50 protein-coding genes are annotated in these 56,869 nt (G+C 60.5%); 21 read left to right on the top strand and 29 right to left on the bottom strand.

All coding sequences use genetic code 11. The features are described 5' to 3' along the window. Positions 1-579: 579 nt before the first annotated feature. On the bottom strand, positions 580-1,704 hold the full coding sequence (locus CFII68_RS21425; RefSeq protein ID WP_018602805.1) for a diguanylate cyclase: 1,125 nt from the start codon (positions 1,702-1,704) through the stop codon (positions 580-582). A gap of 244 nt (positions 1,705-1,948) precedes the next feature. Beyond that, positions 1,949-2,323: a lysozyme inhibitor LprI family protein gene (locus CFII68_RS0125795; protein ID WP_033062452.1), complete on the bottom strand. Its 375-nt coding sequence runs from the start codon at positions 2,321-2,323 to the stop codon at positions 1,949-1,951. Positions 2,324-3,006: 683 nt separating this feature from the next. Here CFII68_RS0125795 and CFII68_RS21430 point away from each other — a divergent pair. After that, complete coding sequence (locus tag CFII68_RS21430; protein WP_018602801.1) at positions 3,007-3,366, top strand: DUF6124 family protein; 360 nt, start codon at positions 3,007-3,009, stop codon at positions 3,364-3,366. Positions 3,367-4,040: 674 nt separating this feature from the next. Here the strand turns inward: CFII68_RS21430 and CFII68_RS21435 are convergent. The 5 genes from CFII68_RS21435 to CFII68_RS21455 all read right to left on the bottom strand — a co-directional run bounded on the left by CFII68_RS21435 (position 4,041) and on the right by CFII68_RS21455 (position 8,923). Beyond that, a complete protein-coding gene (locus CFII68_RS21435) occupies positions 4,041-4,739 on the bottom strand; it encodes an MAE_28990/MAE_18760 family HEPN-like nuclease (RefSeq protein WP_018602800.1) in 699 nt (232 codons plus the stop codon). Further along, positions 4,736-5,791, bottom strand: a complete 1,056-nt coding sequence (locus CFII68_RS21440) for a DUF262 domain-containing protein (protein ID WP_018602797.1) — start codon at positions 5,789-5,791, stop codon at positions 4,736-4,738. Before CFII68_RS21440 ends, CFII68_RS21435 begins: the two co-directional genes overlap by 4 nt. Positions 5,792-6,388: 597 nt before the next feature. Continuing rightward, positions 6,389-7,162 (bottom strand): MetQ/NlpA family ABC transporter substrate-binding protein, encoded by a 774-nt coding sequence (locus CFII68_RS21445; protein ID WP_018602795.1) that lies wholly within the window; start codon positions 7,160-7,162, stop codon positions 6,389-6,391. A gap of 79 nt (positions 7,163-7,241) precedes the next feature. Beyond that, positions 7,242-7,916, bottom strand: coding sequence for a methionine ABC transporter permease (locus CFII68_RS21450; protein ID WP_014335809.1), 675 nt, complete (start codon positions 7,914-7,916; stop codon positions 7,242-7,244). Next, positions 7,916-8,923 carry a methionine ABC transporter ATP-binding protein gene (locus CFII68_RS21455; RefSeq protein WP_018602793.1) on the bottom strand — a complete coding sequence of 336 codons (1,008 nt, stop codon included), beginning with the start codon at positions 8,921-8,923 and terminating at the stop codon, positions 7,916-7,918. Before CFII68_RS21455 ends, CFII68_RS21450 begins: the two co-directional genes overlap by 1 nt. Before the next feature lie 187 nt (positions 8,924-9,110). Between CFII68_RS21455 and katE the strand changes: the two genes are divergently transcribed. After that, positions 9,111-11,327 carry a catalase HPII gene (katE, locus tag CFII68_RS21460; RefSeq protein ID WP_256211707.1) on the top strand — a complete coding sequence of 739 codons (2,217 nt, stop codon included), beginning with the start codon at positions 9,111-9,113 and terminating at the stop codon, positions 11,325-11,327. Between the two features lie 183 nt (positions 11,328-11,510). Here the strand turns inward: katE and CFII68_RS21465 are convergent, their stop codons facing one another. Genes CFII68_RS21465 through zur form a run of 4 tightly spaced genes read right to left on the bottom strand, consistent with a single transcriptional unit; the run spans position 11,511 to position 14,307 of the window. Continuing rightward, complete coding sequence (locus CFII68_RS21465; RefSeq protein ID WP_018602789.1) at positions 11,511-12,224, bottom strand: PA5502 family lipoprotein; 714 nt, start codon at positions 12,222-12,224, stop codon at positions 11,511-11,513. 37 nt (positions 12,225-12,261) lie between these two features. After that, complete coding sequence (znuB, locus tag CFII68_RS21470; protein WP_003196213.1) at positions 12,262-13,050, bottom strand: zinc ABC transporter permease subunit ZnuB; 789 nt, start codon at positions 13,048-13,050, stop codon at positions 12,262-12,264. Beyond that, on the bottom strand, positions 13,043-13,825 hold the full coding sequence (gene znuC / locus CFII68_RS21475; RefSeq protein ID WP_018602784.1) for a zinc ABC transporter ATP-binding protein ZnuC: 783 nt from the start codon (positions 13,823-13,825) through the stop codon (positions 13,043-13,045). The genes znuB and znuC overlap by 8 nt, the downstream gene beginning before the upstream one ends. Beyond that, positions 13,825-14,307, bottom strand: coding sequence for a zinc uptake transcriptional repressor Zur (zur, locus tag CFII68_RS21480; RefSeq protein WP_018602776.1), 483 nt, complete (start codon positions 14,305-14,307; stop codon positions 13,825-13,827). Before zur ends, znuC begins: the two co-directional genes overlap by 1 nt. Before the next feature lie 66 nt (positions 14,308-14,373). On the opposite strand from zur, the gene znuA reads away from it, so the two are divergent. Further along, positions 14,374-15,303: a zinc ABC transporter substrate-binding protein ZnuA gene (gene znuA, locus CFII68_RS21485; RefSeq protein WP_018602774.1), complete on the top strand. Its 930-nt coding sequence runs from the start codon at positions 14,374-14,376 to the stop codon at positions 15,301-15,303. A 138-nt stretch (positions 15,304-15,441) separates the two neighbouring features. Here the strand turns inward: znuA and CFII68_RS21490 are convergent, their stop codons facing one another. Both CFII68_RS21490 and CFII68_RS21495 read right to left on the bottom strand, forming a co-directional pair. Further along, positions 15,442-16,392, bottom strand: coding sequence for a homoserine kinase (locus CFII68_RS21490; protein ID WP_018602772.1), 951 nt, complete (start codon positions 16,390-16,392; stop codon positions 15,442-15,444). A 59-nt stretch (positions 16,393-16,451) separates the two neighbouring features. Next, the gene (locus CFII68_RS21495) at positions 16,452-16,739 is read right to left on the bottom strand and encodes a DUF2782 domain-containing protein (RefSeq protein WP_018602771.1); all 288 of its coding nucleotides are present in this window, start codon (positions 16,737-16,739) and stop codon (positions 16,452-16,454) included. Between the two features lie 74 nt (positions 16,740-16,813). Between CFII68_RS21495 and polA the strand changes: the two genes are divergently transcribed. After that, on the top strand, positions 16,814-19,582 hold the full coding sequence (gene polA, locus CFII68_RS21500; RefSeq protein ID WP_018602769.1) for a DNA polymerase I: 2,769 nt from the start codon (positions 16,814-16,816) through the stop codon (positions 19,580-19,582). A 408-nt stretch (positions 19,583-19,990) separates the two neighbouring features. On the opposite strand, the gene yihA is transcribed toward polA, so the two are convergent. Next, on the bottom strand, positions 19,991-20,632 hold the full coding sequence (yihA, locus tag CFII68_RS21505; RefSeq protein WP_003196227.1) for a ribosome biogenesis GTP-binding protein YihA/YsxC: 642 nt from the start codon (positions 20,630-20,632) through the stop codon (positions 19,991-19,993). 191 nt (positions 20,633-20,823) lie between these two features. Between yihA and CFII68_RS21510 the strand changes: the two genes are divergently transcribed. The 7 genes from CFII68_RS21510 to CFII68_RS21540 all read left to right on the top strand — a co-directional run bounded on the left by CFII68_RS21510 (position 20,824) and on the right by CFII68_RS21540 (position 28,169). Next, positions 20,824-21,114 (top strand): cytochrome c5 family protein, encoded by a 291-nt coding sequence (locus tag CFII68_RS21510; protein ID WP_003196231.1) that lies wholly within the window; start codon positions 20,824-20,826, stop codon positions 21,112-21,114. Positions 21,115-21,160: 46 nt separating this feature from the next. Further along, positions 21,161-21,772, top strand: a complete 612-nt coding sequence (locus tag CFII68_RS21515) for a cytochrome c (protein ID WP_014335820.1) — start codon at positions 21,161-21,163, stop codon at positions 21,770-21,772. 198 nt (positions 21,773-21,970) lie between these two features. Beyond that, positions 21,971-22,612, top strand: a complete 642-nt coding sequence (locus CFII68_RS21520; RefSeq protein ID WP_018602751.1) for a thiol:disulfide interchange protein DsbA/DsbL — start codon at positions 21,971-21,973, stop codon at positions 22,610-22,612. Positions 22,613-22,627: 15 nt separating this feature from the next. Next, a complete protein-coding gene (locus CFII68_RS21525; RefSeq protein ID WP_018602750.1) occupies positions 22,628-23,506 on the top strand; it encodes an endonuclease/exonuclease/phosphatase family protein in 879 nt (292 codons plus the stop codon). Beyond that, positions 23,503-25,596 carry a GGDEF domain-containing protein gene (locus tag CFII68_RS21530; RefSeq protein WP_018602749.1) on the top strand — a complete coding sequence of 698 codons (2,094 nt, stop codon included), beginning with the start codon at positions 23,503-23,505 and terminating at the stop codon, positions 25,594-25,596. The genes CFII68_RS21525 and CFII68_RS21530 overlap by 4 nt, the downstream gene beginning before the upstream one ends. A 104-nt stretch (positions 25,597-25,700) precedes the next feature. Then, positions 25,701-26,480, top strand: a complete 780-nt coding sequence (locus CFII68_RS21535; RefSeq protein WP_018602748.1) for an N-acetylmuramoyl-L-alanine amidase — start codon at positions 25,701-25,703, stop codon at positions 26,478-26,480. Positions 26,481-26,555: 75 nt separating this feature from the next. Continuing rightward, positions 26,556-28,169, top strand: a complete 1,614-nt coding sequence (locus CFII68_RS21540; RefSeq protein WP_018602746.1) for an EAL domain-containing protein — start codon at positions 26,556-26,558, stop codon at positions 28,167-28,169. Between the two features lie 19 nt (positions 28,170-28,188). Here CFII68_RS21540 and CFII68_RS21545 read toward each other — a convergent pair whose 3' ends face one another. After that, positions 28,189-29,979 (bottom strand): ATP-binding protein, encoded by a 1,791-nt coding sequence (locus CFII68_RS21545; RefSeq protein ID WP_018602744.1) that lies wholly within the window; start codon positions 29,977-29,979, stop codon positions 28,189-28,191. Positions 29,980-29,989: 10 nt separating this feature from the next. Continuing rightward, complete coding sequence (gene algB, locus CFII68_RS21550) at positions 29,990-31,336, bottom strand: sigma-54-dependent response regulator transcription factor AlgB (protein WP_018602742.1); 1,347 nt, start codon at positions 31,334-31,336, stop codon at positions 29,990-29,992. A gap of 438 nt (positions 31,337-31,774) precedes the next feature. Here algB and CFII68_RS21555 point away from each other — a divergent pair, with 438 nt between their 5' ends. The 5 genes from CFII68_RS21555 to CFII68_RS21575 all read left to right on the top strand — a co-directional run bounded on the left by CFII68_RS21555 (position 31,775) and on the right by CFII68_RS21575 (position 36,321). Next, positions 31,775-32,062 carry a hypothetical protein gene (locus tag CFII68_RS21555; protein ID WP_018602740.1) on the top strand — a complete coding sequence of 96 codons (288 nt, stop codon included), beginning with the start codon at positions 31,775-31,777 and terminating at the stop codon, positions 32,060-32,062. An 80-nt stretch (positions 32,063-32,142) separates the two neighbouring features. After that, on the top strand, positions 32,143-32,307 hold the full coding sequence (locus CFII68_RS26470) for a DUF1328 domain-containing protein (RefSeq protein ID WP_003177151.1): 165 nt from the start codon (positions 32,143-32,145) through the stop codon (positions 32,305-32,307). Between the two features lie 2 nt (positions 32,308-32,309). Continuing rightward, on the top strand, positions 32,310-32,774 hold the full coding sequence (locus CFII68_RS21565) for an inhibitor of vertebrate lysozyme family protein (RefSeq protein WP_018602710.1): 465 nt from the start codon (positions 32,310-32,312) through the stop codon (positions 32,772-32,774). Positions 32,775-33,479: 705 nt separating this feature from the next. Beyond that, complete coding sequence (gltP, locus tag CFII68_RS21570; protein WP_018602708.1) at positions 33,480-34,811, top strand: glutamate/aspartate:proton symporter GltP; 1,332 nt, start codon at positions 33,480-33,482, stop codon at positions 34,809-34,811. A gap of 280 nt (positions 34,812-35,091) precedes the next feature. Then, the gene (locus tag CFII68_RS21575; RefSeq protein WP_018602706.1) at positions 35,092-36,321 is read left to right on the top strand and encodes a nucleoside recognition domain-containing protein; all 1,230 of its coding nucleotides are present in this window, start codon (positions 35,092-35,094) and stop codon (positions 36,319-36,321) included. A gap of 20 nt (positions 36,322-36,341) precedes the next feature. On the opposite strand, the gene CFII68_RS21580 is transcribed toward CFII68_RS21575, so the two are convergent. The 10 genes from CFII68_RS21580 to CFII68_RS21625 all read right to left on the bottom strand — a co-directional run bounded on the left by CFII68_RS21580 (position 36,342) and on the right by CFII68_RS21625 (position 47,690). Beyond that, a complete protein-coding gene (locus CFII68_RS21580) occupies positions 36,342-36,977 on the bottom strand; it encodes an ABC-type transport auxiliary lipoprotein family protein (RefSeq protein ID WP_018602704.1) in 636 nt (211 codons plus the stop codon). Then, entirely contained in the window at positions 36,974-37,912 is a 939-nt protein-coding gene (locus CFII68_RS21585; RefSeq protein ID WP_018602701.1) for an MlaD family protein, read from the bottom strand. The genes CFII68_RS21580 and CFII68_RS21585 overlap by 4 nt, the downstream gene beginning before the upstream one ends. 1 nt (position 37,913) lies before the next feature. Next, positions 37,914-38,717 carry an ABC transporter ATP-binding protein gene (locus tag CFII68_RS21590; RefSeq protein WP_018602699.1) on the bottom strand — a complete coding sequence of 268 codons (804 nt, stop codon included), beginning with the start codon at positions 38,715-38,717 and terminating at the stop codon, positions 37,914-37,916. After that, a complete protein-coding gene (locus CFII68_RS21595; RefSeq protein ID WP_018602697.1) occupies positions 38,714-39,862 on the bottom strand; it encodes an ABC transporter permease in 1,149 nt (382 codons plus the stop codon). Before CFII68_RS21595 ends, CFII68_RS21590 begins: the two co-directional genes overlap by 4 nt. 52 nt (positions 39,863-39,914) lie before the next feature. Continuing rightward, positions 39,915-40,940 (bottom strand): DUF5924 family protein, encoded by a 1,026-nt coding sequence (locus CFII68_RS21600; protein WP_018602695.1) that lies wholly within the window; start codon positions 40,938-40,940, stop codon positions 39,915-39,917. Between the two features lie 224 nt (positions 40,941-41,164). Then, positions 41,165-42,556, bottom strand: a complete 1,392-nt coding sequence (locus tag CFII68_RS21605) for a pitrilysin family protein (RefSeq protein WP_018602693.1) — start codon at positions 42,554-42,556, stop codon at positions 41,165-41,167. A 200-nt stretch (positions 42,557-42,756) separates the two neighbouring features. Next, entirely contained in the window at positions 42,757-44,415 is a 1,659-nt protein-coding gene (locus tag CFII68_RS21610) for a Na/Pi cotransporter family protein (protein WP_018602690.1), read from the bottom strand. 349 nt (positions 44,416-44,764) lie between these two features. Continuing rightward, positions 44,765-45,532 (bottom strand): TerC family protein, encoded by a 768-nt coding sequence (locus CFII68_RS21615; RefSeq protein WP_018602688.1) that lies wholly within the window; start codon positions 45,530-45,532, stop codon positions 44,765-44,767. A 60-nt stretch (positions 45,533-45,592) separates the two neighbouring features. Further along, positions 45,593-46,900, bottom strand: a complete 1,308-nt coding sequence (locus tag CFII68_RS21620) for a CitMHS family transporter (protein ID WP_014335839.1) — start codon at positions 46,898-46,900, stop codon at positions 45,593-45,595. A gap of 463 nt (positions 46,901-47,363) precedes the next feature. After that, positions 47,364-47,690 (bottom strand): DOPA 4,5-dioxygenase family protein, encoded by a 327-nt coding sequence (locus CFII68_RS21625; RefSeq protein WP_018602685.1) that lies wholly within the window; start codon positions 47,688-47,690, stop codon positions 47,364-47,366. An 84-nt stretch (positions 47,691-47,774) separates the two neighbouring features. Between CFII68_RS21625 and CFII68_RS21630 the strand changes: the two genes are divergently transcribed. After that, positions 47,775-48,434, top strand: coding sequence for an NAD(P)-dependent oxidoreductase (locus CFII68_RS21630; RefSeq protein WP_018602682.1), 660 nt, complete (start codon positions 47,775-47,777; stop codon positions 48,432-48,434). 95 nt (positions 48,435-48,529) lie between these two features. Here the strand turns inward: CFII68_RS21630 and CFII68_RS21635 are convergent, their stop codons facing one another. Then, a complete protein-coding gene (locus CFII68_RS21635; protein WP_014335842.1) occupies positions 48,530-49,480 on the bottom strand; it encodes a LysR family transcriptional regulator in 951 nt (316 codons plus the stop codon). A gap of 114 nt (positions 49,481-49,594) precedes the next feature. On the opposite strand from CFII68_RS21635, the gene betC reads away from it, so the two are divergent. The 3 genes from betC to CFII68_RS21650 all read left to right on the top strand — a co-directional run bounded on the left by betC (position 49,595) and on the right by CFII68_RS21650 (position 53,803). Beyond that, positions 49,595-51,109 (top strand): choline-sulfatase, encoded by a 1,515-nt coding sequence (gene betC / locus CFII68_RS21640; protein ID WP_018602680.1) that lies wholly within the window; start codon positions 49,595-49,597, stop codon positions 51,107-51,109. A gap of 15 nt (positions 51,110-51,124) precedes the next feature. After that, positions 51,125-52,045, top strand: a complete 921-nt coding sequence (gene choX / locus CFII68_RS21645; RefSeq protein WP_018602678.1) for a choline ABC transporter substrate-binding protein — start codon at positions 51,125-51,127, stop codon at positions 52,043-52,045. Between the two features lie 189 nt (positions 52,046-52,234). Beyond that, complete coding sequence (locus CFII68_RS21650) at positions 52,235-53,803, top strand: SulP family inorganic anion transporter (RefSeq protein ID WP_018602676.1); 1,569 nt, start codon at positions 52,235-52,237, stop codon at positions 53,801-53,803. 129 nt (positions 53,804-53,932) lie between these two features. Here the strand turns inward: CFII68_RS21650 and aroE are convergent, their stop codons facing one another. Beyond that, positions 53,933-54,754, bottom strand: coding sequence for a shikimate dehydrogenase (gene aroE, locus CFII68_RS21655; protein ID WP_018602674.1), 822 nt, complete (start codon positions 54,752-54,754; stop codon positions 53,933-53,935). Positions 54,755-54,767: 13 nt separating this feature from the next. Beyond that, the gene (gene hemF / locus CFII68_RS21660) at positions 54,768-55,682 is read right to left on the bottom strand and encodes an oxygen-dependent coproporphyrinogen oxidase (RefSeq protein WP_018602672.1); all 915 of its coding nucleotides are present in this window, start codon (positions 55,680-55,682) and stop codon (positions 54,768-54,770) included. A 163-nt stretch (positions 55,683-55,845) separates the two neighbouring features. Between hemF and CFII68_RS21665 the strand changes: the two genes are divergently transcribed. Continuing rightward, the gene (locus CFII68_RS21665; protein WP_018602671.1) at positions 55,846-56,823 is read left to right on the top strand and encodes an NADPH:quinone reductase; all 978 of its coding nucleotides are present in this window, start codon (positions 55,846-55,848) and stop codon (positions 56,821-56,823) included. The last annotated feature ends 46 nt before the right edge of the window (positions 56,824-56,869 follow it).

Genomic DNA, 56,869 nt, shown 5'->3' with positions numbered 1-56,869 from the left:
CTAACCAGTTGCGATAAAGTTAACGGATGAATAGTTGGCGCGCAAGATAAATTTTTAAAAAACTCCCTGATTTGAATTAACCAATTGATCTAAAAAGAAATTTATTTCTAGGTGTCGCAGTGTCGCCAGCTTGTGTGGGCCGCGAGGCGAGCCAAGGGGAAGGAGGTGCTAGGGGGGATCAGCAGGACCAGCGCAATTGCAGGCCTTCAAAGAGAGGGAAATTCATAAGCAGTATGATAGGTTTCGATCGTCCCCAAGCTCTGCGTGGGAATGCCGCCAGGGACGCTCCGCGTTCCGCTTTTGGAAAGTGACCCCAATTCTATTGTGAGTTTTCTATGAAGGCTTCCAAGCACACTCCCAAGCCATTGCTTGCAGCTCAGTACCAAGCGGAAGCTCGCCGTCTGGCTGGCTGCGCGACCACTATTGAGCGCCAGTTCTTGTCGGTTAGCCTCGCCAAGGGTAAGGAGCTTGAACCCGTGGGCCGTATGGCCGGAGCCAGAACCTGATTTTCTGCTGATACAAAAAAAACCGCCGAACTGGCGGTTTTTTTTGGTTTCGCTCTGGGCAAAGCCAACCCGACTAAGCAACAGCCACTCGATTACGCCCCAGCGCCTTCGCCCGATACAGGGCTTTATCCGCATCGTTCATCAAGCTGTGAAGATCCTTGTTGCAGGCCTCCGTCGATGCCACGCCGAGGCTGGCTGATATGCAGTGGACAGGCTCGATCATCAAACCTGCAATCGTATCGACGAGCAGTTCTGCAATCTGGGTGGCAACCCCAATGGACGTGTCCGGGAGCAGAATGGCGAACTCTTCACCACCGAGCCGACCGTGGATATCCGTTGCCCGAAACGACGAACTGATGACCGCTCCCATCTGGCGCAAAACCTGATCGCCGACCTGATGGCCGTAGGTGTCGTTGATGTGCTTGAAGTGATCCATGTCCAACATGACCGCGCACAAGCCTTGCCGCTTGGCCTTACATTCGTTGTAAAGCTGCTGGGCATGCTCGAAAAACGCCCGTCGACTCTTCAGGCCGGTCAGTTCATCGGTTTGAGCGGCGCGGGTTGAAATGCTGTTGGCCTGTTCCATTTCACGGGTGAGTCGAAAGGCGATTTCCAGTGCCTGGGACATTTTGTGCGTGGCGCGGGCCGCAAATGCCGTGAACACCAGAATCGAAAGGGCCATGCCGACTTGAATCGGGGACGGTTGAAACAGCAGCCAGATCGTGCACGGCAACAACACCACGCCAATGGAGACCAGTGTCATATCGCGGTAAGCCGAGTAGCAGGACACCGCGCTGACGGACATGCCGACTGTAAAGAGCATGACCAACGCCTGCGACAACAGATCGTCCGCCGGCATGAGAACGAACGCCCCGCCGCCCCAGATGCTGGCGGATAGCACCAGGGTGACCCAGTATTTGCGCTCCCACTGTTGAGGCGTGCGCTGACTTTCGTCGCTGCGGAAATAGGCAACGAACATCGCGATACGCAACAGCGTCGATGCGGTCAGGATGACCATCCACCAAAAAATAGCGCCGTGCTCAAAACGATCCCAACACAGCCAACTCAGCATGATGGCAGCAAGGTAGCTACCAAAAACCGCAGAAACGGATTGGCGAAACAGCTGTTGCAATCGGTCGGTGCGCACCTGCTCGGCTATTACAAAATCCTGGCCATTGCGCAATCTTGGGCCATACATTTGAACCACCTGGTTATGACGCGACAAAAAACGATTGTGGCACCCTGCCATTACCGTAAACAACTGAATTACTGTGACGAGGGGATTTATCCCCAAACGTTATGCAGGAACACAAACCCCCCGTGGCGAGGGAGCTTGCTCCTACTGGGCTGCGAAGCGTCGAGCCGTGGTAGCGGGTGAACCCGCCAAAGAAAAACCCGACGCGTTACGTCGGGTTTTTCAGCGAGGGCAAGTTGTTTACGGGTTACTCGACTTGCGACAGCTTGGCGTCGTCGCAACCGGCAGCACGGCACTCGCGCTCGACAGCTTTGAGTATGACGATACGTGCCTCGGTCTTCTCATTGGCACAGTCCAGGTAGAGCAGGCCATCGTTGGAACAGGCGCTGTCACGATTTTTGATCCACTGGATTTGAGCGGCTTTCACTTTTTTCTTTTGATCCGGGTTCAGCGCACTCATCGTCTTCTTGTATTGATCATTGATGTCCTGATCCGACTGAACCATTTTCAGCGATGCGCAATAGGTTCTGTCATAGGCGTTTCTAGGGTTATCGCAACTCATCGCAGATGCCGATGCGGATGCCATTGCCAGCAATGCCCCAACCAACAAAGACTTGATCATTCATTTCACTCCCTGAATGCCCTCTATTCATTAGAGGTCGCGGCGGGAATTTATCATGCGGGTTGTAGAACAATGAAGCAGATCCTAGGGTTCATTCGGCCCGAACAATGGGCAAATGCTGATAGGGGTTCGGGAGCAAGTGATTGCTGAAAAAGGCTGGGTCGTTCCCGCCGCCCTCGCCGAATCCCCAAGCCGGTCAAATGTGGCGAGGGAGCTTGCTCCCGCTGGGCTGCAAAGCAGCCCCACCCACCACGGAAAATGCCTACAGACAAAACCGCATCACCCACTTCAAACCCCAACCGCAAACCCGTCTAGCCCCAATTTACGGGCCAAAACCAAGCCCTGTTTATTCCGCTGGCGTGATCTTTCTCTCAAGCTACACATCCTTGCGCCATTACCTACAACTACGCCAGAATCCGCCCGCTTGTGCACCTTGCCCCTGGGCTCTATCGTTTTCCTGCCACTGCCCATCAGTGGTCGGGTTTAGTAGCCCGAGGTTTTCCGCAAGATGCATGAGCTCTCCACTCAGGCAGGTGTTCCAATTCCTGTCCTTGATGGTGGCTGTGCGCAGGGCGCTTCGGCGCGCCGGCAATGCTGGAATCCCCGGTCTACTAACCTGCGTACAGCTGCCACCCTTCTTTTAGTAGGGAAAGGGTCGCGGCCTAACTCGAGGATTCCAGCTTATGTACAAAATAACTCCAAACCCTCCGGAAACGGACCAAACTCCCCCGCACACTAGATCCAAAGCCAAAAAGCAAGACGAAGCCGCCAAACGCGCCTTGGATCACTACCTGCTACCGAAACCGGCAAAGTCCGAAGATGCGTCCCAACCGGGCCAGCTCTTCACCGTCGCAAAAAACGCCGACAACGAATCTCTCCTCGCCAACCTCAGCGAAACCTTGGCGGCAGCCGACGCGATGGTCAGCAACCTGGCCTTCGACCTGGAAGGTCCGCGTCGTCACATCCTTCTCGGCATCCAGCAATTGATCGAATTGAGTTCATTGCTGGCGAATCGGGTGTTGGATAACGTCGATCCGCGATAGCAGGTAAACATCCTCCAAAAAAAGCAAACCCGACATTTTGTGTCGGGTTTGCTGTGTTCCATCTGGCCGTCGCTACCCTCACCCTGAGAAGAGTCGCATGAGGAGCCATGACCTAAGGAACAAAAAGTAAAAAAGGCCTGAGCACTTCTGCCTCGGAACATGTGATGTAGCTTAGCAAGACAAATCGGATAAAAATTTCACGGTTTTTTCTATGGCCGAGCGGTTGGTCTAAGCTGAACGGTGGCGCCTTGGATGAAGGTTTTCGAGACAGTACTTTCCATGGTGAGCCACTTCTCACGACGTAGCTACCTTCACAAGGATGACAGCATGACTGACAGAAGACCTTTGAATCCAAACGTAACTGTTCCAAAGCCAGGCGGCGGCGTTCAGCCTCGCTCTCGGAACCAAGACGGTCAAGTCCGTGATAAGCGTGATGACGCAGGAAAACCTAGGAAAAAATAATAAGTGCGATAACTTGCAGGCCGCTTGCAAAGAATGGAGTGGCTTGTATGTCTATATTACTTGATGCTTTGTTTTGCAATCATTCGCATACACTACGCCAACGTAGCGTGGACTCAATTTTAAGAGAGTGCTTCCATAATTTTGTGCTTTGTTGTCTCCAGCTTTCCTGTTTTTGAAATCAATGTGTAGGCTTTCTTCTGCCTATATTAAACCTATTCTCTTATTAATTTTATTTTTGCTTCCGGGGTTAAAAATTCTAAATTTTTGAAGTGCTCTTCCAGCATGCTCACAACCAACTCTACTATTCGCCAAACCGCCTCAAGCCGCAACTCAAGATCTTCTGAGCGTCCCCGAGCGCCTACCACTGCCGGACTAATACGCCCGTGTGCTACTTGGTGACGCTTCTGAACAACTTCATCTACATAAAACCGATCCTCGCTTTCTCGTAACAAATCTGAAGCTATGCCAATATAAGACATGACGTTAGAAATTACTTCTATTTCTGAACTTTGAAAGAGTGGAGAGAATACGGTGTTCTCAATTTTCGATATGTCCCCATTGGCGATTGCGGATATGAAATCCACCCGTTTTTTCCATCGTTTTTGCCCCTGTACTTCAGAAAGACTCTTAAAGTGTGAATTCATTACAGTAGGCAGGATGGCTAAATTAAAATCATTGTTACAAAGCTGAAACTCGGATAACGCTTGCAAGAATGCTTCAGCCGCATCATTTAGGGACTGTTCAAGCGCACCATATAATTGAACATAGTAAAGGCCTCGTAAAATTTTCACCTCCAGCGGATCTATAGGAGGGACATCTGTCGACTCTTGTGTTTTGATGAAGGATAAGAACATGCGAAGTTCTCTAAAACGATCCGCTATCTGTCCTCTCGGAAGATCGAGCATCATCATTTCAAATAGTCGCGGACATAATGAATACGCCCTGTAACCATTCGCTTATTATTTGTCCCTGCGGTGGTGATTTTCTTAAGCTCTGAATCCGCAACCAAAGCCCTTAGTTTCTGAGTATCTATTTGAACGCCTTCCTCTATTGCCAGAGCCGTGCCAACAGAAATGGCTTCGAATAAGTTGGCAGGGGTTATAGTAGATTGACCGCGACTCAATCCGTGGGGGAATGCAATAGCTAATACTGATAGTACTTGTTTAAACATAGACGCTTTTTTTGCTGGTAGTGCTTTCTCGGAGTTAACCTTCATATAGTCATTTAGAAAGCCTTTCACACTTTTTTCAAAGTTCTCATAGTTGTACAAATATGCCATGTATCTAAGAACATACTCTTCAGCGGTACCATTTTTAGAATCGCTCTCTCGCAGTCGTACCACTGTTTTGAAATCATCTATTTTTGATATTTTTTTGAGGGAGTCGTTAAATTTACCGCGGTAAATACAGTTGCGAATCTCTTGGTTGGTTAGCAATATGCCACCAGTATTCAAACGTTCAAATAAATCAAATCGGACGCTTAGGTCGCTTTTGTCGTTAAGAACAGTAACTCGGATTGGCCTGGTCATAAACATTAGTTGTACAGATTTTGGTAGGTCTTCAAACTTCTGTTTGTTTAATGTCGTTAGCTTTTCTAGTTTGTCGAGTTCAAGCGCTCCTTTCCTGTTAATTGATTCAAGCAGGTCGGAGTTGTCGCCAATATAATGTGCTACTGTCGATAAGCGCTGTACGCCATCAACGATTTCCCAAGTGGCATCAGCATTCGTTGCCATAAAAAGACTTGGAACGGGAATGCCCAGAAATACAGACTCGATTAACTCTGATTCTCGGACAGCATCCCATACAAATTGCCGTTGGTATTCAGGTGGAACAAAAATGTGACCTTCGGCAAACATGTCATATATTTGCTTTATAGTCATATCGTAACTATCAAAGGAAACTAGTCGACGCTCGACATCCAACTGCTGTTGTAGTTGCGAGAAATTGCCGGTTACTTTTGTCATATAATGCTAATCCCCTGAGTAGAGTTCCTTGCGCAAAACCCAAATACTTATTTTCTCCCCCAGTCATGAATTCGAGGCCAAAATGCATCTGTTTTTACGCTAGAGGCATTCTAGCTCGAAGGATGTGCTTGTGGCACCCCCTGTTTGCACAAGAGCATCTGAGAATTATTCCTGATTGTGTTCATTAAAATAAATCTACAGAATCGCTAAGCGCAATATTTGAGCAAAGGCCAGCCGAGAATTTAGGTCTATCAAAACCCTTGGCGCACTAGCAGCAACGGATATCTGAATGGATCAGTTAAGGCTCAAGCAGCGCCTAGGTGTAGTCAATGTAACTACGGAAGGCTAGCTGAATGTGTGCCAGATAAATCGTTCTGGGTTTTATTGCTTCGATTATGGCCAACCAGTCCTAGTGAAGGGACTGCTCATGGCCCATTAGATAGCCTTCGATAGGAGCCGATGGAAGGAGGTATTATGTCCAACGCCCCTTCCCGTTGAGTGAGAAGTAAATCTCCTCATCATGTTTTAATCGATAATCCAAGCAAAAAAACGGGCCTGCATTCCCACGCAGCCCCGTTTTTTAACCACCCGATCAGATCAAAACGCCGGCAAAACCGCGCCTTTGTATTTCTCAAGAATAAAAGCCTTCACTTCCGGCGTATGCAGCGCTGCAACCAGCTTCTTCATCGCCGCACTGTTCTTATCATCCTCACGAGCCACCAGGATGTTCACATAAGGCGAGTCGTTACCTTCAATCACCAACGCATCCTTGGAAGGATCAAGCTTCGCCTCCAACGCATAGTTGGTATTGATCAACGCCAGGTCCACCTGGGTCAGCACCCGCGGAATGGTCGCCGCTTCCAGCTCACGGAATTTCAAATCCTTCGGGTTCTCGGTGATGTCCTTGGTAGTCGACAGGATGTTGTTCGAATCCTTCAACTTGATCACCCCAGCCTTAGCCAGCAACAACAGCGCACGACCGCCGTTGGTAGCGTCATTCGGGATCACCACGTTGGCGCCGCCCGGCAGTTCTGTCAGTGCCTTGTACTTGCTGGAGTACGCGCCCAGTGGTTCCAGGTGCACACCGGCCACGCTCACCAGGTGCGTGCCCTTGGCCTTGTTGAACTCATCCAGGTACGGCTGGTGCTGGAAGAAGTTGGCGTCCAGGCGCTTTTCCGCAACTTGTACGTTCGGCTGGATGTAGTCGGTGAAGACTTTGACCTTGAGGTCCACGCCTTCTTTGGCCAATGCCGGTTTGACGAATTCGAGGATTTCCGCGTGCGGGACCGGACTGGCCGCGACGGTCAGGGTGTCGGCGGCGTGGGCGGAAAACGCTGCGGCGGCAGCGAAGGCAACCAGTAGTTTCTTCATTCAGCTAACTCCTTGTGGGGCGCCTGCTCTTGGCGCCTGCCAGCGAATGGCCGGCTCATGGTTTATTGGCCGCGAGGCCTTATTTTCTAGAAAAATGCACAACCAGTTTGTCGCCTACGGTCTGCAGGACTTGCACCAGCACCAGCAGCAACACCACCGTGACCACCATGACGTCGGTCTGGAAACGCTGGTAACCGAACCGGATCGCCAGGTCGCCCAAACCACCGGCGCCGACCACACCGGCCATGGCCGTGTAGGACACCAGCGTAATCGCTGTCACCGTAATCGCTGCAAAAATGCCCGGGCGGGCTTCTGGCAGCAAGGCGTTGACGATGATTTGCCGGGTGGTGGCGCCCATGGCCTGGGTGGCTTCGATGATGCCGCGGTCGACTTCGCGCAGGGCCGTTTCCACCAGGCGGGCGAAGAACGGTGTCGCGCCGACCACCAGTGGTGGAATCGCGCCGGCCACGCCCAGGGAGGTGCCGGTGATCAATACCGTGAATGGGATCATCACGATCAACAGGATGATGAACGGCAGCGAACGCAGGATGTTCACGATCAGCGACAGCAGCGCATACACGCCGCGGGCTTCTAGCAACTGGCGCGGGCTGCACAGGAACAGCAGCACGCCCAGCGGCAGGCCGAGCAGCACGGTGAACAGCAGCGAACCGAACAGCATCAGGAAGGTGTCGCCCGTCGCCAGCCAGATTTCCAGCCAGTCGATGTTGGAGAAGAACGAATTCAGCAGTTCCATTAGCGCAGCACCTCCATGTGGACATCGGCCGCGGTGAAGCGGGCAAACGCCGCCTCCATGTCACCGCCGGTGATGGCGAGGGTCAGTTGCCCGTAGGGGGTGTCTTTGATGCGGTCGATACGACCGGCCAGGATGCTGTAGTCCACGCCGGTTTCCCGGGCGATGGTGCCGAGCAATGGCGCGTAGGTCGCGTCGCCCTGGAACGTCAGACGCACGATGCGCCCGGGGACGTGAGCGAAATCGTCGCGCTGTTCGCTTTCGTCGATCTGCTCGTCTTCCTGGACGAAACGCTTGGTAGTCGGGTGCTTGGGGTGCAGGAACACTTGGGCCACCGGGCCTTGCTCGACGATCACGCCGGCGTCCATCACGGCCACTTGATCGCAAACGCGGCGGATCACGTCCATTTCATGGGTGATCAGCACGATGGTCAGCTTCAGCTCGCGGTTGATCTCCGCCAGCAGTTGCAGCACCGAGGCGGTGGTCTGTGGGTCGAGGGCGCTGGTGGCCTCGTCGCACAGCAGGATCTTGGGTTTGGTCGCCAGGGCGCGGGCGATGCCGACGCGCTGCTTCTGGCCGCCGGACAGTTGCGCCGGGTATTTCCTGGCGTGGTCGGACAGGCCCACCCGTGCCAGCAACTCGGCGACGCGCTGGTCGATTTCGCTGCGGGACAATTCGCCGGCCAGCGTCAGCGGCAGCGCCACGTTGTCGGCCACGGTCTTGGACGCCAGCAGGTTGAAGTGCTGGAAAATCATCCCGACTTGCTGGCGGAAGCGGCGCAGGCCGCTGGCGTCCAGGGCGGTGACTTCCTCGCCGTCGACGATGATCTTGCCGCCCGTGGAATCTTCCAGGCGATTGATCAGGCGCAGCAGGGTACTTTTTCCCGCACCGGAATGGCCAATCAGGCCGAAGACCTGACCGTTCTCAATCGTCAGACTGGTCGGATGCAGGGCGGGGATATCCCTACCGGCGACTCGGTAGGTTTTATGGACGTCTTGAAACTCGATCACGTAGCGAACCTTGTGGGGCGCGTTGGAAAAGGATCAGCGGTTAGCCGGGCGCGCATTTTAGCCTGTCCGTATAGAGGTTCTTAGCATTTATTTGCGATCAGACCTGTCATTTGGCAATAACGCGATCAAAGGCCATAAAAAAGGAACACGGCCAAACGGCGTCGGTCACTCATTAGGCCACTCGAAAATGCCCAGGTGCCGAACCTGCGGTATCGAACTCAAGAGTCCCGGCCATGGCGGGGATTGCAAAGAGGAGTCATGCCTGATGAGTACCAAAAAGCCCACGGTCAACAAGAGCCAACTGGCCGGGACCGACACGCTGGATCGCGGCAACACCAACGCCAAGCTCGAGAGCCTGGAACGGTTTCGCTCCGACGCCACCGAACAGGCGTTGCGCACCAACCAGGGCGTGAAGATCGCCGATAACCAGAACACCCTGCGCGCGGGCCCCCGCGGCCCTTCGTTGCTGGAAGACTTCATCATGCGTGAAAAAATCACGCACTTTGACCATGAGCGTATCCCGGAACGCATCGTCCACGCCCGTGGGACCGGCGCCCATGGTTATTTTCAGAGCTATGACGCGCATTCGGCATTGACCAAGGCCGGTTTCCTACAAGATCCGAGCAAGAAAACCCCGGTGTTCGTGCGTTTTTCCACTGTGCAAGGCCCACGCGGCTCCGGCGACACCGTGCGGGACGTGCGTGGCTTTGCGGTGAAGTTCTTCACCGACGAAGGCAACTTCGACCTGGTGGGCAACAACATGCCGGTGTTTTTCATTCAGGACGCGGTGAAATTTCCGGACTTTGTCCACGCGGTGAAACCCGAGCCCCACAACGAAATGCCTACAGGCGGCTCGGCCCACGACACGTTCTGGGATTTTGTCTCGCTGGTGCCGGAATCGGCTCACATGGTGATCTGGGCGATGTCTGATCGGGCCATTCCAAAAAGCCTACGCACGATGCAGGGTTTTGGTGTGCACACCTTCCGCATGATCAACGCCGAAGGCAAAAGCAGCTTCGTCAAATTCCACTGGCGCCCTACCGTCGGCACCTGCTCGTTGGTGTGGGACGAAGCCCAGAAACTGGCGGGTAAAGATACGGACTACCACCGTCGCGATCTCTGGGAGTCGATCGAGATGGGCGACTACCCGGAATGGGAGTTCGGCGTGCAGGTTGTTGCCGAGGAAGACGAGCACAAGTTTGACTTCGACCTGCTCGACCCGACCAAGATCATCCCTGAAGAGCTGGTGCCCATCACGCCCCTGGGCAAGATGGTGCTGAACCGCAACCCGGACAATTTCTTCGCCGAGGTCGAGCAAGTTGCGTTCTGCCCCGGGCACATCGTGCCGGGCATCGACTTTTCCAATGACCCGTTGCTGCAAGGGCGGCTGTTTTCCTACACCGATACGCAGATCAGCCGACTTGGTGGGCCGAATTTTCATGAGCTGCCGATCAACCGGGCGATCACGCCGGTACACAACGGCCAGCGCGATGCGATGCACCGCACCACCATCGACAAGGGGCGTGCGTCCTACGAGCCGAACTCCATCGACGGCGGCTGGCCGAAGGAAACCCTGCCCGGCCCGGAAGATGGCGGCTTCGAAAGTTACCCAGAGCGCATCGACGCCTACAAGATCCGCCAACGCAGCGATTCGTTCGCCGACCATTTCTCCCAGGCACGGCTGTTCTACAAGAGCATGAGCGCTCATGAGCAGGAGCACATCATTGCTGCCTACAGCTTCGAGCTGGGCAAGGTGGAGCGTGAGTTCATCCGGGCGCGGCAGGTCAATGAGATCCTCGCCAATATCGACCTGGAATTGGCTGCGCGTGTGGCGAAAAACCTCGGGTTGCCGGCGCCCACCGCTGGCACCGTCGATGTGCCAACGCCATCGCTGCAGCAGTCACCGGCCTTGAGTCAGGCGAACCTGCTGTCCGGCGACATCAAGACGCGAAAAGTGGCGGTGTTGGTGGCTAACGGTGTCGATGGGGCGATCATTGATGCGCTCAAGAAGGCCCTGAAGGCCGAGGGCGCCCACGCCAAAGTGCTGGGGCCGACCTCCGCACCGGTGACCACGGCCGATGGGAAAACGCTGGCGGTGGATGCGTCCATGGAAGGGTTGCCGTCGATTGCCTTTGACGCGGTGTTCGTGCCGGGTGGGGCGGAGTTGATCAAGGTCTTGAGTCGCGACGGCGTGGCGTTGCATTACGTGCTGGAGGCCTACAAGCATCTGAAAGCCATTGGGCTTCATGGTGAGGCCCGGCAGTTGTTGGTGGAGTTGAAGCTGGAGGTGGATGCGGGGTTGATCGAAGATGCGGATGCGAGCGGTTTTTCGCGGTTTTTTGCGGCGATTGCTCAGCATCGGGTTTGGGCGCGGGAGCCGAAGGCCAAGGCGGTTCCGGCCTAAAGAGATTTGTTGTCTGGTAGGGCGCTATCGCGGGCAAGCCTTGCTCCCACAGATCAGCTCCACAGCATCAACTCTCACAGGTGTTAGCTCTCACAGGGTCAATTCTCACAGGGTCAGATCTCACAGAGAACACATTGACCTATGGGAATTGCCCTGTGGGAGCAAGGCTTGCCCGCGATGCTTTTAGGGTTTGCGAGGTGTCAGCACGACCTGCGCCGACACACTGCGCAAAATCTGCTTCTGCAGTTTCAAATCAAACCCCGGATCAAGTTTCTTGACCCGCTTGCTCAGCAACGTCGCCAACCACGGATAATCATCAGTACGCGGCGCCTGGATGCTGACGTCACACTGATAATTCACCACGTCGGCGGCGATGGCATCCAGTTGTCGACGCATTTGCTGTATATCGGCGAGGTTGAGCGCAACCGTGGTGCTGGGGGCGCTCGGGTCGATCACTTTGGCGACCGGTTTGGCTTCGGCGGCCTTGAGGTCGGCCTCGGCTTTTTCCAGGTCGGCCTTGCGCGCTTCGGCAATGGCGCTGTTGACCTCGCCAGTGAGGGCCGGGGCCTTGGGCATCAACGCTCGGGCACGGCTCAGGGCGGTGGCGGCGGCGTTTACATCGCCTTTTTGCAGGTCGATCTGGCTGCGGCGCAAATACGCCTCGGCCAGTTGCCGCTGATAGGGTTCCAGAGACCGGTCTTCGGGCGACTGGGCTTGCAAGGCGGCCAACTGGTCTTCGGCGGTGGCCAGCTCATTGCTGGCAAGGCTTTGCTCGAGCTGCGCGATGGCCGGGCCCCGCGTATCGGGGGCCTGGATGACCGGCGGTGTACTCTGGCAGGCGCCCAGCAGCAGGGAAAATGCGACAAGGAGCAGATAACGGGAGGCGAACGGCTTCATTCCTGCGACTCTCTATTTGCGCAAAAAGCGAGCAAGTCTACACCCCTCGACGAGGCAGGACAAAACTCAGCAGAAACAGCGCGGCGGCGCTGACCACGATCGACGGGCCGGCCGGGGTGTCCTTGAACCAGGAAAGAGCCAGGCCGCCACACACTGCGAGCATGCCCAGCAGGCTCGCGCCCAGGGCCATCTGCTCGGGTGAGCGGGCGTGACGCTGTGCCGCAGCCGCCGGGATGATCAGCAATGAAGTAATCAGCAACACCCCGACGATTTTCATCGCCACCGCGATGACCACCGCAATCAGCAGCATCAGCGCCAGGCGCAAGCCCAGCACGGGCAGGCCTTCGACCCGGGCCAGTTCCTCGTGCACGGTGACGGCCAGCAAGGGCCGCCAGAGCGCCACCAGCAACAGCAGCACCGCGGCGCTACCGCCGAGGATCCACGACAGGTCCGTCGGGCTGATCGCCAACAGGTCGCCGAACAGATAGGCCATCAGGTCAATCCGCACGTCATGCATGAAGCTTAGTACCACCAGCCCGAGGGACAGGGTGCTCGGCGCCAAAATACCCAGCAGCGTGTCGGACGCCAGCGGTTGGCGGTGTTGCAAGGTCACCAGCACCACCGCCAGCAACAGGCAGCCAACGGTCACCGCCACCGCCGGGCTGACGTCCAGCAGAAACCCCAAGGCCACGCCGAGCAACGCTGCGTGGGACAAGGTGTCGCCGAAATAGGCCATGCGCCGCCAGACCACGAACGAACCCAGGGGACCGGCTACCAAGGCGAGTGCCAAGCCTGCGAGCAGGGCGTACAACAGAAAATCAGCCATGCTTGCAGCCATCTCCATGAACATGATTGGAAGCAGAAGGGGCGCTGACCACCGAACCATGCAGGTCATGGGCGTGGTCATGGTGGTGGTGATAAATCGCCAGGCTTTGTGCGTTTTTTCCGAACAACTCGACGAAAGCCGGATCGCCACTGACCTGCTCGGGATGCCCGGAACAGCAGACGTGGCGATTGAGGCAGACCACCTGGTCGGTGGTGCTCATTACCAGGTGCAAGTCGTGGGAGACCATCAGCACGCCGCAGCCGTGGCGGTCGCGCAGGCGCGTGATCAGGCTGTACAGCTCGGCCTGCCCCGCCACGTCGACCCCTTGCACCGGCTCGTCGAGCACCAGCAGCTCAGGCTCACGCAGCAGGGCGCGAGCCAGCAATACGCGCTGCATCTCGCCCCCGGACACGCTTTGCACCGGGCTGTCGATCACCTGTTCGGCGCCGACTTCCTTGAGCGCGGCCAAGGCGCGTGCGCGGTCCACGCCTGGCACCAGGCGCAGGAAGCGCAGCACCGACAGCGGCAGCGTTGGGTCTACGTGGAGTTTTTGCGGCATGTAGCCGACGCGCAACCTGGGCTTGCGCCAGACGCTGCCGCTGTCGGGCTTGAGCAAACCCAGCACGGCGCGCACCAGGGTGGTCTTGCCGGCGCCGTTGGGGCCGATCAAGGTCACGATCTGCCCCGGCTCGACGCTCAGGTGGATGTTGTCCAGCACGCTCTGCCCGGCGAACGTCACGGCCACCTGTTCGAGGCGGATCAACGCATTGCTCATCAGGCCCCCTGGCAGCCGGAGCAGAGACCGACCACTTCGACGGTCTGGGTGTCGACCACGAAGCCGACGTCTTTGGCGCTGGCGATGATGGCATCGCTGATGGACTTCTGTTCCAGCTCGATGGCGGCGTGGCATTCGCGGCAGATCAGGAACTGGCCTTGGTGGGCGTGCTCCGGGTGGTTGCAGCCGACGAAGGCGTTCAGCGACGAAATGCGATGCACCAGGCCGTTTTCCAAGAGGAAATCCAGCGCCCGGTAGACCGTTGGCGGCGCGGCACGGCGGCCGTCCTGCTCGCTGAGCACCGCGAGGATGTCGTAGGCGCCCAGTGGCTTGTGGCTTTGCCAGACCAATTCCAGCACGCGCCGACGCAGGGCGGTCAGGCGCAACCCTTGGCGCGCGCAGATGGCGTCGGCCTCGGACAGCGCGCTGTGCACGCAGTGGGAGTGATCGTGAGGACGACTGGCAAGGGGGGTAATAGGCATGGGCAGCGACGAGTTTAGTGAGAGACGTTATTATGTTACCCGTTCTCGCCTCTACGAGTGGTCATCGTGTCCCGATTTTTTTCGCTCTTTGTCGCTTTTGTCGCAAGTTTTCTACTGATCAGCTCGGCCCAGGCCGACGTCAAGGTGCTCACCAGCATCAAACCGTTGCAACTGATTGCCGCCGCCGTGCAGGACGGCGTGGCCGTTCCAGAGGTGTTGCTGCCGCCAGGGGCTTCGCCGCATCACTATGCATTGCGGCCATCGGATGTACGCAAGGTGCAGTCGGTGGACCTGCTGTATTGGATCGGCCCCGATATGGAAGGCTTTCTGCCGCGGGTGCTCAACGGTCGCAAGCAGCCCTCCGTCGCCATCCAGGATTTGCCCGGGCTCAAGTTGCGTCACTTCGCCCAGGACAGCGCGTCCCACGAAGATGATGACCATGACGCCGATGAACACGATCACGACCATCGCCCCGGCACCGTGGATGCCCACCTGTGGCTCTCGCCGCTCAATGCGCGGGTGATCGCCGCCAAGATGGCGGCTGACCTGAGCGCGGCGGATCCGGCCAACGCGGCCCGCTATCAAAGCAACCTCAAGGGTTTCAACCAGCGTCTCGATGCCTTGGACGCACGCCTCAAGGCGCGTCTGGCCGGGGTCGCAGGCAAGCCGTATTTTGTGTTCCACGAAGCGTTCGACTATTTCGAAGACCACTACGGCCTCAAGCACGCCGGGGTGTTCGCCGTGGCCGCCGAAGTCCAGCCCGGTGCCCAGCATGTGGCGGCGATGCGCACGCGCTTGCAGGCGGTGGGCAAGACCTGCGTCTTCAGCGAACCGCCCCTGCGCCCGCGCCTGGCCGAAACCCTGGTGGCCGGGTTGCCGGTGAAGCTGGCGGAGCTCGATGCGCTGGGCGGTTATACCCCGGCGACGGCGCAGGGGTATGAGCAGTTGTTGGAGAAATTGGGCAATGATCTGGCGGGGTGCCTGGAGTCGCTATAGCCCTGTGGGAGCAAAGCTTGCTCGCGACATAGGTGGCTCGATTTCTGAAAGATTTCATCGCCTTCATCGCGGGCAAGCCTTGCTCCCACAGGAAAAGTCGCTTACTGCTGTGGGAGCAAGGCTTGCCCGCGATGCTGTTTAGAGGGCGAAAGGCAACACTGTGTGAACCGTCTGCCGCTGCGCCAAGCGCTGCTGGAACTCCATCGGATCGTGGATCAACACATCCTGCCCGGCAAAGGATTCAGCGGCGATCAACCGCGACAGCCAGAACCGCACGCACGCCACGCGCAGCATGGTCGGCCACAGTTGCGCCTCAGCGGCGGTAAACGGTCGCAGTGCCGCATAGGCACCCAACAGCGCCCGCGCCCTGGCGCCATCGAGCACGCCGTCGTCGTCCGAGCACCAGTCGTTCAGGGCAATGGCGACGTCATACAACATCGGCCCGGAGCAGGCGTTGTAGAAGTCGATCAGCCCGGTCAGGTGCGTGCCTTCGAACATCGCATTGTCGCGGAACAGATCGGCATGGATGTTGGCGCGCGGCAGCGCCAGGATGCCGACCTTCTGCAACGAGATTTCATCCAGCGCCGCCTCGAGCAGCCGACGCGGCTCGGCGTCGAGGTGCGAAAGCAGCTGGGCGCCCTCCTCCTGCATCCAGTCCAGGCCGCGATCGGTCTTGCGCTTGATCATGTTGTCGCGGGTTGCCAGGTGCAGATGCGCCAGCAACTCGCCGACCTGGGCGCAGTGCTGGGCGTTGGCCTGCTTGATGTGCTTGCCGGCCAGGCGCGGTTGCAACAGCGCCGGCTTGCCCGCCAGTTCCCGCAGCGCGACGCCGTCGGTGGTGCGCAAGGCGTAAGGCACCGGCAGGTCGGCGTCATGCAGCACGTCCAGCAGTTCGATGAAGAACGGCATTTCCTGGACCGGACCGCGCTCGACCAGGGTCAGGACGAATTCGCCCTGCTCCAGGCTGATAAAGAAATTGGTGTTTTCGCTGCCGGCGGCGATCCCCTGGAAATCAAGCAGGCGGCCAAGCCCATAAGGGGCGAGAAAGGTTTCCAGCTCGGGCCGAGCCAGGGGCGTGAACACAGACATGGTTAAAACTGCCAGTACGGGCGCCCTTCAGCGGGCGCCGGTTGAAGTGCAGAGCGGTATTACCACTCAAAGATTTTCCACGAAGGGATCAGCATATCCGGCTGGTCCGAGCGGATGAAGTTTGCATCGGTACCGTCGGCACGCACCAGGAAATAAGGCTTGCCATTCTTGGGCGTGACCTTGATCGCGTACAAAAATCCGTTTTGCCGATACTCCTGAATGGTTTTATCGCCTTCGGTGCGGATGGTGACGTCCGGGTCTGCCGAAGGTGCGTCGTCCGCCGCCATGACGGCCAGCGGGGTGATTGCAAACAAGCCAGCCAGTAACAGGCGATTGAGTGTACGCATGATAACCTTGTCCCTTTGTCGTCAACGGTCCCGCTATTCTAGCCCCGGACCCGCCGAAAAGGTTGATCCTGCTCATGAGCCAAGCTCCCCTCGTCCTGGTGGACGGTTCTTCTTATCTGTACCGCGCCTTTCATGCGCTGCCACCGCTGACCACGTCCAAGGGCCTGCCGACCGGTGCGGTCAAGGGCGTGCTGAACATGCTCAAGAGCCTGCGCAAGCAGTATCCGGACAGTCCGTTCGCCGTGGTCTTCGACGCCAAGGGTGGGACGTTTCGCGATGAGCTGTACGCCGAATACAAGGCCAACCGCCCGAGCATGCCCGACGACATGCGCGTGCAGATCGAGCCGCTGCATGCCAGCGTCAAGGCCCTGGGGTTCCCGCTGCTGTGCGTGGACAACGTCGAAGCCGATGACGTGATCGGCACCCTGGCCCGCAGCAGCGCGGCGGCCGACCGCCCGGTGGTGATCTCCACCGGCGACAAGGACATGGCGCAGTTGGTCGACGGGCACATTACCTTGGTCAATACCATGACCGGTAGCGCCCTGGACGTGGCTGGCGTGAAGGAGAAGTTTGGCGTCGCTCCCGAGCAGATCATCGATTACCTGGCATTGATGGGCGATTCGTCCGACAACATCCCAGGCGTTCCGGGTATCGGACCGAAGACCGCTTCCGGCCTGCTGGTGGGCGTCAATGGCGGCCTGACCGAGCTGTATGCGCAACTGGACATCGTCGCCACCTTGCCGATCCGTGGCGCCAAGACCCTGGCCGCCAAGCTCGAAGAGCACAAGGAGATGGCGTTGCTTTCCTACGAACTGGCGACCATCAAGACCGACGTACCGTTGGATGTCGGCCTCGACGACCTGCAAATGGGCACGCCGGATCACGAGAAACTCGCCGAGCTGTACACGCTGCTGGAGTTCAAGAGCTGGTTCGAAGACAACCAGCGGGACGCCAAGCGTGCCGGCCAGGAGATCGTCGACGTTGCCGAAGAACAGCCCGGCGCTGCCGAGGCCAAGTACGAAGTCATCCTCGATCAGGCGCGCTTCGACGCGTGGCTGGCCAAACTGGACAAAGCACCGCTGTTTGCCTTCGTCACCGAAACCAATGGCGGCGATGCCCAGCATTCGCAACTCGTCGGCTTGTCGTTCGCCGTGGCTCCTTTCGAGGCGGCCTACATCCCGCTGACCCATTCCTACATGGGCGTGCCGGAGCAACTGGACCGCGACACAGTGCTCAAGGCACTCAAGCCGCTGCTGGAAAACCCGAACAAGCTCAAGGTCGGCCAGCACGCCAAGTTCGAAACCAACATCCTGGCCAACTGCGCCATTGGTGGCGATCAGAACAACGGCATCCTGGTCCAGGGCGTCGCCTTTGACACCATGCTTGAATCCTACGTGCTGGACTCCACCGCGACCCGCCACGACATGGACAGCCTGGCGCTCAAGTACCTGGGCCAGAGCAAGACCGATTTCCAGGACATCGCGGGCAAAGGGGTCAAGCAGCTGACCTTCGACCAGATCTCCCTGGAACTGGCCGGCCCTTACGCCGCCGAAGACGCCGACGTGACCTTCCGCCTGCATCAGGCCTTGCAGGAAAAGCTGGCCGCCACGCCAAGCCTGGGCACGGTGCTCAACGACATCGAAATGCCGCTGATGCCGGTCCTGGCGCGCATCGAGCGCCAGGGTGCGCTGGTCGATGCCAACCTGCTGGGCGTACAAAGTGTCGAATTGGGCGAGAAACTGGTGGCGCTGGAGCGTGAGGCGTTTGCCATCGCCGGCGAGGAATTCAACCTGGGCTCGCCGAAGCAATTGGGCGTGATCCTGTACGAAAAGCTCGGCTTGCCGGTGCTCAGCAAAACCGCCAAGGGCCAGGCGTCTACCGCCGAAGCGGTGCTCGCCGAGCTGGCGGAGCAGGATTACCCGCTGCCCAAGGTGCTGATGCAGTACCGCTCGCTGAGCAAGCTCAAGAGCACCTACACCGATCGCCTGCCGGAGCAGATCAACAGCCGCACGGGCCGCGTCCATACCAATTATCAGCAAGCCGTCGCCGCGACCGGGCGCCTGTCGTCCATCGACCCGAACCTGCAGAACATTCCGATCCGCACGGCCGAAGGCCGACGCATCCGCCAGGCGTTTGTCGCGCCGAAAGGCTACAAGCTACTGGCGGCGGACTACTCGCAGATCGAACTGCGGATCATGGCGCACCTGGCCAAGGACGAAGGCCTGCTCTATGCGTTTCGCCATAACTTGGACGTGCACCGGGCCACCGCGGCCGAGGTTTTCGGCGTTGAGCTGGAAGCCGTCACCCTGGACCAGCGCCGCAGCGCCAAGGCGATCAACTTCGGTTTGATCTACGGCATGAGCGCGTTCGGCCTGGCCAAGCAGATCGGCGTCGATCGCAAACAGTCCCAGGCTTATATCGACCGCTACTTCGCCCGCTACCCGGGTGTGCTGGCGTACATGGAGCGCACCCGCGCCCAGGCGGCCGAGCAAGGTTTTGTCGAAACCATTTTCGGTCGCCGGCTGTACCTGCCGGACATCAACGCGAAAAACCCGGCCCTGCGCAAAGGCGCCGAGCGCACCGCCATCAACGCGCCGATGCAGGGCACGGCGGCCGACATCATCAAGAAAGCCATGGTCGCCGTGGACCGCTGGCTGACGGCGTCCGGGCTGGATGCGAAGGTCATCCTGCAGGTACACGACGAACTGGTGCTGGAAGTACGTGAAGACCTGGTCGACCAGGTACGCGAGGAAATCCGCCAGCACATGAGCGCCGCCGCCACCCTGGACGTGCCGCTGCTGGTGGAAGTGGGCGTGGGCAACAACTGGGACGAGGCGCACTGATCCTTGCCGGAGAATTGAGCGGACTCTGTGGCGAGGGGATTTATCCCCGCTGGGCTGCGAAGCAGCCCTGAAGCCTGTCACCGCGGTGTATCAGATTGATGCGATCAGCTTTTTGGGGGCTGCTTCGCAGCCCAGCGGGGATAAATCCCCTCGCCACATTGATCACCGCGAATTCATGAGCGGCGTCATTAGCTCTGAAGATTCCTACGGTTATTTCCAAAAATAATCTGAACTAAACCCATGAATTGCCACTCAGAGATTTTGAATGGCTGGTGAAGCCCTTCAATGCTCCTATGTTGTGTTAAGTGTTGGCAGATATCTGGACCCCGCCCTAGCGGTCCGGAACTTGGACCCCGAACTTCCCCCTCCCCATAAGAAGTCCGGGGTTTTTTTTGCCTGCGATTTGGCTTACTCGGCCTCTTCGCTGCCCTTGTCCGCCAATTCCATCCAGTCGGCCAGCACCGTGTAGGCTTCTTCCAGGCCCATGCGCTTGGGCGCGGAGAACAGCTGGATGGTGATCGCGTCGCCCCAGCCTTTGCGAATTTCCGACTGCACTTTGAGCAGGGTATTTTTGGCCGCGCCGTAGGTGAGCTTGTCGGCCTTGGTCAACAGGATGTGCATCGGCATGCCGCTGGCGACCGCCCAATCGAGCATCAACAGGTCGAAGTCGGTCATCGGATGGCGGATGTCCATCATCAGGATCAGGCCTTTCAAACTCTCGCGGCTGCCCAGGTAGGCTTCCAAGTGGCGTTGCCAGTGTTGCTTGAGCGGGATCGGTACCTTGGCGTAGCCGTAGCCGGGCAGGTCGACCAAACGCCGTTCATCGTCTAGCTTGAAGAAGTTCAAGAGCTGCGTGCGACCCGGGGTTTTCGAGGTGCGTGCCAGGCTCGCATGGGTCAAGGTGTTCAGCGCGCTGGATTTGCCGGCATTGGAGCGCCCGGCAAAAGCCACTTCGAAGCCTTCGTCGTCTGGGCATTGATCGACTTTGGCGGCGCTGAGCATGAAGGTGGACTGTTGGCACAGGCCGAGGATGGGGTTCTTCAGTTGCATGGGATTTCCGATGTGGGCGGCGTCGGGAATGGACGCGGCAAGCTGTGTCGTTTCCGTTTCAGTGACGCCAGTATATAATGCCGCAGATTTTGTGTGCGCTTTGTCCCAGCGTAGGATGAAGTTCACGGGAGCGACCGACCGAAATTGCGCATTAGAACGCAGCTCGTTCCCAACCCTGAAAAGGTCGTTTTATGACGAAATGGCTGCTAGCTGCCGGTGTCTTGATGCCGCTTTACAGTGCTCAGGCTACACAGGATCCGGAAGCTGTGTACAACCGTGTTTGTGGTGCCTGTCATTCCGGCCAACTCCCCATGGCGCCCCGCAAGGGTGATCAGGAAGCTTGGACGCCGAGGTTGGCGAAAGGTATGGAGACGCTGGTGCAACACGTGACCCAGGGTTTCAAGGCGATGCCGCCGCGTGGTTTGTGCATGGACTGCAGTGCCGAGGATTACCGAGCCATCATCCAGTGGATGAGCGAGTGAACCCGGTCCATAACTCTTTAACCCTTAGCCGTAGTTGGATTAGCTGATGAACAAACTGATCGTGAGTCTGCTGTTGACCTTGGGGATATCCGGCGTAGCCCACGCCGCTGGCGATGCCGCTGCCGGTCAGGCGAAGGCGGCCGTATGCGGAGCCTGCCACGGCCCGGATGGCAATAGCATGGCGCCCAACTTTCCGAAACTGGCGGGCCAGGGCGAGCGTTACCTGAACAAGCAACTGCAAGACATCAAGTCCGGCAAGCGCACGGTGCTGGAAATGACCGGCCTGCTGACCAACCTGAGCGATCAGGACCTGGCGGATATCTCGGCGTATTTCGCCAGCCAGAAAGGCAGCGTCGGCGCCGCCGATCCGAAACTCGTGGCCCGGGGTGAAGCGCTGTTCCGTGGGGGTGACCTGGCCAAGGGCCTGCCATCCTGCACCGGTTGCCATTCGCCTGACGGCAAGGGCAACGCCGCGGCCGGCTTCCCTCACCTGGGCGGCCAGCATGCCCAGTACGTCGGCAAGCAACTGACCGACTTCCGCAAGGAAGAAGGCGGCCGGACCAATGATGGCGACACCAAGCCGATGCAGAGCATCGCCAAGAAGCTGAGCGACGAAGATATCGCGGCAGTCTCGAGCTACATCCAGGGCCTGCACTAAGGCTGTTGGGCGGGCGTTGCAAGGGGATACACCGCTTGCAACGTTAACGCTCGATTAATCTGTCGATGCGAGCATCAAAAGGGTGGCTTTGGCCGCCCTTTTTTGTGGCCGCTGCCGTTACACTAGAGAACTTGAACCCGCCACGGCCTGTCTTAGAAACAGGTCTCGCGAGGCCCCCTCATTGTCCAGGAGTAAAGCATGCGTAATCTGATCATCAGCGCCGCGCTCGTCGCCGCCAGCCTGTTCGGCGTGACTGCCCAAGCGGCTGAAAAGCCAGCCGCACCCTATGTCGAATTGACCAACCCCGTTCCGGTGGCGGCGCCTGGCAAGATCGAAGTCGTGGAGCTGTTCTGGTACGGCTGCCCGCATTGCTACGCTTTCGAGCCGGTCATCAACCCATGGGTCGAGAAGCTGCCGTCTGACGTTAACTTCGTGCGCATCCCTGCCATGTTCGGTGGCCCATGGGACGCCCACGGCCAGATGTTCCTGACCCTCGAAGCCATGGGCGTCGAGCACAAGGTTCACGCGGCGGTATTCAACGCGATCCAGAAAGAAGGCAAGAAGCTGGTCAAGAAAGATGAGATGGCGGACTTCCTCGCCACCCAGGGCGTCGATAAGGACAAGTTCCTCGCCACCTTCGATTCCTTCGCCATCCAGGGCCAGATCAAGAAGGCCCGCGAGCTGGCGAAGAAATACGAAATCACGGGCGTACCGACCATGATCGTCAACGGCAAGTATCGCTTTGATATCGGTTCTGCCGGTGGCGCAAATGAAGCGCTGCAACTGGCCGACCAGCTGATCGCCAAAGAGCGAGCGGCCACCAAGGCTGCTGCCAACTAAGCGCGGCCTCCGCCCATGGCCCGCTGGAGCACCGAACGCATCGTTGGCCTGCATGAACCGCAGGTCAACGAGCATCATGTCACGTCCACGGGCCTGCCTGGCGATAGCCGCTTGCGGCTGCTCAGCTTCAATATCCAGGTGGGCATCAGCACCGAGCGCTACCGGCATTACCTGACCCGCGGCTGGCAACATTTGCTGCCGCACACCGGGCGTGCCGGTAACCTGCAGAAAATCGGCGACCTGCTCAAGGACTTCGACCTGGTGGCGCTGCAAGAGGCCGACGGCGGGAGCTTGCGCTCAGGCTACGTCAATCAGGTGGAACACCTGGCCCAATTGGGCGCCTTTCCCTACTGGTACCAGCAACTCAATCGCAACCTTGGACGCCTCGGCCAGCACAGCAATGGTGTGTTGAGTCGCTTGCGCCCGTGGGCGATCGAAGACCATCCGCTGCCCGGGCCGAAGGGCCGCGGGGCGATCCTCGCGCGTTTCGGCGAAGGTCCCGAGGCGCTGGTCGTGGTCATGATGCACCTGGCGCTCGGGGCGCGTACCCGGACGATGCAGCTGGCGTACATTCGCGAGTTGATCGGCGGCTACAAACACCAGGTGCTGATGGGCGACATGAACACCCATGCCAGCGATTTGCTGCAGACGTCGCCCCTGCGCGATCTCGGTCTGCTTGCGCCACAACTGGAAGCGACATTCCCCAGCTGGCGCCCCCAGCGCTGCCTGGACCATATCCTGTTGAGCCCGACCCTGACCCTCGAACGCGTCGAGGTGCTGGCCCAACCCATTTCCGATCACCTGCCGGTCGCGGTAGAAATTCGTTTGCCTGGTTCGCTCACGGCCGATGCATTCCCCGCGCTGAGTCCTGCCCCTCGCGGATCCGATGAATGAGCGACGACGCCGAACGCTGGAGAGAGAAGTACCTCAAGAGTATCGAACAGCAGGAAAAGCTTGAGCGCCGTTGGGAAGCTCGGCTCGACTTGCTGCGTCGTGGCCTGGTGCGCAGCACCCTGGCCGCTGAGGGCACTGACAGGGCTGTCGATCAATGCATGAAAGAGATGCGCGAGGTGGTGCGCACCGATGACATGGATGCCGGCCTCGCCGCCCTGCTGCCGCGCCTGGAGAAAGCCGTCCTCGATTCCGAGCAGCGCCGCGAGACGCGGGTCGAGCAGACGAGCGCCGCGTTGACGGCCCTGGTTGCCCAGTTGCAGAGCCTGCCGCTGCCCAAGGAAGTCAGCCGGCCGCTGAAGAAGTTTGCCAAGCAAGTGGAGGATCGGGCCAGCCAGGCCCGGGAGATTCCGCTACTGCTCAGCGAATTGAGCGGCTTGCAAGGCAAGGCACTCAATGCCCTGGATGCCCCTGTCGAACCGAGTCGCCCCGGCCTGCTGCAACGGCTGTTTGGCGGCCAAGGCCATGAGGACGCGACGCCCCAGCCCCACGAGCCTGCCCAGGCCGGCGTGGCGCCTGCTTCAGAAACGGCCCTGCCCCTAGCCGTGGCGCCGGCAACGGACGCAAAATCTGTCGCACCAGCACCAGCACCAGCACCAGCACCAGCACCAGCACCAGCACCAGCACCAGCACCGCAGCCATCGGTCGCGGAGCAAGCACCCACGTTGGAGATGACGCCCGAACCGGTTGCCATGACTGCGCCGAAGATCGAGCCAGACCCGACGCCCGCTCCAACACCTGTAGCCGAAGTGGTTCAACCGATCAGCGAACCGGACGAAGCCACCGAGCCCACGCCGCTGCAAGCCTTGGTCGCGGACGAACCCCCGGTAGCGGCACCCCCGCTCGAGAATCCCGACGAACTGATGCCCGAGGAGCCTGCACAGGCCCTGCCCGATCCCTCGCTGCCCCCAGCGGAGCCCGCCGAGCCTCTGGAAGCCATCGATGGGGCTGACGCCCAGTACGCCCTGCCCGACTCGCCGGAGCCGTCGTACAGCTCGGTCGCCAAGCATATCGAAGACACGTTGTTGGGCCTGTTGGGCGACCTGACCTTGCCCGAGCGCCATCGGCCACAAGCCGAAGCCATGCGTGAGCGGTTGCGAAATGGCTTGAACTGGTACGAATTGCTGCCGATCCTCGATGATCTTGCGGTATTGATGTTGGCCATCACCGACACCGGCCAGCATGAGTTCGAAGCGTACCTGCAGCGCCTCAACGATCGGCTTGAGTCATTCCAGAGCAGCCTGCAGGCCGCCAGTGAAGACCACGCGGATAACCTGTCGGCTTCCCGGGAAATGGACACCCAGATTCGCGAACAGGTGGACGGCCTGCAAAGCAGCGTGCAACAAGCCGATGACCTGGAAGGCCTCAAGCAGGTGCTCGAGAATCATCTCGAAGGCTTGCTCGGCACGATGGACCAGCACCGCCAGCAACGTGATCAACGCGAGCAGGAAGTCTCGGCTCGCCTGAAAAGCCTGGCCGATCGCGTCGCGCTGATGGAGCAGGACGCCCAGGTCGTGCGGGAGAACCTCGAGGAGCAGCGGCAAAAAGCGTTGGTCGATCCGCTCACCGGGCTGCCGAACCGCGCCGCCTGGTCCGAACGTCTCGAGCATGAAGTCGTCCAGTGGCAACGGCACGGCAACAGCATGCTGCTGGCCATGCTCGATCTCGATCATTTCAAGCGCATCAATGATAACTACGGCCATCTGGCCGGTGACCGGGTGTTGAAACTGATCGCCTCGGTCCTGCGTAAACGCCTGCGTGGCGGCGATTTCATTGCGCGTTTTGGTGGCGAGGAATTTATCCTGTTGGTGCCCAATACGCCCCTGGCTGCCGGCGCCAAGCTGGCCGAAGCGCTGCGCCTGGCCGTTGAAGCCTGTCCGTTCCATTTCAAGGGCGAGCCGGTGACGGTGACGGTATCCATTGGCCTGACGGCCTTCAAGCCGGGCGAACACAGCGATTCGGTGCTTAAAAGAGCCGATCAGGCGCTTTACCGCGCGAAAAATGCCGGGCGTAACCGCATAGAATTGGGCTGAGGGGCTAATTGTTCCAATTTGTTTAATATCGCCGCGCGCACCGGATCATCGCGAGGCGATACGTTACACTGTTGCATTACTTCCAGCGTGTAATGCCTTCCGCCATGAAATTTTTTTCGCTCATTGCTGCTTTATTTATCCTGGCCGGCTGCACCAGCGGCCCGCGGCTCGACACCAGCCACCCTTCGGTCAACCATGACAACCGCATCCAATTCGTGGTGGTGCATTACACCTCGGCTTCCCAGGAACGCTCACTGGCCCTGCTGACCCATGGCGAAGTCAGTGCCCATTACCTGATCGGCGATGATAAAGACGCGACCATCTATAAGCTGGTGGATGAAGGTCGACGTGCCTGGCACGCCGGGGAAAGTGAATGGGAAGGCCGGACCTGGCTCAATTCCAGTTCGATCGGCATCGAAATCGTCAATCCGGGGTTTGTCGACACGCCCACCGGGCGCCTCTGGTACCCCTACAGCGAAGCCCAGGTCCAGGCCTTGACCGTCTTGCTCAAGGACATCATCCAGCGCAACGGGATCAACCCGCGCAGCATCATCGGCCACAGCGACATCGCGCCCCTGCGCAAGCTCGATCCGGGCCCGCTGTTCCCCTGGAAGCGCCTGGCACAAGCTGGCTTGGGGGTGTGGCCGGATGAGCAGGCCGTCGCCCGCCAGCAGGCCGTCTTCGCGCCACAGCTGCCACCTGCCAGTTGGTTCCAGGCCGAGCTGGCCCGCCTCGGTTACCCGACGCCCCAGACCGGCGAATGGGACGTGGCCACCCAGCATGTGCTGGCCGCCTTCCAGATGCACTACCGGCCGACCCGCTTCGATGGCACGCCGGACGCGCAAAGCGCGGCGATCCTGCAGGTGCTCAACCAGACAAAATAATGACGCCCGTCCGACTAATCGGGCCAAATCCAAATCAGAAGCTATAACTCATTGGTAACTTTCGGATTACCCATGATGACGGCTGCCCGCGAAACCCTGCAGAGCTGGCTCCATCGCCCCCTTTTCCTGGCGATGATGGCGGCTGCCCTGAGTACCGTCCTGCTGCTGGCGGGGAGTCTGTTTGTGGTCGTGCAGCAGATCCAGCAGCGTGAAAGCGACCAGATGAATGCTCAGGGCGAGCGCTTCCTGCAACGGCTGGAACAGCTTTTCGGGCAATTGCGTGAAAGCCTCGACGACCTGCAAAACCAGCCGCTGCGCGGATGCGACGATGACATGATCGCGACCTTGCGCGAGGTCAGCTTCAATTACCGTTTCGTTTATGAAGCGGTGTATATCGATGGCAGTGGTGTCTGTTCCAATCGCCCGCGCCAGACTGGCTTGTCGGTGACCCGCCCGCCCGACCTCCGAGGGCCGACCTACAATTACTGGCTCAATACCACCACCGAACCCAACGAAGACCGCGCGGCGTTAATGCTGGGGCGCGGCAATTTTCGAGTCGCCACCTCCCGCGGGCATTTGGCCGACGTGGTCGATCTGCCCCCGGGCAGCAGCCTGCTGGTGGTCCTGGACCACGGTGAACGAGCCATTCCCGTGTTGGGCACGGATCAACATTGGCCGCCCGCGGAGCCTTGGCCACCGAAAAGCCAGAATGCCCTGCAAGTGACGCCGACCCGGCTGATCTATCGGATGCCCACCGACAGCCCGGAATATCAACTGGTGCTGATCGCTCGGCGCAACGTTTTTGATATTCCGGCCAATGCCTGGTGGATGCTGCCCGTCAGCCTGGTGCTGGGCCTGGGGATTGGTTTCCAGGTGTTTCTGCTGGCGCGCCACCGCCAGTCCATGGATGCCGAACTGCACGGGGCCATCCGGCGCGGTGAGTTGCAGGTGCTGTACCAGCCGATTTTCGACTTGAGCAGCCGCAACTGCGTCGGTGCCGAAGCCTTGCTGCGCTGGCGACGACCGGACGGCACCCTGACCAGCCCGGACCTGTTTATCCCGATGGCCGAGAACACCGGGCAGATCCGCCAGATCACCGATTTCGTGCTGCAGCGGCTGTTCGATCAATTGGGCCAACTGTTGCGGGCCAATCCACAGTTGTACATCTCGGTAAACCTGGCGGCCTGCGATGTGATGGTGCCGCGTATTGGCGAAGTGATCGCCCGCCTGCTGGCGCTGCATCGGGTGTCGGCGCACCAGATTGCCTTCGAAGTGACCGAGCGTGGGTTGGTCGATGTGTTGGTCGCCCGGGATAACCTGCAATCGCTGCGCGACGTCGGGCATCAGGTGTTGATCGACGATTTCGGCACCGGTTATTGCAGCCTGGCCTACCTGCAAACCCTGCCGGTGGACTGCCTGAAAATCGACAAGGCCTTCATCGATGCCTTGGGCCACGATGCCGCCAGCAGCGGCGTGGCCCCGCACATCATTCGCATGGCCCACGCCCTGCAACTCAAGGTGATCGCCGAAGGCATCGAGCATGAAGCCCAGGCTTCCTATTTGAGCAGCGAAGGGGTGAAGTTCGGCCAGGGCTGGCTGTTCGCCCATGCCCTCAGCGCGGTGCAGCTCATTGAATTGATTACCCGTGGTCGGCGCCTGCGTGGACGCCGCCTCGATGACGAAGCCTGAGTCCGCTCAGGCCGTGAGCTCAGACCGCCAGCGCCATGTAGAACTGCGTGCCCTGCCCCGGCCTTGAATAAACGCCCATGCGCCCGCCGTGGAGCTGGACGATCTCCTTGCACAGCGCCAGGCCGAGGCCGGCGCCCCCTTTCTTGCGTCCGACCTGGACGAAAGGTTCGAAGATCCGTCCCTGCTGGCCGTAGGCAATGCCTTCACCGTTGTCTTCGACGCTGATGATCACCCGCTCGCCATGGCGCCGGGCCTGCAGGCGAATTTGGCCGTTTTCGCCGGTGTGACGCATGGCGTTGTCGATCAGGTTATCGAGCACGCGATCCAGTTGCGCAGCGTCGGCATGCAGTCGCGGGAGCGGGCCCTGGACCGCCACGAGCAGCTCGATACCCTTGGCTTGGGCCTGTTCGGCGAACCGCAGCCGGGCCGCTTCCAATAGCTCGTCGATGGAGCAAGGTGCCAGGGTCAGCTTCTGCAGGCCGTTCTGGTAGCGAGAGAAGTTCAGCAAGTCATTGATGAGCTGCATCAGCCGCTGCATTTCTTCGGTGACGGTGTTGAGCAGGTCGGCCTCGCGCGACTCCTCTGGAAAATGCAGGCGCTCCTGCAACAGGCCGAACGCCATGTGCATGCCCGTCACGGGCGTGCGCAGTTCATGGGAGGCACGCAAGACGAACTCGCTGCGCACCCGTTCGAAGGCGCGTTGTTCGGTCACGTCATGCAGCACCATGACCGCGCCGAGGATGTGGCCCTGGGTATGGCTGACTGGTGTGAGACTGTAGGTTAGCACCCGCGACTCGCCGTCGACTTCGATGCTCAGGTCTTCCGGCGCGCGCTCCAGGCTTCCACCGCGCAGGACCAGGTGCAATTCTTCATCCAGTTCAAGGCGCCCCAGCGCCTCGCCCAGTCCTTGCCCGAGGCGTTCCTCATCCCAGCCCAATTGACGCTGGGCCACCGGGTTGAGGTGCTCCAGCTGGCCTTGGCGGTCGATCATCAGCAAGCCGTCGTCGATGCTGTCGAGCACCGCTTGCAAACGTTGCTGGCCGGCGAGCAGCTCATCGACGTTGGTGGCCTGATGCTCACGCAGGGCCTCGGCCATGACCCCGAAACGACGGGTCAGGAGATTCAACTCAGCGGCCGAGGAAACGGGGAGCGTGACCTCGAAATTGCCTTGGCCAATGTCGTCCGCCGCTGCAGCCAGTGCCTCGATCGGCGCGCCGAAACGCTGGGCAATGCCATGGGCCGTGATAAACCCGATGATCAGCACCGCAAACCCCACCAACCCCAGCAGTCCGGAAATCCACATCGCGCGCTCACGGGTGCGGTCCTGGGTTTCACTGATGTTGGTCAGGGCCTGGCGATAACCTTCGATCAGTCCATTGCGCAGCACGTTGAATTTTTCGGTGAGGTCCTTGATGTTCGTGAGCTGGCTCGGCTGCTGGCGAGACGCGGTGAAGGCCTCAAGAAACTCCATGTAGTCGGCCTTGGCCCTGCTGAAGCTGACTGCCGCATCGTCCAGCCCCCGTTCGTGAGCGATGCCCTCGTCGATCAGCGCCAGGTATTGCTGCTTGGAGGCCTCCAGCGCCGCCAGGTCGGGCTTGTCGTCGAGCATGATCATCAACTGATCGCCGAGGGTCTGGCGCAGCTTGAGGCCCAGGTCCAGCAGGATGAAGTTGTCGCGTACCGATTGTTCCTGGGTATTGGCCATCTGCATCACGCTGACCAGGCCAAGCACCAATCCCAGCAAGGCCACGGTGATCAGGGCCGAGATGCTGAGAAACAGTCGTGTGCGCAGCTTCATCGCCAGTTTCATAAGGTGTCGCTCACAGGTTGTACTGCTTGCGTTTGCGATACAGCGTGGAAGCATCGATACCCAGGGTCTTGGCTGCCTGGTCGAGGGTGTCGGCCGTGGCCAGCACCGCGCCGATGTGGGCTTTTTCCAGTTCGTCGAGGCTCAGTGCGGCGCCGATGCGCGGCGCATTGTTGACCGGCTGCTCGGCCATGCCCAAGTGACTGATTTCGACTTTTTCCTGAGGGCAGATAATGCTGGCGCGCTCGACCACGTTGCGCAGTTCCCGGATGTTGCCCGGCCAGCGATAGCCTAGCAGCGCTTCGCGCGCTTCGTCGCTGAAGCCCCGGGCCGGGCGCGCGTATTCCTTGACGAAGCGGGCCAGGAAGCGGTCGGCCAGGGTCAGGATGTCTTCGGCGCGCTCACGCAGCGGCGGCAGGTGCAGGGTGATGACGTTCAGGCGATACAGCAGGTCTTCGCGAAAACGCCCGTCGCGCACCATGTCTTCGAGGTTGAGGTTGGTCGCGGCGAGAATCCGCACATCGGCGCGGCGGGTGACTGGGTCCCCTACCCGCTCGTATTCCTTGTCCTGGATGAAACGCAATAATTTTGGTTGCAACGTCAGGGGAAAATCGCCGATCTCGTCGAGAAACAGCGTGCCGCCGTCAGCCTGGTTGACGCGCCCCAACGTACTCTCGCTGGCGCCGGTGAAGGCCCCCCGGCTATGGCCGAACAATTCGCTTTCCATCAGTTCAGCGGTCAGTGACGGGCAATTGATGGTGACGCAGGATTTTTTCGCGCGTTTGCTCCAGGCATGGATCGCGCGGGCCAACTCGCCTTTACCGGTGCCGGACTCGCCGAGGATCAGGATGTTGGCATCGGTGCTGGCGACCTGGCGGGCGGTTTCCAGGACGACTTTCATCGCCGGGCTGTGGGAGTCGAGACCGTCCTTGGGCTTGCGCACCTCCCCTTCAAGGGCTTCTAGCCTTGCCGACAGTTGGCGTACTTCCAATTGCTTGGCGGTCGCCAGGCGCAATTGATCGGGGCTGCACGGCTTGACCAGGTAGTCGGCGGCCCCGGCCTGGATCGCGTCGACCGCGGTATCGACCGCCGAGTGGGCGGTGACGATGACCACGCGCATCCAGGGGGCCTGGATACGCATTTGCGCCAGCACATCCAGGCCGTTGTCTTCGCCCAGGCGCAGGTCGAGAAAACACAGGTCGAACACCTGGCGTTGCAGCAGTGCGTCGGCCTGTGCGGCGCTGTTGGCGGTAGCAACGCTATAGCCTTCGTCTTCCAGGCAGTATCGGAACGTACGCAGGATGGCGGACTCGTCGTCTACCAGCAGAATGCGGCCTTGATGCTCAGTGGCGGATTCCATTTTTCCTACGCTCCTTTAATGAATGATGTTGGTTAGTGTCAGAAAAATCGGGCAAGTTGCATGGTCGATTCTGAGGGGATATTACTCACCGAGAATGACCCTGTGGACGTGTGACTCCTAAAAGCCTGATTTGAGTTCCTTTTTTTATGAATCGTCTGGTTCAGACGGTTCGTATCGCTCATTCCGACAGCTGTGTCTGACAGCCAATTCAAAAACAATCTAACGTCTTTTCCGCCTGATTCGTGCAATACGCACGACCGGCGCTTGCGCCATCGTGCAGGATGCGCTCCCGGCACGTTGCATTTATTTACTAACTTATTGATTTTAAAGATTTTTACTTAACAAAAAATCCTGGCACGCAGGCTGCAATGCTCTGGTCAACGTGGCGTTCGCGCGCCTCAACCAGATCACCGCACCCGGGTGTGGAGGAATTCCAGGATGAATCGTCAAAGTGCCGCTCAATTGCGCCTCTCTTCCCTGCACATCCAGCAGGGCCTATGGGCTGCCTTGGCGCTGCTGGTCACCCTCGTAACGGGCCAGCAATGGTTGCTCTGGCACGAGCGTCAACAGCCAGAAGCGCCACAGGTGTCGATTCAGCGTGCTCCGCAAACCCATTTCAGCGCTGTCAGCAGCCTTGAAGAAGCGTCCGCTTCAATGCGCATGATGGATGTCGACCAGGCTCAGCCATTGAGCGCCATGCCGCGTGAAGAGCGCTGGGTGTTTTAACCCGATGAACCGGTCGTCCATTGCGCCGGAACCATCACCGCAAGACCTTCACTAAATAGAAAAGCGTAAGGAGAATCACCATGTTGAGCTGGGCAATTACCTTCCTGATCATTGCCATCATCGCCGCTGTACTGGGCTTCGGTGGTATCGCAGGCACCGCCACGGGCATCGCCAAGATTCTCTTTGTCGTGTTTCTGGTGATGTTCATTGCTTCCTTCTTCTTTGGCCGTCGTGGCCGAGGCTGACCATGAGCGTTTCATTTAAAGGACTGGCCGCCGCCCTGTTGCTGGGCGGCAGTGCCATGGCAATGGCTGCCAATGACGGACAGATGCGCGTCAACCAGTTGCTGGAGGCCGACCCGCAATACCGCGAGACCTGGCAGCACGTCGTTAAAAAAGAAGAGCGCCTGCCCGAATGGGTGATGAACCTGTCAGGCGATTCGCAGCAGATGAATGCTGTGGAGGAAGATGGCGACAAGTACCTGGTGGGACCGTTGTGCGAAACCCAGGCGACGTGTCGCAGCGCACGCCTGTTCGTCGCCTTCAGTTTCGACAAGGACGAGGCCTATGCCATGTTGGTGGAAGTCCCTGCGGGGCTGCCGGCCGACAAGTCCCCGACCCGTCATGCCAACTACCGGTTCCTCGGCAAGCCCGATGAAGGTATGCAGAAACTGTTAATGGAACAACTCAAGAAAGATCCGAACTGGTACTGATTCTGAAAAAGGGGAAAAGCAGCCCTGCTTTTCTCTGCTGCACAGCCCGAGGAGGGCCGGTGCATGACCAGGGGGCCGGGACGTTCTGACGGATGAGCGTCGGAGTGACCTACGGGCACAAGGGGTGCCTGCGAAAGGGCCGGGTCAGGTAAAAGCTGCGACGCAAGTTCGCAAAGCCATCACGGCTTGGCGAACTTGCGTAGAGCTTTATGTCGCCAGATACGCGCGCCAGAGCGGTTGGCTGATTGGGGCGCCGCAAGCCACCCGGCGATGCGGCATATTGTCTCCTCCCGCCGATTTATCCCCCTTTTCCTGACCGTATATCGGAGAATGCCGGCGCAATTTCTCCCATGGGCCGCGTCTCGATTCGCGGTTGTTTCATCGGTCCCCCACCGTTGCGAGAGAAAGCCCAGCTACGCTGAAATGGCCGTTTCACGGCACTTATGCCTGCATAAATGTCGTGTTCGAACGGCTTGGAAGGCGGGTTTCGTTTGCAAATCTTCATGCCGATTCGGCATAGGGTAGGCGTTTACGGCATTAGACGAGCCCCCCCTGCATCGCAATAGTTGCGCCTTTTTTTCGCCTGCCAGTAAGCCGCTAACGCGCTCGGGGTGACCTTATACGGGGGCAGGGGCGCGAATGTTTTTCGTCATCGACGATCTGTTCGCGCCACTGTCCGAGTCCAACTGAAGTAAGGGTAACGATATGAAGAAGGCACGACTAAGCCTCGCCTGGCAGATCCTCATCGGTCTGGTGCTGGGGATTGCAGTGGGCGCGCTGCTCAACCATTTCAGTGCCGAGAAGGCCTGGTGGATCAGCAATGTGCTGCAACCGGCGGGCGATATCTTTATCCGTCTGATCAAGATGATCGTGATCCCGATCGTGATTTCCTCGCTGATCGTCGGCATTGCCGGGGTCGGTGATGCCAAGAAGCTCGGGCGCATCGGTCTCAAGACCATCCTTTACTTCGAAATCGTCACCACCATCGCCATCGTCGTCGGCCTGCTGCTGGCCAACTTCTTCCAGCCGGGCAGCGGCATCGACATGAGCACCCTGGGTACCGTGGATATTTCCAAGTACCAGGCCACGGCGGCGGAAGTCCAGCATGAACACGCGTTCATCGAGACCATCCTCAACCTGATCCCGTCGAACATCTTTGCCGCCGTTGCCCGTGGCGAGATGCTGCCGATCATTTTCTTCTCCGTCTTGTTCGGCCTGGGTCTGTCCAGCCTGCAATCGGACCTGCGCGAGCCGCTGGTGAAGATGTTCCAGGGCGTGTCGGAAAGCATGTTCAAGGTCACCCACATGATCATGCAATACGCCCCGATCGGCGTGTTCGCCCTGATCGCGGTGACCGTCGCCAACTTCGGCTTCGCGTCGCTGCTGCCGCTGGCGAAACTGGTGATCCTGGTATACGTCGCCATCGCTTTCTTCGCCTTTGTGGTGATGGGCCTGATCGCCCGCCTGTTCGGCTTCTCGGTGCTCAAGCTGATGCGCATCTTCAAGGATGAGCTGGTGTTGGCCTACTCCACCGCCAGTTCCGAAACCGTGCTGCCGCGCGTGATCGAGAAGATGGAAGCCTACGGCGCACCGAAAGCCATCTGCAGCTTCGTGGTGCCCACCGGCTATTCGTTCAACCTCGACGGTTCGACCCTGTACCAGAGCATCGCGGCGATTTTCATCGCCCAGCTGTACGGCATCGACCTGTCCATCAGCCAGCAATTGCTGCTGGTGCTGACCTTGATGGTCACCTCCAAAGGCATCGCCGGTGTGCCGGGCGTGTCGTTCGTGGTGTTGCTGGCGACCCTGGGCAGCGTGGGCATTCCGTTGGAAGGCCTGGCCTTCATCGCCGGCGCCGACCGCATCATGGACATGGCCCGTACCGCGCTGAACGTCATCGGCAACGCCCTGGCCGTACTGGTCATCGCCCGCTGGGAAGGCATGTACGACGATGCCAAGGGCCAGCGCTACTGGAACTCCCTGCCGCACTGGCGCAGCAAAGAGCCGCTGCCGGCGGGGGAAACTTCCAGCCGTTGAGATCCATTGGGGGAGTTAGGGCCAGCAACAAAGTGCCTGAACAACCCCGCCATTGTGGGAGATCCTGTGGGAGCCGAGCTTGCTCGCGATGGCGGTGTGTCAGCCAACATCAATGCTGACTGATCCGACGCCATCGCGAGCAAGCTCGGCTCCCACAGGGTCTTCCACAGGGTGTTCGTTGATCATCTGCGCAGTGCCAAGCAAACCCCGGAGAAATCCGGGGTTTGTCGTTTCTGCCAGCCCCGCTATCATTCGCGGCATCTTCCGGGGGATTTAACTGATGCTCAATGGCCTGTGGCTTGGCTTCTTTATCGTGGCTGCCGTGTCGGCGCTGGCGCAGTGGTTGATCGGCGGCAACGCCGGGATCTTCGCGGCCATGGTGGAAAGCATTTTCGCCATGGCCAAGCTGTCGGTGGAGGTGATGGTCCTGCTGTTCGGCACCTTGACCCTGTGGCTGGGCTTCCTGCGCATCGCCGAAAAGGCCGGCATCGTCGACTGGCTGGCCAAGGCCCTCGGCCCGCTGTTCCTGCGCTTGATGCCGGAAGTGCCCGCCGGCCACCCGGCGATCGGCCTGATCACCCTCAACTTCGCCGCCAATGGCCTGGGCCTGGACAACGCCGCCACGCCCATCGGCCTCAAGGCCATGCGCGCCCTGCAAGATCTCAATCCCAGCCCAACCATCGCCAGCAACGCGCAGATCCTGTTCCTGGTGCTCAACGCCTCGTCGCTGACGCTGCTGCCGGTGACAATCTTCATGTACCGCGCCCAGCAAGGCGCGCCGGACCCGACCCTGGTGTTCCTGCCGATCCTGCTCGCCACCAGCGCCTCGACCCTGATGGGATTGCTGTCGGTGGCGTTCATGCAGCGCCTGCGCTTGTGGGACCCGGTGGTGCTGGCTTACCTGATTCCGGGAGCGTTGGTGCTGGGCGGTTTCATGGCGCTGCTGGCCACACTCTCGGCCACGGCACTGGCGGGGCTGTCGTCGATTCTCGGCAACCTGACGCTGTTTGGCCTGATCATCCTGTTCCTGGTGGTGGGCGCGCTGCGCAAGGTCAAGGTGTATGAAGCCTTCGTCGAAGGCGCGAAAGAAGGGTTCGACGTTGCCAAGAACCTGTTGCCGTACCTGGTGGCGATGCTCTGCGCCGTCGGCGTGCTGCGGGCTTCGGGGGCTTTGGATTTCGGCCTGGACGGCATCCGGCACCTGGTGCAGTGGGCCGGCCTGGACACGCGTTTCGTCGATGCCCTGCCGACCGCCATGGTCAAGCCGTTCTCCGGCAGCGCCGCCCGGGCCATGCTGATCGAGACCATGAAGACCTCCGGCGTGGACAGCTTCCCGGCCCTGGTGGCGGCGACCATCCAGGGCAGCACCGAGACCACGTTCTACGTGCTGGCGGTCTATTTCGGCGCCGTCGGTATCCAGCGGGCGCGCCACGCCGTGGGGTGTGCGCTGCTGGCGGAGTTGGCCGGGGTCGTGGCGGCCATCGGCGTTTGCTACTGGTTCTTCGGTTGACCTGAGTCGCCCGGCGGCCCCTAGGGTTGGGTCGGCGTTGCGAAACGCTGGCCTTGCTCCAATGTCCAGGCCACCACTTCGGCGGTCAGCCGGTCACCGGCGCGGCCGAAGCCGTCCACCACCGCCGGTACTTTCACATCGCTCAACGGCTGGCGCACTTCAAACCGGCGACTGGCCAGGATGCGCTGGTCGAACCCGCGCACCAGCAGCGCGTCCAGGCGAATCACCACGCTGGCCGCAGTGCCCTGGTATTCAGTCTGGAACGCCTGCAATTGCCCGCCCAGCTCCAGGTCCGCTTGCAGGTTGCTGTCGGCGACGCTTAACAACCTCACGCGTCCATCCTGGGCGAAGCCATCGAGCAGGCGGTTGCGCAACAGCACCGGGGCCGGGTCGCTCCAGCGCGAGGCGGCGTAGCTGCTGAACAGATTGCCCTGGGGGATCACCGCGATTTTCGGGCTGTTGAGCACTTCGCTGGCTTGCGGGCTGGCCAGGCGCAACGACCAGTTCACCGCCGTGCCCGCAGATGCCGGCGCCTGGGTGGCGGGCAGGCGATAGACGTCCGCCGGTTCGGTCTTGGGCAAAATCGAGCAGCCCGCCATCAGGATAAATCCTGCCAGCAACAGGCCAGGGCGCAGGAATCGATTGGACGGCTTCATGGCGTGAACTCCTTGTCCTTGTCATTGCCCAGCAAATAACCGCTGGGGTTGGCATCCAGCCGTCGGGAAATACCCCGCAAGGCACTCAGGGTCTCGCGCAGCTCACGCACGGCGGGCGCCAGGGCATTGAGGCCCTGCATGCCGTTATTCAACGAGTCGCGGTTGTCGTTCAGCAGTTTGTCGAAGGTTGCCGTGCTGCGGGCCAGAGATTGCATGGCTTGCCCGGCGCTGCCCATGACCTCTTTGCCTTGATCGTCCAGCAAGCCATTGGCGTTGCGCATCAACGCCGTGGTCTGCTCCAGCGTGGCGCTGGCCTGTTTGCCGATGGACGCCAGTTGCTGCATGGCCTGGCGAATATCGCCGCGCTGCTCGGCAATGACCCCGGTGGTTTGTTCCAGATGCTCGAGGGTCTTGCCCAGGCTTTGGACGTTGTCCGAGGAAAACACCTCATTGGCGTTGTGCAGCAGCAGGTTGATGCTGGTCATCAAGTCATCGCTGTTGTTGAGCAGGCGGGCAATAGGCGAGGGCGCAGCGATGATCACCGGCGGTTCGCCGTCGTGCCCGGTCAGCGCCGGGCTCTGGGGCGTGCCGCCACTGAGCTGGATAATCGAAGTGCCGGTGATGCCGGTCAGTGCCAGCTTGGCCTGGGTGTCTTGCTTGATCGGTGTTTCTGCGCTCAAGCGCACCCGCGCCAGCACCCGGCGTGGGTCGTTCGGGTCCAGGCGCAGGTTGACGACGTCGCCGACCTTGATCCCGCTGTACTCCACCGAGCTGCCCCGGGACAACCCGCTGACCGCCTCGTTGAACACCACTTCGTAATCCTTGAACTCGCTGTCCACGCTGGACTTGGCCAGCCATAGGCCAAACAGCAGGGCGCCGGCCACCACAATGACGGTGAACAGGCCGATCAGCACATGATGGGCTCGGGTTTCCATGTCAAACCTCGTTGGATTGTGTAGCGGCCGATAACGCCGCGCGGCCGCGAGGGCCATGGAAGTATTCGTGAATCCAGGCGTCGTCGGTTTCCGACACCTTGTCGATGACATCGGCCACCAGCACTTTTTTCTGCGCGAGCACCGCCACCCGGTCGGTGATGGTGTAGAGGGTGTCCAGGTCGTGGGTGACCAGGAACACGCTCAGGCCCAGGGCATCGCGCAGCGTCAGGATCAACTGGTCGAACGCCGCCGCCCCGATGGGGTCGAGGCCGGCGGTGGGTTCGTCGAGAAACAGGATGTCCGGGTCCAGGGCCAGCGCACGGGCCAGGGCGGCGCGCTTGATCATGCCGCCGGACAGCGAGGCGGGGTACTTGTCTGCGGCCGAGAGTGGCAGCCCGGCCAGCGCGAGTTTCACCGCTGCCAGGTGCTCGGCGTCGGCCCGGCTGAGCCCGGCGTGTTCGATCAGTGGCAGGGCGACGTTTTCTGTCACGGTCAGTGACGAAAACAGCGCGCCTTTCTGGAACAGCACGCCAAAGCGCCGTTCCACCCGCGAACGTTGCTCCGCAGGTAGGCTCGGCAAGTCCTGGCCGAACACCCGCACGGAACCCTCGCTGGGCCGGTTCAGGCCGACAATGCTGCGCAGCAGCACCGATTTGCCGCTGCCGGAGCCGCCGACCACGGCGAGAATCTCGCCCTTGTACACGTCCAGGTCGAGGTTTTCATGCACGCTCTGGCGGCCGAAGCGATTGCGCAGGCCGCGCACTTGAATCACCGCCTCGGTGGGCGGCCGCGGGGGTTGGCTCACCAGCTCATCTCCATGAAAAACAGCGCGGCCACGGCATCGAGCACAATCACCACGAAAATCGACTGCACCACGCTGGACGTGGTGTGAGCCCCGACCGATTCGGCACTGCCACTGACCTTGAAACCTTCCAGGCAGCCCACGGCGGCGATCAGGAAGGCAAAGATCGGCGCCTTGACCATCCCCACCAGGAAATGCTGCACGCCAATGTCCGACTGCAACAGCGACAGGAACATGGCCGGGGAAATACCCAGCGACAGGGCACACACGACACCGCCGCCGATAATGCCCGAGAGCATGGCCAGGAAGGTCAGCATCGGCAGCGCCACCAATAGCGCCAGCACCCGTGGCACCACCAGCAACTCCACCGGATCAAGGCCCAGGGTGCGGATCGCGTCGATTTCTTCGTTGGCCTTCATCGAGCCGATCTGCGCGGTGAACGCGCTGGCGGTGCGGCCCGCCATGAGAATCGCCGTGAGCAACACGCCGAATTCACGCAGGAACGAGAATGCCACCAGGTCCACGGTAAAGATGCTGGCGCCAAAGTCGGCCAGCACCGTCGCGCCGAGGAACGCCACCACCGCGCCGACCAGGAACGTCAGCAGGGCGACGATAGGAGCGGCGTCCAGGCCAGTCTGTTCGATGTGAACGACCATCGCTGTCATGCGCCAGCGCCTGGGGCGAAACAGGTTGCGGGCCAGGGTTTCGAGGATCAGGCCGACAAAACCCAGCAGTTGCAGGGTGTCTTGCCAGACTTTGTCCACGGCGCGGCCGATACGCGTCAGCAACTGTGTCATCACGCTGACGGGCTGCTCTTTCACCGGCACGCAGAAGTCCGTCAGCGAGCAATAGACCGTCTGCAACAGCGCCCGCTCGGCGGCCGGCAAGCTGCAATCGGGGTGCTCGGCGGTCTTGCCCAGCCGTTCGGAGCCCAGCAGTTCCACCAGCAACGAAGCCCCGGCGGTGTCGAGGGCGCCGAGGCCGTTGAGGTCGATCAGGGTGTTCTCGTCGTATTGGCCGCGCAAGGATTCGCTCAAGCGCTTGAGCTGCGCGTAGTGGGCCAGCGTCCAGTCGCCGCTGACCCATAGCTGCGCGGGGGCGCTAGACGTGTCCAGCCGGGCAGTGCCAGTGGGGGATCCGGGGGTCATAAGCTCCATGCTCGTTCGACTTGAACAGCGCTACCTAATAGCACGACCGCCGTTATTTTGCTTCGGGTGTGGCGGCGTTCACAGTGAAACGCAGCACACCGATCATCTGGCCATTTTCCGTCAGCACCCGCACTTGCCATTTGCCCGTCGGGTCTTGCGGGAAGTTCTGCTTGTGGGTCCAGGCGCGATAGCCTTCCTTGCGTCCGCCATGGATGTCCAGGGCGATGCGGTCGACTTCTTTGCCGTTGAACTGCCAGACGTGATAAATCCGCTCGTCGAGCCCTCGCGGCGCGTTGATGGCGGTGTAGGCGTACAGGCCGCTGCCGCGGATCTGGGCCGCACTGACCTCCTTGAGGCTGGCGCCCGGCGTGCGGTCCTCCAGTTGGGTGCTGATCGCCACTTCGGTCATCCACAGCGTGGCCGGTGGCACCCAGGAGCGCAGCACCCAGCCGGCGGCGCCAATCCCCAGGGTGATGCAGAGGATCGCCAAGGCGTTGCGTACAGTGCGGATCGGGAAGATCGAGGCCAGGCTGGGGAACGACAGCAGCATGGCAATGCCCAGCGCCAGCTTGAAGCTCTGGTCGGTGGTCAGGTGCAGGATGACCGGCAAAGAGGTGAGCAGGGCGGCGAACAGCGTCAGCGTGTGCAACGCCAGGAACGCCCAGCGCCGGGGCGCCAGCCATTTGTAGTACAGCGGGTCGGTGATCGAAATCAGCGCCGCGACCGTCAGCAGGCCGGTGAAAATCAACTGGCTGCTGTTCCAGGTGGTGGTGATGAAGAAAAACGGCAGGACGAAAAACAGGCTCTCCTGGTGAATCATCTGGGTGGCGTAGCGCAGCAGCGGCTGGGGGATTTCCCGTTTGAAAATCCGCGTGAACAGCCGGGTCATGCTGTTTTCGACCATCAGCCAGAGCCAGCTCACCAGCATCATGATGGCGATCCAGGTCGCCAAGCCCTGCTGGCGGTCCACCAGCATGAAACTGCCGACCCCGGAAATGAAACCACCGAGCGCGATGACCCCTGGATAGCGCTTCATCAGTTCAAGGAGGCGCTGGATGTAGAGAGTCAGGTTCTGCATTCGGTGGTTTCACAGTAAGTCGTAGGAAATATCCCTGACAGAGTATCGTCAGGACATCGATGTGACGAGTGCTCTGTGGCAAGTGGGATTTGCTGTGGGAGCAAAGCTTGCTCGCGAAACAAGCGCCTCGGTTTCTGAAAGACGCGCGTCGCGTCCATCGCGGGCAAGCCTTGCTCCCACACAGCAGACAGATGCCCTCGCCACAAATGTGTGCCGCCCCGAGATCATTCTTCGTTCGGTCGAGCCTTGCGTCGCACCTGCCACACCACCAACCCGAGCAACAGCACCCCCAGCAAACCGCCCAGCCCCCAGACGAGCTCATCGTCACTGAGCAACGGCTTCTCGATGCGCAGGTAACCCGGGTCCTTGAGCAGTTCGCGCAGGGCCACGTTGGCTTGTTCCAGGCTCACCCCCTGCAGGCGCAGGGCCGGGTTGGCGAAACGGCCGTCTTCATAATTGCCCAGGGCGCTCCAGTAGTAATCGGCCAGTGCGCTGTTGCCTTGAACCGCCCAGGACTGATGGGCAATGGCCGCGCGCTTGATGCGCACGAAATCGGCGGGGTCCAGGCCATCCTTGAGTAAGGTCTTGCGCAGTTCTTCCAGCGCCTGTTCGGCTTCGGGCAAGTCTTCGCGGGACAGGTCGGCGTTCAGGCTGAAGAAGCCGACGCCGCCGAGCACCTCGCGTTCGGTCCACGGCCCGTAGGACAGGCCATGGGCCAGGCGCAATTGGCGATAGAGCGCCCAGTCCAGGTAATCCTTGAGCAGGTCGAAGGTTTCGTCATGCTGCTCGTCCAGCACCGGTTCCGGGAACAGCCAATGAAGCTTGGCGCTGTCGCCGGCCAGGCCACGGATCAGGTTGCGCTTGGTGACCGCCTTGTAGCGGATCTGCGGCAACGCCTCGTGCGCGCTGGGCTCCACCGGCTCGAGTTCGCCAAAGGCACGTTCCAGATAGGCCGGCAGCAGTCGGTCGAGATCGCCGACCACGATCAGCGTCATGTTGTTCGGCGCATACCAGGCCTTGCGCACTTGTTCGAGGCGGGCGAGGGTATGGCGCTCGACCTCGGCCCGTTCCGCGCACCGCAGGCCCAACTCAACCGCCAACTGGTTGCTGGCCTTGTGGCCCAGGTCCTGGTGATCGAGCCAGCGTTGCAGGTGGGTGTAGTGGCCACCGTCCTCGCGTTCCACCACCCGCTTGGCTGCCTCCAGGGCTTTTTCATCGATGCGGGTGCGGGTCAACAGCGCCAGCAGCAGCTCCAGGACCTTGCGTTGATTGCGTGCCGGCGCCTCGATGACGAACGTGGTGTCGGCATTGCTGGTGAAGGCATTCCACTCGCCCCCCAAGGCCTGCATGCGCTCCTCCAGGCCGCCTTCACCGCTCTCATCGACGCCGCTGAACAGCAGGTGTTCAAGCAGGTGCGGCAGTTCCTTGTCGGCGCAACTGAAGTCGTCCAGGCCCACGCCGACCACCAGGCGGATCGCCACATGCCCGCGCTCGGTGCCGGGCTTGAGCAGCAGTTGCATGCCGTTGGGCAACATATAGCCTTCGACCTGGAACCGGTCCAGGGCGACCACGGGCAGTGAGCCGAGCAAAAGAAAGGCGAACAACAGACAACGCATAAGGGCTTCCTGGCGACTGAGTGGGGTCCATGGTGCCGGGCAGGCCGTCATCGGCGGATCGCCGCCCGGAGTCGGCTCGCTCCCCTATCGAATCTATGCGTTTTTCATGACAACGGGAGCAGGCGGGCCGGCGAACGCTTTCAGGCCCGAGCCATTGTTATTGACTGACATTGTTACTGACTGACCAATGCGCCAGTCGTTCACGGCGAATGGGTAATGTCGCTAATTTCATCCGCCGCCAGCGCGCCGATCTCGGCGGTCTCCAGGACCACATAGGCGCTGCCGCAAAACAGCGAATTGAGGCGCCTCATGTCGGCGATCAGCTCCAGGTGCAGGGAACTGGTCTCCAGGCTTTGCACGACCTTGCGCTGCAAGCGGCTGACATGGGCATGGGCCATGCGCCGTTCCTGCGCCCGAAAGCGACGTTTCTCACGCAGCAACTGACGGGCGCTTTCCCGGTCGGCACTGAGGAATACCGACAGCCCCAGCCGCAGGTTGGCGATCAGGTGGCTGTGCAGCCCCGCCAACTCCTCCAGGCCTACTTCGGAAAAGGAGCGACGTTGCGAGGTCTTCTGCTGCTGGACCTTGCGCAACATGCGCTCGATCAGGTCGCTGGCCAGTTTCAGGTTGATCGCCAGCTCGATGATTTCCGCCCAGCGGCGGCTGTCCTGTTCGCTGAGGTCCTCGCGGGGCATTTGCGCCATGTACAACTTGATTGCGCTGCACAACGCTTCGACGTCGTCACTCATGCGCCGCACGTCCTGGGTCACCGCCGTTTGCGCACCGCGCAGCACGTCCAGCATGGCTTCGAGCATGTTTTCGATCAGGTCGCCAATACGCAAGGTTTCCCGGGCCGCGTTCGCCAGCGCCAGGCTCGGGGTGACGAGGGCGGTAGGGTCCAGATGTCGCGGCTTGGCCGTGCCGTTGGTATCGGGCCGCTCCGGCAGCAGCCAGGCACAGAGCCTGGCCATCGGGCCGACGCTGGGCAGCAGCACCAGGCACCGCACGGTGTTGTAGAGCAGATGGAAACCAATCACCGTTTCCTGGGGGCTGAAATCCAGGCTGTCCAGCCAACCCACCAGCGGATCGAGCACCGGGATGATCAACAACAGCCCGATCAGCTTGTACAGCAGGCTGCCCAGCGCCACCTGGCGCCCGGCGGTGTTCTGCATGCTGGTGCTGAGGAACGCCAGCACGCCGCTGCCAATGTTGGCGCCGATCACCAGGCCGATGGCCACCGGCAGGCTGATCACCGCGGCACCGGCCAGGGTCGCGGTCAGCAGCACGGCGGCCAGGCTGGAATAGGAGATCATCGCGAACAGCGCGCCGACCAACGCATCGAGCAGGATGTCGCCGGTCAGCGAGGCGAAGATCACTTTCACGCCCTGGGCATGGGTGATGGGCGCCGCGGCTTCGACGATCAATTGCAGGGCCAGGATGATCAGGCCCAAGCCGATGCCGACCCGGCCCATTTGCCCGACGCGCGTCTGTTTGCGCGAGAGGAAAAAAATCACCCCGAGGAAAATCAGCAGCGGCGACAGCCACGACAGGTCGAGGGTCAGCACCCGTGCCATCAGCGCGGTGCCGACATCGGCGCCGAGCATGGTCGCCAGCGCCGGGGTCAGCGCCATCAGGCCCTGGCCGACGAACGAGGTGACGAGCATGGCCGTGGCGTTGCTGCTCTGGACCATGGCCGTGACCATGATGCCCGCGATAAACGCCAGCCAGCGCCGGGACATGTTCTGGCCGATGACATGGCGCAGGTTCGAGCCATAGACCCGCAAGATGCCGGTACGCACGATATGCGTGCCCCAGATCAGCAGGGCGACGGCGGAGAGCAAGTTCAGCAGGGTCAGCATGAGAAGCCCCCTGTTAGCGTCCCAAAGGGACAAATTGGCGATGCCACATTCTTCGTTCTTGTACTTAAGCTGTAGTTGGCGAACGGTTCGGGCGCCAGCATTGCACAGCTAAAGAATCGTTTGAAACAAATCCGTCATAAAATCCGATCGTCCAGAACGACAGAGATCCTGTGGGAGCGGGCTTGCTCGCGAAAACGGTAGGTCAGTCACATTAATGCCATCTGATCCACCGCTTTCGCGAGCAAGCCCGCTCCCACAGGTCATGTATTTCCAACCCAAATGGCAGGTTTGCTTTTCACGGGCATGAAAAAGGGGCTCCAAGAGCCCCTTCATTCATTGCCCTATGCCGTTACTGACCCGGCATGTCCTTGCGCAGTTTCACCGGATCCTGCTGCTTGCGCTTGCGCGCCATGGCAGTACGCATCTTGATGTTGATGGCTTCCACCGCCAGGGAGAATGCCATGGCGAAGTAGACGTAGCCTTTTGGCACATGCACGTCGAACGACTCGGCGATCAGCACGGTACCGACCACCAGCAGGAACGACAGCGCCAGCATCTTCAGCGATGGGTGCTTGTCGATGAACTCGCTGATGGTGGCCGAAGCCAGCATCATCACCAGCACGGCGACGATGATCGCTGCCACCATGACCGGCACGTGGGAGACCATGCCGACGGCAGTAATGACCGAGTCCAGGGAGAACACGATGTCGATGATCGCGATCTGGATGATGGTGTAGATGAAGTTGCCGCCCTTGCCCGAAGGTTCGTCGTTGGTTTCATCTTCGCCTTCCAGCGCGTGGTACATCTCCTGGGAGCTTTTCCACAGCAGGAACAGGCCACCGAAGAACAGGATCAGGTCACGACCGGAGATGCCCTGGCCGAACACTTCGAACAAATCGGCCGTCAGGCGCATGACCCAGGTGATGGACAGCAGCAACAGGATCCGCGTGATCATGGCCAGCGCCAGGCCGAAGATCCGGGTGCGCGCCTGCATGTGCTTGGGCATGCGGCTGACCAGGATCGAGATCATGATGATGTTGTCGATGCCCAGGACAATTTCCAGGGCGGTCAGAGTAAAGAAGGCAACCCAGATTTCCGGGTTGGTCAGCCATTCCATGTGAGTTCCTTTGAGCGAGTGTTAGGCCGCGCCGCCGAGACGACGCAGCGGGCGTTGCTTTTATAGAGTGCTGAACAGCGGAAAAATCCCCATCAGCAAGGCGGCGAACATTATGCACAGGCAAACCAGTACTGCCCACTTCAAGGTGAAGCGCTGGTGATCGCCGAACTCGATCCCGGCCAAGGCTACCAGCAGGTAGGTCGACGGAACCAGTGGGCTCAACAGGTGGACGGGCTGGCCGACGATGGAGGCACGGGCCATTTCAACGGCGGTGATGCCGTAATGGCTGGCTGCCTCGGCGAGAACCGGTAACACCCCGTAATAAAATGCATCGTTAGACATGAAGAACGTGAACGGCATGCTCACCAGCGCGGTGATGACCGCCAGGTAAGGGCCGAGGAACTCCGGGATGACCGCCAGCAGGCTCTTGGACATGGCGTCGACCATGCCGGTGCCGGACAGGATGCCGGTAAAGATACCGGCCGCGAAAATCAGCCCGACCACCGCCAACACGCTGCCGGCGTGGGCCGCAACGCGGTCTTTCTGCTGTTGCAGGCACGGGTAGTTGACGATCATCGCAATACTGAACGCCACCATGAACAGCACCGGCAGCGGCAACAGGCCGGCGATCAGGGTGCACATCAGGCCCAGGGTCAATGCGCCGTTGAACCAGATCAGCTTTGGACGACGAGCGTCCGGGAACTGGGAAACGCTGATTTCGCTGTGGTCGATTTCATCTCCGACCAGGTGCAGTTCACCCAGGCGCGCACGCTCGCGCTTACCGTACATGTAGGAAATCGCCAGGATCGCCACCACACCGGCCAGCATCGCGGGAATCATCGGCACGAAGATGTCGGACGGGTCCACATGCAGCGCACTGGCCGCACGGGCCGTCGGGCCGCCCCATGGGGTCATGTTCATCACGCCGCCGGCGAGGATGATCAGGCCAGCCATGATGCGCGGGCTCATGCCGATGCGGCTGTAGAGCGGCAGCATCGCGGCCACGCAGATCATGTAAGTGGTCGCGCCGTCACCATCAAGGGAAACGACGAGCGCCAGAACGGCGGTACCGACCGAAACTTTCAACGGGTCGCCCTTGACCAGCTTGAGGATCTTGCGCACGGCCGGGTCGAACAGGCCGGAGTCGATCATCAGGGCAAAATACAGAATCGCGAACATCAGCATCACCCCGGTCGGGGCGAGCTTGGTGATGCCTTCGAGCATCATCGGGCCGATTTTCGGCGCAAAGCCACCGAACAGGGCGAACAGGATCGGGATGATGATCAGGGCGATCAGCGCGGACAGGCGCTTGGTCATGATCAGGAACATGAACGTAATGACCATGGCGAAGCCAAGGAAAGTCAGCATGGGAAATACTCCAGGCGTGGCGCGGCTATGAAAGGCGAACCGGACAGGTCAGCGCAGGATGCAGAGCACGAGGGGAACGGATGGAGTGGGTGCAGCGGGACGGGTAGCAGCGGACATCAGAATCACCATTGTTGTTGTTAAAAGGGCCGAGCGAGCCTTGAAAACTCGCTTTTGGCCGACCGGTCTCTTGCCGGAAGTGAGGTGATCCTAATCGCGGAAGCTTTCAGTCAGCTTTCGTTGCAGGCAATGGAGTTTTTATGTGAGGCAAGGCTCACCTGTGGGAGCAAAATTTATCTGTGGGGTAAAGCTCACCTGTGGGAGCAAAATTTATCTGTGGGGCAAAGCTCACCTGTGGGAGCAAAGCTTGCTCGCGATGAAGCTGACACATTCCCACTTGAGAGCCGCGGCGTCTTTATAGCGAGCAAGCTTTGCTCCCACAGAAAATCGGTGCTCCACCGGTCAATCAAAATGCTGAGAGATTCAACGGCCGCACCGCGCCCATCCAGATCGCATGCTCGGTGTGGTCGATCAGGTCATCACCGGTCTCCGGGTGCAGGAAAATCACCAGGCCTTTGCGATTGAGCGCCAGCCACGGCAAGACCACGCCTATGTACTGCGGGTCGAAGGCCAGCTGACAGCTCCAGTCCGGGTGCGGGCCGACCGGGCGTTGATGAACGCGGCCCATTTTCAGCGGGAACAGTTGCGCCGCTTCCTCGCACAAGGCCCGCGCCTGGTCCAGGGTGCTGGCGTCGAAATACACGTGGGCGTGGTAGCCCTTGATCCGCTGCATCTGTCACTCCTTGAAAAGAGGCCGAACCCTCGCCGTTTGCCGCGGGTCAGAGCCTTTACACGCGGGATAAATAGGAAAGCAGCCATGAAAAACGCCGAAACCCCGGTCACCAAAGTGGTGCTCTATGGTGCCATGAGCAGCCTCGGCAGTGCGTTGATGGCTGAAATGCTGCGGCGCCAGCACGAAGTCATCGCCATTCTCGACGATCTTACTGCCCTGGCTCCACGCCCGGGCCTGCGGACCAAGACCGGTGATCTTTTCGATCCCGAGCGGGTCAAGCAAAGTGTTGCCGGTGCCAGCGCCGTGGTGTGTCTGCTCAACGCGCCGGGGTTGCCGATGAACAGCGAACAAGTGGAGCGCACACTGATTCCCGGCCCGGTGGAGCAAGTATTGGCCGTGGATGCACTGATCGCCGGCATGCAGGCGGTGAATATTCCCCGGCTGTTCCTGGTGGGCGACTTTGCGGTGCTCGACGAGGAGCCGACGGACGACGATTTGCAGCGCCATGCCGCCGAAGAAGTGCTCGATGCCCTGAAGAACAGCACCTTGCAGTGGACCTTGATCAACGCACCCTATGCCGCGCCTGGCCTGGGTATCGAACATTTCAGCCAGGTCAGTACCAGCCTCGAACCCGGCATGGCCGAATCCCTGGAGCGGCTCAACCGGGTGGCGGTCGGCATCGCCGATGAGCTGCGCCTGAACCTGCACGTGGGCGAGCACGTCAGCTTCGTGGCCGCCCACTAGCTGTGGACATCCTGTGGCGAGGGGATTTAGCGAAACGTCGCACCGCCCCGCTGGGCTGCGAAGCGGCCCCAAAAAACCATCATCTACCCACGCACTCAAACAGCAATCGACGGCAACGGCAGCCCCGTGAGCGATTCGGCACTGTTGGCCTGTTCTTCCATCAGCCAATCGACGAATTGCCTGATCAACACACCACGGCGTTTACGCTGGGGCAAGACCACGTAATACCCCAGCCGCGACAGCACCGTTTCAGCGATAGGACGACACAGCAGCCCCTGGGCCAATAAGTTATCCACAAGGTGCCGCCAGCCGATGGCGACGCCCTGGCCGCCAATCGCCGCCTGGATGAGCAGTGTGTAGTTGTCGAAGCGCAGTTGCCCGGGCGCCGGCGGCGAGGTGATACCCAGCTCGCGGAATACGCCGCTCCAGTCGAACCAGCTGTTGCTGTTGCCCGCGCGCAGGTGCAGCAATGGAAACTCCGCCAAGGCCTGGGCGGACAAGGGCAGGGGACGTTCCTTGAGCAGCAGCGGGCTGCACACTGGAAAGACTTCTTCGCTGAACAGCCAACGACTTTCGCCCTGTTTGAAGCGACCGTCGCCGAACAGCACCGCAACGTCGATATCGGTGCGCAGCATGTTGTGGTTGCGTTCGCTGGTCACCAGGCTGACGTCCACCTGCGGGTTGGCCGCGTGAAAGCGATGCAGACGCGGCATCAGCCAGTAGGCGGCGAAGGCGAAGTCCGTGGCGACTTGCAGCACCTCATGCTGATGCTGGGCGGTGATCGCGCTCAACCCGGCGTCGATGCTTTGCAAGCCGGCCTGGACCTGCTCGAACAGGATCGTCCCGGCCTCGGTCAGTTCGATGCCGCGATAGATGCGGTCGAACAACCGCGTACCCAGTTGCTCTTCCAGGCGCTTGATCTGCTGGCTGATGGCCGGTTGCGTGGTGCCCAGCTCAATCGCCGCCGCCGTAAAGCTTTGTTGGCGCGCCGCGGCTTCAAAGGCACGGAACAGTTCCAGGGACAGGTTACCCAGGGCGTCATACATAAGCTGTGCTTATCCTAGTCATTATCCTGCATGGGCTTTACCCCAAAACCCGGGGGCTACATGCTCAATCGCAGCAATGTCGCATAACTGCCTACTATGGAATGCCGCGAATACATGAAGCGCAAGAACATTCTTTTCATCATGGCCGATCAAATGGCCGCGCCAATGTTGCCGATCTACGGTCCTTCGCCGATCAAGCTGCCTAACCTGTCGCGCCTGGCCGCTGAGGGCGTGGTGTTCGATGCCGCCTATTGCAACAGCCCGCTGTGCGCACCGTCGCGGTTTACCCTGGTGAGCGGCCAGTTGCCGAGCAAGATCGGCGCCTACGACAACGCGGCGGATTTCCCGGCGGACGTGCCGACCTACGCCCATTACCTGCGCCGCCTCGGCTACCGCACGGCGCTGTCCGGCAAGATGCATTTTTGCGGGCCGGACCAACTGCACGGCTACGAAGAGCGCCTGACCAGTGACATTTACCCGGCCGATTACGGCTGGGCGGTGAACTGGGACGAGCCGGACGTGCGGCCGAGTTGGTACCACAACATGTCGTCGGTGTTGCAGGCCGGGCCGTGCGTGCGCACCAACCAGCTGGATTTCGATGAAGAAGTGGTGTTCAAGGCCCAGCAGTACCTGTTCGACCACATTCGCGAGGACGGTGACCAGCCGTTTTGCCTCACCGTATCGATGACCCACCCACACGACCCGTACACGATTCCCAAGGCGTTCTGGGATTTGTATGACGACAACGACATCCCTTTGCCGCAGACCCCGGCGCAAACGGCGCTCGATCCCCATTCCCAGCGGCTGCTGAAGGTCTATGACCTGTGGGACAAACCGCTGCCTGTGGATAAGATTCGCGATGCCCGCCGCGCCTATTTCGGCGCGTGCAGCTACATCGACAGCAACGTCGGCAAGCTCCTGCAAACCCTGGAAGACACCGGTCTGCTGGACGACACGATCATCGTATTCTCCGGCGATCACGGGGACATGCTCGGCGAAAAGGGCCTCTGGTACAAAATGCACTGGTTCGAAATGGCCGCCCGCGTGCCGTTGCTGATCAGTTCGCCGGGGCAGTTCGCCAGTGGCCGGGTGGGCGCGGCTGTGTCCACCGCCGATTTACTGCCGACCCTGGTCGAGCTGGCCGGCGGCACGCTGGAACCGGGCTTGCCGCTGGATGGCCGTTCGCTGGTGCCGCATCTGCAAGGGCAGGGCGGACATGACGAAGTCTTCGGTGAATACATGGCCGAAGGCACCATCAGCCCCTTGATGATGATCCGTCGCGGCCCGTGGAAATTCATCTACAGCGAAGATGACCCGTGCCTGCTGTTCGACGTACGCAACGATCCCAAGGAACTGGAAAATCTCAGCCAATCCCCTGAGCATCAATCCTTGTTCGCCGATTTTCTCGCCGAGGCGCGTGCCAAGTGGGACATCCCGACCATTCATCAACAGGTGCTCGCCAGCCAGCGGCGCCGCCGTTTCGTCGCCCAGGCGTTGAGCCTGGGCAAACTCAAGAGCTGGGATCACCAGCCGCTGGTGGACGCCAGCCAGCAGTACATGCGTAACCACATCGACCTCGACGATCTGGAGCGCAAGGCCCGTTATCCACAACCCTGCCAAAACCAATAACGTAAGGGGCAAGCCATGCAAAAGTTATCCACAGTACTGACCGCTGGGCTGTTGGCGTTGAGCAGTGTTTCGGCCTGGGCCGAGCAAAGCTGCGAAACGGTGAAGATGGCCGACCCAGGCTGGAGCGATATCGCCGCCACCAATGCCATCACCGGTTTCCTGTTGGACGGGATGGGCTACAAGGCCAAGGTCGACACCCTCGCGGTTCCGATCACCTTCGGTGGCCTCAAGGATGGCCAGGTGGATGTGTTTTTGGGTAACTGGATGCCGGCGCAGCAGGGTTTCTATGACAAGTTCGTGGCCAATGGCGACGTCACGCAACTGGCCAAGAACCTGGACGGTACCGAGTTCACCCTGGCGGTCCCGGACTATGTCTGGGACGCCGGTGTGCATAACTTTGCCGACCTGAACAAATTCGCCGACAAGTTCGACAAGAAGATCTACGGCATCGGCTCCGGCGCTCCGGCCAACCTCTCCCTGAAAGAAATCATCAAGACCAACGACTTCGGCATGGGCGAGTGGAAACTGGTGGAATCCAGCGAGCAGGCGATGCTGGCGGAAGTCTCCCGGGCGGTGAAGAAACAGAAGTTCGTGACCTTCCTCGGCTGGACCCCGCACCCGATGAACGTGCAATTGAAAATGCACTACCTCAAGGGCGGCGAGAAATACTTCGGCGACACCGGCAGCGTCTACACCCTGACCCGCAAGGGTTATGCACAGGCCTGCCCGAACGTGGGCAAGCTGCTGACCAACCTGAGCTTCACCCAGGACATGGAAAACAGCATCATGTCTGAGGTGGTGAACAACAAGGTCAGCAACGCCGACGCGGCCAAGGCCTGGATCAAGGCCAACCCGGCGGTCCTGGATAAATGGCTGGACGGTGTGAAGACCCTCGATGGCAAGGATGCGCTGGCGGCGGTGAAGGCCAAGCTCTGACGGCGGAGCACTGTCGCAAGGGGATTTATGTGGGAGCAAAGCTTGCCCGCGATGAAGACGACTCGGTCTTTCAGAGACCGAGGTGCCTGTTTCGCGAGCAAGCTTTGCTCCCACATAAATCCCCTCGCCACAGGGAGAACGGTGCCTTGTCCTGATACCCTTGTTTGCAAACCCCATCCTTGAGGCCCCATGGCAATCCCCACGCGCCGTTCACTCTTGCCTTTCCTGAGCTGGCTGCCCCGGCAGACCCGCGCCAGTGTCGGCCGTGACCTGATCGTCGGCCTGAGCGGCGCGATTCTCGCGTTGCCGCAGTCCATTGCCTACGCCCTGATTGCCGGTTTGCCACCGGAGTACGGCTTGTACGCGGCGATCGTGCCGGTGCTGATCGCCTGCCTGTGGGGTTCGTCGTGGCACCTGATCTGCGGGCCCACGGCGGCGATTTCCATCGTCTTGTACGCCACCGTCAGTCCGCTGGCCGTCCCCGCCAGCCAGGACTACATCACCTTGATCCTGCTGCTGACGGTGCTGGCGGGTATTTTCCAATGGTTGCTGGGCTTGTTGCGTTTCGGGGCGCTGGTGAATTTCGTCTCGCACTCGGTGGTGCTGGGTTTCACCCTGGGCGCGGCGGTGGTCATCGCCCTGGGGCAGTTGCCGAACCTGCTGGGCCTCGACCTGCCGAACGAAGCCACGGCGCTGAGGGGCCTGCTGATGCTGGTCGACCACATCGGGGCTGTGGATAAGCCGTCGCTGCTGTTGGGGTTGGGGACCCTGGTCCTGGGCGTGGTGCTCAAGCGCTTGCTGCCGCGCTGGCCGAGCCTGTTGATAACTTTAGTCATCAGCAGCCTGGTGGTCTGGTTGTGGCCGGCGATGTTCGCGCATGTGGCGCTGGTCAGTGCCTTTGCCGGGCGCCTGCCGCCGCTCACGCTGTTGCCGTTGGACCTGGAGCTGATCCTGCGCCTGCTGCCCGGGGCGGTCGCGGTGGGCATGCTCGGGCTGGTCACCAGCCTGTCCATCGCCCGCTCGTTGTCGGTACGTTCCGGGCAATTGCTCGATGCGAACCAGGAGGTGAGGGCGCAGGGGCTTTCCAACATCGTTGGCGGATTTTTCTCCGGATCATTGTCGGCCGGTTCCTTTACCCGTTCCGGCCTCAGCTATGAAGCCGGGGCCTGCTCGCCCCTGGCTGGGGTGTTCTCGGCCTTGTGGGTGGCGTTGTTTGCGGTCGCCGGGGCGAACCTGATCGCGCACATCCCGATCCCGGCCATGGCCGGCAGCATTTTGCTGATCGCCTGGGGGCTGGTGGACCACCGCGGTATCCGGGCGTTGTACCGCGTGAGCCGCGCCGAATTCGTGGTGATGGGCCTGACCTGCCTGGCCACGTTGCTGCTGGAGCTGCAAACCGCAATCTATGCCGGCGTACTGGCTTCGCTGTTCTTTTACCTCAAGCGCACCTCACAGCCGCGGGTGCAGCATTTTCGCGAAGGGGAGGCGGAAATCCTGCGGGTCGGCGGCTCGATCTTTTTCGGCGCCAGCCATTACCTGCAAGCGCGTCTGCAACGGTTGCAGGCGCAGCGGGTGGTCATCGATGCCCAGCAGATCAACTTTATCGATTATTCCGGGGTGGAAATGCTCCACCAGGAAGCCCGGCGCCTGCGCAGCCAGGGGCGGAGCCTGACCTTGCGCATGGCCCGGCCGCAGGTGGTGGAGGAGTTGTTGAAGCTGGAGGGGGCGCAGAAGTGCCCGATTCACTTCGAAGACTGAAAGGGCTCAGGTACACAAAACTTGGTGCAAGAGGACTTGTGGGAGCAAAGCTTGCTCGCGATGAATACGACGCGGTCTTTTGGAAACCGAGGCGCCTGCGTCGCGAGCAAGCTTTGCTCCCACAACAGCTTAAAGCGCCAGCTGGCGGCGCAGCTCGGCCAGCACTGGCGCGGTGTCCGGGCGTACCCCGCGCCACAGGTAGAACGCTTCGCCCGCCTGTTCGGCGAGCATGCCCAGGCCATCCATTGCCACCGCCGCGCCGTGTTCCTTGGCCCAACGGCAGAACGAGGTCGGTTCCTTGCCATACATCATGTCGTAGCAAACCGTCTTGCCGGGCTCGATCAGGCTGGCGGCAATCGGCGGTACATCCCCCGACAGGCTCGCGGAAGTGGCGTTGATGATCAGGTCCACCGGCTCTTGCAGCCAGTCGAACCCGCTGGCGGAGACCGGGCCCAGGTCGGCGAACAACTCGGCCAGCAATTCGGCCTTTTCCACCGTGCGATTGGCGATGATCACCGAGGCCGGCGCTTCGGCCAGCAGCGGTTCCAGGGCACCGCGCACCGCGCCGCCAGCCCCCAGCAGCAGGATGCGTTTGCCCTTGAGGCTGAAGCCGGCATTGACGGTCAGGTCCCGGACCAGCCCGGCGCCGTCGGTGTTGTCACCCAGCAGGCGACCGTCGGCCAGTTTGCTCAACGTATTGACCGCCCCGGCTCGCTGGGCCCGCTCGGTCAGGCTATCGGCCAGGCGGAAGGCGTCTTCCTTGAACGGCACCGTGACGTTTGCCCCACGTCCCTCGCGGAAAAATGCTCGGGCGCAACCGGCGAAATCCTCCAGGGGCGCCAGCAGCGTGCTGTAGTCCAGGGTTTGCCCGGTCTGCTCGGCAAACAGGCGATGGATCAACGGCGACTTGCTGTGGCCGATCGGGTTACCCATTACAACGTAGTGGTCCATGGACAATCCTCGTTCAGGCCGTCGCCAGCCAATCGCGATCCTGCAGGAAGTACTCGGTCAGCCGCGCTTCTTCGCTGCCCGGCTCGGCTTTCCAGTCGTAGCCCCAGCGTACTTGCGGTGGCAGGGACATCAGGATCGATTCGGTACGTCCACCCGATTGCAGCCCGAACAGGGTGCCGCGATCGTAGACCAGGTTGAATTCCACGTAGCGCCCACGGCGAAACTCCTGGAATTCCCGCTGTTTGGCGGTGAACGCGTCGTGCTTGCGGCGGCGCACGATCGGCAGGTAGGCATCGATGTAGGCGTCGCCGATGGCGCGGATGAAGGCGAAGCAGGTGTCGAAATCCCACGCGTTCAGGTCGTCGAAAAACAGGCCGCCAATGCCCCGGGGCTCATTGCGATGCTTGAGGTGGAAATAGCTGTCGCACCAGGCTTTGTAGCGCGGGTACACCTCGGGGCCGAACGGCGCGCAGGCCTGCTCGGCGACACGGTGCCAATGGACGCAGTCTTCCTCGACGCCGTAGTAAGGCGTCAGGTCGAAGCCGCCGCCAAACCACCAGACCGGCTCTTCGCCTTCCTTTTCGGCGCTAAAGAAACGCACGTTGGCGTGGGAGGTCGGCACGTGCGGGTTGTGCGGGTGGATCACCAGCGACACGCCCAAGGCTTCGAAGCCGCGCCCGGCCAGTTCTGGCCGATGGGCACTGGCCGAGGGTGGCAGGCCGCTGCCGAAGACGTGGGAAAAGTTGACGCCGCCCTTTTCGATCACCGTGCCGTTCTCGATCACCCGCGTGCGCCCGCCACCCCCGGCAGGCCGGGTCCAGGCATCTTCGACGAAGCGCGTGCCGCCGTCCTCGGTTTCCAGGGCGGCGCAAATACGGTCTTGCAGGTCGAGCAGGTAGGCTTTCACGGCCTCGGTGCGAGTGGACATGACATCACCTTGATCAGGGCTACGCTACGCGGCGTATGGCGGGCCGGTGGCAAATGGGCGCACAGGATACCACCGCACTTGCCCACACCACAGTTGACGACGGTCAAGCTTAGGAGTCCGATAGCGGGCTTGGTAAAAGTCCTGCGACAAGGAGAAAGTGAAGATGGCCAAACGTATCCAGTTCAATTCCCACGGCGGTCCCGAAGTGCTCGAGTACGTCGATTACTCGCCTGCCGAGCCCGGCCCGCAGCAGGTGCGCGTCAGCAACAAGGCGATCGGCCTGAATTTCATCGACACCTACTACCGCAGCGGCCTTTATCCGCCACCGGCATTGCCATCGGGCCTGGGCGCCGAAGGCGCGGGCGTGGTCGAGGCGATCGGCTCGGACGTCACGCGGTTCAAGGTCGGCGATCGGGTGGCGTACGGCAGCGGCCCGCTGGGGGCCTACAGTGATGTGCATGTGTTGCCCGAGGCCAACCTGGTTCATTTGCCCGAATCCATCAGTTTCGAACAGGCGGCGGGCGTGATGCTCAAGGGCCTGACCGTGCAGTATCTGCTGCGCCAGACCTATGAACTCAAGGGCGGTGAAACCATCCTGTTCCACGCCGCCGCTGGTGGCGTGGGTTCCCTGGCCTGCCAGTGGGCCAAGGCCTTGGGCGTGAAGCTGATCGGCACTGTCAGCTCGCCGGAAAAAGCCGCCATCGCCAAGTCCCACGGCGCTTGGGAAACCATCGACTACAGCAAGGAAAACGTCGCACAGCGGGTGCTGGAATTGACTGACGGCAAGAAGGTGCCCGTGGTGTACGACGGGGTTGGCAAGGACACTTGGTTGACGTCGCTGGACAGCGTCGCCCCCCGTGGCCTGGTGGTGAGCTTCGGCAACGCCTCGGGTGCGGTGGACGGTGTGAACCTGGGAATTCTCTCGGCCAAGGGCTCGCTCTACGTCACCCGCCCGACCCTGGCGACCTACGCCAACAACGCCGAAAACCTGCAGCGCATGGCCGATGAACTGTTCGCAATGATCACCAGCGGCAAACTCACGGTGGACATCAACCAGCGTTACCCACTGGCGGAAGCGGCCAAGGCCCATACCGAGTTGTCGGCGCGGCGCACGACGGGGTCGACCATTCTCCTGCCTTGAGTTACAGGGTGTTTGTGATGGCCTCATCGCGGGCAAGCCTTGCTCC

The sequence above is a fragment of the Pseudomonas sp. CFII68 genome (genome assembly GCF_000416195.1).
Classification (GTDB): Bacteria; Pseudomonadota; Gammaproteobacteria; order Pseudomonadales; family Pseudomonadaceae; genus Aquipseudomonas; species Aquipseudomonas kilonensis.
Note: the sequence above shows the minus strand (reverse complement) of the source record. Positions and strands in the feature narration are given on the sequence as shown.

Excerpts from the sequence above, each read along its gene's own strand:
- CFII68_RS21535 (WP_018602748.1), top strand. The coding sequence starts at position 25,701 with ATGAAATTTTTTTCGCTCATTGCTGCTTTATTTATCCTGGCCGGCTGC.
- CFII68_RS21520 (WP_018602751.1), top strand. The coding sequence starts at position 21,971 with ATGCGTAATCTGATCATCAGCGCCGCGCTCGTCGCCGCCAGCCTGTTC.
- CFII68_RS21605 (WP_018602693.1), bottom strand. The coding sequence starts at position 42,556 with ATGCGTTGTCTGTTGTTCGCCTTTCTTTTGCTCGGCTCACTGCCCGTG.
- CFII68_RS21630 (WP_018602682.1), top strand. The coding sequence starts at position 47,775 with ATGAAAAACGCCGAAACCCCGGTCACCAAAGTGGTGCTCTATGGTGCC.
- CFII68_RS21490 (WP_018602772.1), bottom strand. The coding sequence starts at position 16,392 with ATGTCTGTGTTCACGCCCCTGGCTCGGCCCGAGCTGGAAACCTTTCTC.
- CFII68_RS21625 (WP_018602685.1), bottom strand. The coding sequence starts at position 47,690 with ATGCAGCGGATCAAGGGCTACCACGCCCACGTGTATTTCGACGCCAGC.
- CFII68_RS21450 (WP_014335809.1), bottom strand. The coding sequence starts at position 7,916 with ATGGAACTGCTGAATTCGTTCTTCTCCAACATCGACTGGCTGGAAATC.
- znuB (WP_003196213.1), bottom strand. The coding sequence starts at position 13,050 with ATGGCTGATTTTCTGTTGTACGCCCTGCTCGCAGGCTTGGCACTCGCC.
- CFII68_RS21575 (WP_018602706.1), top strand. The coding sequence starts at position 35,092 with ATGCTCAATGGCCTGTGGCTTGGCTTCTTTATCGTGGCTGCCGTGTCG.
- CFII68_RS21620 (WP_014335839.1), bottom strand. The coding sequence starts at position 46,900 with ATGCTGACTTTCCTTGGCTTCGCCATGGTCATTACGTTCATGTTCCTG.
- CFII68_RS21610 (WP_018602690.1), bottom strand. The coding sequence starts at position 44,415 with ATGCTGACCCTGCTGAACTTGCTCTCCGCCGTCGCCCTGCTGATCTGG.
- gltP (WP_018602708.1), top strand. The coding sequence starts at position 33,480 with ATGAAGAAGGCACGACTAAGCCTCGCCTGGCAGATCCTCATCGGTCTG.
- CFII68_RS21445 (WP_018602795.1), bottom strand. The coding sequence starts at position 7,162 with ATGAAGAAACTACTGGTTGCCTTCGCTGCCGCCGCAGCGTTTTCCGCC.
- CFII68_RS26470 (WP_003177151.1), top strand. The coding sequence starts at position 32,143 with ATGTTGAGCTGGGCAATTACCTTCCTGATCATTGCCATCATCGCCGCT.
- aroE (WP_018602674.1), bottom strand. The coding sequence starts at position 54,754 with ATGGACCACTACGTTGTAATGGGTAACCCGATCGGCCACAGCAAGTCG.
- CFII68_RS21525 (WP_018602750.1), top strand. The coding sequence starts at position 22,628 with ATGGCCCGCTGGAGCACCGAACGCATCGTTGGCCTGCATGAACCGCAG.
- CFII68_RS21465 (WP_018602789.1), bottom strand. The coding sequence starts at position 12,224 with ATGAAGCCGTTCGCCTCCCGTTATCTGCTCCTTGTCGCATTTTCCCTG.
- CFII68_RS21580 (WP_018602704.1), bottom strand. The coding sequence starts at position 36,977 with ATGAAGCCGTCCAATCGATTCCTGCGCCCTGGCCTGTTGCTGGCAGGA.
- hemF (WP_018602672.1), bottom strand. The coding sequence starts at position 55,682 with ATGTCCACTCGCACCGAGGCCGTGAAAGCCTACCTGCTCGACCTGCAA.
- znuC (WP_018602784.1), bottom strand. The coding sequence starts at position 13,825 with ATGAGCAATGCGTTGATCCGCCTCGAACAGGTGGCCGTGACGTTCGCC.
- CFII68_RS21635 (WP_014335842.1), bottom strand. The coding sequence starts at position 49,480 with ATGTATGACGCCCTGGGTAACCTGTCCCTGGAACTGTTCCGTGCCTTT.
- CFII68_RS21595 (WP_018602697.1), bottom strand. The coding sequence starts at position 39,862 with ATGACCCCCGGATCCCCCACTGGCACTGCCCGGCTGGACACGTCTAGC.
- zur (WP_018602776.1), bottom strand. The coding sequence starts at position 14,307 with ATGCCTATTACCCCCCTTGCCAGTCGTCCTCACGATCACTCCCACTGC.
- CFII68_RS21565 (WP_018602710.1), top strand. The coding sequence starts at position 32,310 with ATGAGCGTTTCATTTAAAGGACTGGCCGCCGCCCTGTTGCTGGGCGGC.
- CFII68_RS21440 (WP_018602797.1), bottom strand. The coding sequence starts at position 5,791 with ATGACAAAAGTAACCGGCAATTTCTCGCAACTACAACAGCAGTTGGAT.
- CFII68_RS21510 (WP_003196231.1), top strand. The coding sequence starts at position 20,824 with ATGACGAAATGGCTGCTAGCTGCCGGTGTCTTGATGCCGCTTTACAGT.
- CFII68_RS0125795 (WP_033062452.1), bottom strand. The coding sequence starts at position 2,323 with ATGATCAAGTCTTTGTTGGTTGGGGCATTGCTGGCAATGGCATCCGCA.
- CFII68_RS21430 (WP_018602801.1), top strand. The coding sequence starts at position 3,007 with ATGTACAAAATAACTCCAAACCCTCCGGAAACGGACCAAACTCCCCCG.
- CFII68_RS21435 (WP_018602800.1), bottom strand. The coding sequence starts at position 4,739 with ATGATGATGCTCGATCTTCCGAGAGGACAGATAGCGGATCGTTTTAGA.
- CFII68_RS21515 (WP_014335820.1), top strand. The coding sequence starts at position 21,161 with ATGAACAAACTGATCGTGAGTCTGCTGTTGACCTTGGGGATATCCGGC.
- CFII68_RS21650 (WP_018602676.1), top strand. The coding sequence starts at position 52,235 with ATGGCAATCCCCACGCGCCGTTCACTCTTGCCTTTCCTGAGCTGGCTG.
- yihA (WP_003196227.1), bottom strand. The coding sequence starts at position 20,632 with ATGCAACTGAAGAACCCCATCCTCGGCCTGTGCCAACAGTCCACCTTC.
- CFII68_RS21530 (WP_018602749.1), top strand. The coding sequence starts at position 23,503 with ATGAGCGACGACGCCGAACGCTGGAGAGAGAAGTACCTCAAGAGTATC.
- CFII68_RS21555 (WP_018602740.1), top strand. The coding sequence starts at position 31,775 with ATGAATCGTCAAAGTGCCGCTCAATTGCGCCTCTCTTCCCTGCACATC.
- betC (WP_018602680.1), top strand. The coding sequence starts at position 49,595 with ATGAAGCGCAAGAACATTCTTTTCATCATGGCCGATCAAATGGCCGCG.
- CFII68_RS21545 (WP_018602744.1), bottom strand. The coding sequence starts at position 29,979 with ATGAAACTGGCGATGAAGCTGCGCACACGACTGTTTCTCAGCATCTCG.
- CFII68_RS21540 (WP_018602746.1), top strand. The coding sequence starts at position 26,556 with ATGACGGCTGCCCGCGAAACCCTGCAGAGCTGGCTCCATCGCCCCCTT.
- CFII68_RS21615 (WP_018602688.1), bottom strand. The coding sequence starts at position 45,532 with ATGGAATGGCTGACCAACCCGGAAATCTGGGTTGCCTTCTTTACTCTG.
- choX (WP_018602678.1), top strand. The coding sequence starts at position 51,125 with ATGCAAAAGTTATCCACAGTACTGACCGCTGGGCTGTTGGCGTTGAGC.
- CFII68_RS21665 (WP_018602671.1), top strand. The coding sequence starts at position 55,846 with ATGGCCAAACGTATCCAGTTCAATTCCCACGGCGGTCCCGAAGTGCTC.
- CFII68_RS21495 (WP_018602771.1), bottom strand. The coding sequence starts at position 16,739 with ATGCGTACACTCAATCGCCTGTTACTGGCTGGCTTGTTTGCAATCACC.
- CFII68_RS21585 (WP_018602701.1), bottom strand. The coding sequence starts at position 37,912 with ATGGAAACCCGAGCCCATCATGTGCTGATCGGCCTGTTCACCGTCATT.
- algB (WP_018602742.1), bottom strand. The coding sequence starts at position 31,336 with ATGGAATCCGCCACTGAGCATCAAGGCCGCATTCTGCTGGTAGACGAC.
- polA (WP_018602769.1), top strand. The coding sequence starts at position 16,814 with ATGAGCCAAGCTCCCCTCGTCCTGGTGGACGGTTCTTCTTATCTGTAC.
- CFII68_RS21600 (WP_018602695.1), bottom strand. The coding sequence starts at position 40,940 with ATGCAGAACCTGACTCTCTACATCCAGCGCCTCCTTGAACTGATGAAG.
- CFII68_RS21425 (WP_018602805.1), bottom strand. The coding sequence starts at position 1,704 with ATGTATGGCCCAAGATTGCGCAATGGCCAGGATTTTGTAATAGCCGAG.
- katE (WP_256211707.1), top strand. The coding sequence starts at position 9,111 with ATGCCCAGGTGCCGAACCTGCGGTATCGAACTCAAGAGTCCCGGCCAT.